Annotated in this window: 39 protein-coding genes (1 of these 39 running past the window's edge); 25 read left to right on the top strand and 14 right to left on the bottom strand. The window is 67.7% G+C overall.

Features of this window, described 5'->3' with window-relative positions; translation table 11 throughout:
* Positions 1-1,667: the 5' portion of a molybdopterin oxidoreductase family protein gene (locus IEX33_RS11250; RefSeq protein ID WP_188730230.1), read on the bottom strand. It extends 553 nt beyond the left edge of the window; 1,667 of the gene's 2,220 nt are visible here — the first part of the coding sequence; the start codon lies at positions 1,665-1,667; its stop codon lies off the left edge, out of view.
* Position 1,668: 1 nt separating this feature from the next.
* The gene (locus IEX33_RS11245; RefSeq protein WP_188730228.1) at positions 1,669-3,141 is read right to left on the bottom strand and encodes an MFS transporter; all 1,473 of its coding nucleotides are present in this window, start codon (positions 3,139-3,141) and stop codon (positions 1,669-1,671) included.
* Between the two features lie 277 nt (positions 3,142-3,418).
* On the opposite strand from IEX33_RS11245, the gene IEX33_RS11240 reads away from it, so the two are divergent.
* Positions 3,419-4,828, top strand: coding sequence for an MFS transporter (locus tag IEX33_RS11240; RefSeq protein ID WP_174179494.1), 1,410 nt, complete (start codon positions 3,419-3,421; stop codon positions 4,826-4,828).
* Positions 4,829-4,979: 151 nt separating this feature from the next.
* Here IEX33_RS11240 and IEX33_RS11235 read toward each other — a convergent pair whose 3' ends face one another.
* From IEX33_RS11235 to IEX33_RS11210, 6 genes are all read right to left on the bottom strand, one after another.
* On the bottom strand, positions 4,980-5,711 hold the full coding sequence (locus tag IEX33_RS11235; RefSeq protein ID WP_188730226.1) for a glutamine amidotransferase: 732 nt from the start codon (positions 5,709-5,711) through the stop codon (positions 4,980-4,982).
* Between the two features lie 35 nt (positions 5,712-5,746).
* Positions 5,747-6,184: a YybH family protein gene (locus IEX33_RS11230; RefSeq protein WP_188730224.1), complete on the bottom strand. Its 438-nt coding sequence runs from the start codon at positions 6,182-6,184 to the stop codon at positions 5,747-5,749.
* Positions 6,185-6,199: 15 nt separating this feature from the next.
* The gene (locus IEX33_RS11225) at positions 6,200-8,014 is read right to left on the bottom strand and encodes an acetyl/propionyl/methylcrotonyl-CoA carboxylase subunit alpha (protein ID WP_188730222.1); all 1,815 of its coding nucleotides are present in this window, start codon (positions 8,012-8,014) and stop codon (positions 6,200-6,202) included.
* 154 nt (positions 8,015-8,168) lie between these two features.
* Complete coding sequence (locus tag IEX33_RS11220) at positions 8,169-8,813, bottom strand: Maf family protein (protein WP_188730220.1); 645 nt, start codon at positions 8,811-8,813, stop codon at positions 8,169-8,171.
* A gap of 9 nt (positions 8,814-8,822) precedes the next feature.
* The gene (locus IEX33_RS11215; protein ID WP_188730217.1) at positions 8,823-11,363 is read right to left on the bottom strand and encodes an MMPL family transporter; all 2,541 of its coding nucleotides are present in this window, start codon (positions 11,361-11,363) and stop codon (positions 8,823-8,825) included.
* Positions 11,364-11,381: 18 nt separating this feature from the next.
* Positions 11,382-12,098 carry a TetR/AcrR family transcriptional regulator gene (locus IEX33_RS11210; RefSeq protein ID WP_188730215.1) on the bottom strand — a complete coding sequence of 239 codons (717 nt, stop codon included), beginning with the start codon at positions 12,096-12,098 and terminating at the stop codon, positions 11,382-11,384.
* A gap of 163 nt (positions 12,099-12,261) precedes the next feature.
* On the opposite strand from IEX33_RS11210, the gene IEX33_RS11205 reads away from it, so the two are divergent.
* Complete coding sequence (locus IEX33_RS11205; RefSeq protein ID WP_188730214.1) at positions 12,262-12,831, top strand: hypothetical protein; 570 nt, start codon at positions 12,262-12,264, stop codon at positions 12,829-12,831.
* A 123-nt stretch (positions 12,832-12,954) separates the two neighbouring features.
* Here the strand turns inward: IEX33_RS11205 and IEX33_RS11200 are convergent, their stop codons facing one another.
* The 4 genes from IEX33_RS11200 to IEX33_RS11185 form a co-directional block, all read right to left on the bottom strand.
* Complete coding sequence (locus IEX33_RS11200; protein WP_188730212.1) at positions 12,955-14,394, bottom strand: dicarboxylate/amino acid:cation symporter; 1,440 nt, start codon at positions 14,392-14,394, stop codon at positions 12,955-12,957.
* Between the two features lie 333 nt (positions 14,395-14,727).
* The gene (locus IEX33_RS11195; RefSeq protein ID WP_188730210.1) at positions 14,728-16,413 is read right to left on the bottom strand and encodes a DUF885 domain-containing protein; all 1,686 of its coding nucleotides are present in this window, start codon (positions 16,411-16,413) and stop codon (positions 14,728-14,730) included.
* A 69-nt stretch (positions 16,414-16,482) separates the two neighbouring features.
* Positions 16,483-16,677 carry an acyl-CoA carboxylase subunit epsilon gene (locus IEX33_RS11190; RefSeq protein ID WP_104185522.1) on the bottom strand — a complete coding sequence of 65 codons (195 nt, stop codon included), beginning with the start codon at positions 16,675-16,677 and terminating at the stop codon, positions 16,483-16,485.
* 38 nt (positions 16,678-16,715) lie between these two features.
* Positions 16,716-18,299 carry an acyl-CoA carboxylase subunit beta gene (locus IEX33_RS11185; RefSeq protein WP_188730208.1) on the bottom strand — a complete coding sequence of 528 codons (1,584 nt, stop codon included), beginning with the start codon at positions 18,297-18,299 and terminating at the stop codon, positions 16,716-16,718.
* Positions 18,300-18,520: 221 nt separating this feature from the next.
* Between IEX33_RS11185 and IEX33_RS11180 the strand changes: the two genes are divergently transcribed.
* The 19 genes from IEX33_RS11180 (at position 18,521) to IEX33_RS11090 (ending at position 50,000) form a co-directional block, all read left to right on the top strand.
* The gene (locus IEX33_RS11180) at positions 18,521-19,408 is read left to right on the top strand and encodes an SDR family oxidoreductase (RefSeq protein WP_188730205.1); all 888 of its coding nucleotides are present in this window, start codon (positions 18,521-18,523) and stop codon (positions 19,406-19,408) included.
* A gap of 76 nt (positions 19,409-19,484) precedes the next feature.
* Positions 19,485-20,393 (top strand): biotin--[acetyl-CoA-carboxylase] ligase, encoded by a 909-nt coding sequence (locus IEX33_RS11175; RefSeq protein ID WP_188730202.1) that lies wholly within the window; start codon positions 19,485-19,487, stop codon positions 20,391-20,393.
* Positions 20,386-20,985: a PH domain-containing protein gene (locus tag IEX33_RS11170; RefSeq protein ID WP_188730200.1), complete on the top strand. Its 600-nt coding sequence runs from the start codon at positions 20,386-20,388 to the stop codon at positions 20,983-20,985. The genes IEX33_RS11175 and IEX33_RS11170 overlap by 8 nt, the downstream gene beginning before the upstream one ends.
* Positions 20,975-22,099, top strand: a complete 1,125-nt coding sequence (locus IEX33_RS11165; RefSeq protein ID WP_104185299.1) for an adenylate/guanylate cyclase domain-containing protein — start codon at positions 20,975-20,977, stop codon at positions 22,097-22,099. Before IEX33_RS11170 ends, IEX33_RS11165 begins: the two co-directional genes overlap by 11 nt.
* A gap of 318 nt (positions 22,100-22,417) precedes the next feature.
* Positions 22,418-28,543, top strand: coding sequence for an Ig-like domain-containing protein (locus tag IEX33_RS11160; RefSeq protein WP_188730199.1), 6,126 nt, complete (start codon positions 22,418-22,420; stop codon positions 28,541-28,543).
* Between the two features lie 83 nt (positions 28,544-28,626).
* Positions 28,627-29,598, top strand: a complete 972-nt coding sequence (locus IEX33_RS11155) for an AAA family ATPase (protein WP_104185296.1) — start codon at positions 28,627-28,629, stop codon at positions 29,596-29,598.
* A gap of 49 nt (positions 29,599-29,647) precedes the next feature.
* Positions 29,648-30,979, top strand: coding sequence for a DUF58 domain-containing protein (locus IEX33_RS11150; RefSeq protein ID WP_188730197.1), 1,332 nt, complete (start codon positions 29,648-29,650; stop codon positions 30,977-30,979).
* Complete coding sequence (locus IEX33_RS11145) at positions 30,976-33,624, top strand: transglutaminase family protein (RefSeq protein WP_188730195.1); 2,649 nt, start codon at positions 30,976-30,978, stop codon at positions 33,622-33,624. The genes IEX33_RS11150 and IEX33_RS11145 overlap by 4 nt, the downstream gene beginning before the upstream one ends.
* Positions 33,621-35,207 (top strand): RDD family protein, encoded by a 1,587-nt coding sequence (locus IEX33_RS11140; RefSeq protein ID WP_229675345.1) that lies wholly within the window; start codon positions 33,621-33,623, stop codon positions 35,205-35,207. The genes IEX33_RS11145 and IEX33_RS11140 overlap by 4 nt, the downstream gene beginning before the upstream one ends.
* Positions 35,204-36,166 (top strand): PP2C family protein-serine/threonine phosphatase, encoded by a 963-nt coding sequence (locus IEX33_RS11135; RefSeq protein ID WP_188730193.1) that lies wholly within the window; start codon positions 35,204-35,206, stop codon positions 36,164-36,166. The genes IEX33_RS11140 and IEX33_RS11135 overlap by 4 nt, the downstream gene beginning before the upstream one ends.
* Positions 36,153-38,057, top strand: coding sequence for an FHA domain-containing protein (locus IEX33_RS11130; RefSeq protein WP_188730191.1), 1,905 nt, complete (start codon positions 36,153-36,155; stop codon positions 38,055-38,057). Before IEX33_RS11135 ends, IEX33_RS11130 begins: the two co-directional genes overlap by 14 nt.
* A complete protein-coding gene (locus IEX33_RS11125) occupies positions 38,054-39,802 on the top strand; it encodes a serine/threonine-protein kinase (protein ID WP_188730189.1) in 1,749 nt (582 codons plus the stop codon). The genes IEX33_RS11130 and IEX33_RS11125 overlap by 4 nt, the downstream gene beginning before the upstream one ends.
* A gap of 130 nt (positions 39,803-39,932) precedes the next feature.
* Positions 39,933-40,637, top strand: a complete 705-nt coding sequence (locus IEX33_RS11120) for a hypothetical protein (RefSeq protein WP_188730188.1) — start codon at positions 39,933-39,935, stop codon at positions 40,635-40,637.
* Positions 40,634-45,079, top strand: a complete 4,446-nt coding sequence (locus tag IEX33_RS11115) for an FtsK/SpoIIIE domain-containing protein (protein ID WP_188730186.1) — start codon at positions 40,634-40,636, stop codon at positions 45,077-45,079. The genes IEX33_RS11120 and IEX33_RS11115 overlap by 4 nt, the downstream gene beginning before the upstream one ends.
* A gap of 452 nt (positions 45,080-45,531) precedes the next feature.
* Positions 45,532-45,822, top strand: a complete 291-nt coding sequence (locus tag IEX33_RS11110; RefSeq protein WP_188730184.1) for a hypothetical protein — start codon at positions 45,532-45,534, stop codon at positions 45,820-45,822.
* Between the two features lie 24 nt (positions 45,823-45,846).
* Positions 45,847-48,195 (top strand): NAD-dependent DNA ligase LigA, encoded by a 2,349-nt coding sequence (ligA, locus tag IEX33_RS11105; RefSeq protein ID WP_377089553.1) that lies wholly within the window; start codon positions 45,847-45,849, stop codon positions 48,193-48,195.
* Positions 48,192-49,001: an inositol monophosphatase family protein gene (locus IEX33_RS11100; protein WP_188730181.1), complete on the top strand. Its 810-nt coding sequence runs from the start codon at positions 48,192-48,194 to the stop codon at positions 48,999-49,001. The genes ligA and IEX33_RS11100 overlap by 4 nt, the downstream gene beginning before the upstream one ends.
* Positions 49,002-49,065: 64 nt before the next feature.
* A complete protein-coding gene (locus tag IEX33_RS11095) occupies positions 49,066-49,569 on the top strand; it encodes a GNAT family N-acetyltransferase (protein ID WP_188730179.1) in 504 nt (167 codons plus the stop codon).
* A gap of 47 nt (positions 49,570-49,616) precedes the next feature.
* Positions 49,617-50,000 (top strand): RidA family protein, encoded by a 384-nt coding sequence (locus tag IEX33_RS11090; protein WP_188730177.1) that lies wholly within the window; start codon positions 49,617-49,619, stop codon positions 49,998-50,000.
* A gap of 10 nt (positions 50,001-50,010) precedes the next feature.
* On the opposite strand, the gene IEX33_RS11085 is transcribed toward IEX33_RS11090, so the two are convergent.
* Both IEX33_RS11085 and IEX33_RS11080 read right to left on the bottom strand, forming a co-directional pair.
* Complete coding sequence (locus IEX33_RS11085; protein WP_104185283.1) at positions 50,011-50,673, bottom strand: response regulator; 663 nt, start codon at positions 50,671-50,673, stop codon at positions 50,011-50,013.
* The gene (locus tag IEX33_RS11080) at positions 50,666-52,393 is read right to left on the bottom strand and encodes a sensor histidine kinase (RefSeq protein ID WP_188730174.1); all 1,728 of its coding nucleotides are present in this window, start codon (positions 52,391-52,393) and stop codon (positions 50,666-50,668) included. The genes IEX33_RS11085 and IEX33_RS11080 overlap by 8 nt, the downstream gene beginning before the upstream one ends.
* Positions 52,394-52,544: 151 nt before the next feature.
* On the opposite strand from IEX33_RS11080, the gene IEX33_RS11075 reads away from it, so the two are divergent.
* From IEX33_RS11075 to gatB, 4 genes are all read left to right on the top strand, one after another.
* A complete protein-coding gene (locus tag IEX33_RS11075) occupies positions 52,545-54,080 on the top strand; it encodes a CitMHS family transporter (protein ID WP_377089626.1) in 1,536 nt (511 codons plus the stop codon).
* A 146-nt stretch (positions 54,081-54,226) separates the two neighbouring features.
* Positions 54,227-54,523: an Asp-tRNA(Asn)/Glu-tRNA(Gln) amidotransferase subunit GatC gene (gene gatC / locus IEX33_RS11070; protein ID WP_059319419.1), complete on the top strand. Its 297-nt coding sequence runs from the start codon at positions 54,227-54,229 to the stop codon at positions 54,521-54,523.
* Positions 54,524-54,526: 3 nt separating this feature from the next.
* Complete coding sequence (gene gatA, locus IEX33_RS11065) at positions 54,527-56,101, top strand: Asp-tRNA(Asn)/Glu-tRNA(Gln) amidotransferase subunit GatA (RefSeq protein WP_188730170.1); 1,575 nt, start codon at positions 54,527-54,529, stop codon at positions 56,099-56,101.
* A complete protein-coding gene (gene gatB / locus IEX33_RS11060) occupies positions 56,101-57,609 on the top strand; it encodes an Asp-tRNA(Asn)/Glu-tRNA(Gln) amidotransferase subunit GatB (RefSeq protein ID WP_188730168.1) in 1,509 nt (502 codons plus the stop codon). Before gatA ends, gatB begins: the two co-directional genes overlap by 1 nt.
* The last annotated feature ends 62 nt before the right edge of the window (positions 57,610-57,671 follow it).

The following is a 57,671-nucleotide window of genomic DNA, read 5'->3' as shown; positions in this document are numbered from 1 at the left end:
TCGCCGCGATCCAGCATGGCGTAGTCGATTCCGGAGTAGTCCGCCAGTCCGCCGGCAGAGGCAAGGCGGAGTTCCTCGAACACGGTCTCGGGGTCCTCGCTGTAGGTGGAGGGGGCGTCAAGGGCTTCGGCCAGCCGCGCCATGATCCACAGTTCACTGCGGGCGCCGGCCGGCGGAGTGAGGGCCCGGCGGCGGCGCAGCACGCGGCCTTCGAGGTTGGTCAGGGTGCCCTCTTCCTCCGCCCACTGCAGGACGGGAAGGATGAGGTCCGCCTCAGCGGCCGTCTCGGACATAAAGAAGTCGCAGACCATCAGGAAGTCCAGGCTCCGAAGCCCTGCGATCACGGTGTTGGCGTCGGGAGAGGCCACGGCGATATTGGAGGCGTGGACAAAAAGGCAGCGGACGCCGTCGGGCTTGCCCAGCGACTTCAACAGCTGCACGGCCGGCAGGCCCGGCCCGGGAATGAGGTCCTCCTCCACGCCCCAGACTTTCGCCACGTGGGCGCGGGCGGCGGGATCGGTGATCTTGCGGTAGCCGGGGAGCTGGTCGGCCTTCTGGCCGTGCTCACGTCCGCCCTGGCCGTTGCCCTGGCCGGTGAGGGTGCCGTAGCCGCTTCGGGCCGAGCCTGGCAGGCCCAGCAGGAGGCTCAGGTTGATCGCTGCCGTGGCAGTGTCGGTACCGTCCACGTGCTGTTCCACGCCGCGGCCGGTGAGGATGTAGCTGCCGCCGTCGCGTGCGCCCCGGGCCAGCCGGCGGGCCGTTTCGCGGATAAGTTCAGCCGGGACGCCGGTGAGGGACTGCACCCGTTCGGGCCAGAAGGAGTTGACGCTGCGGGCTACGGCGTTGTAGCCGGACGTGCGGTCAGCCAGGTACGCGGTGTCCACCAGGTTCTCGTGGATGACCACGTGGGAGATGCCCAGGAGGAGGGTCAGGTCGGTGCCCGGCAGGGGCTGGAGGTGGAGGCCGCCGCCGTCGGCCGTGAAGGCGGCCGTGGCGGAACGGCGCGGATCCACCACGATCAGCCCGCCGGCGTCGCGGGTTCCCTTGAGGTGCTGCACGAACGGCGGCATGGTTTCGGCGACGTTGGAGCCGAGCATCAGGATGGTGCTGGCGGTGTCCAGCGCTTCGAGGGGAAAGGGGAGCCCGCGGTCAACGCCGAAAGCCCGCATCCCGGCCGCCGCGGCCGAGGACATGCAGAACCGGCCGTTGTAGTCGATGCGGGAGGTGCCCAGGGCGAGCCGGGCGAACTTCCCCAGCATGTAGGCCTTTTCATTGGTGAGGCCGCCACCGCCGAACACGCCGACGGCGTCGGCACCGTACCGGGCGTGGGCGTCCTTCACGGCAGACACGGCGAGGTCCAGGGCCTGGTTCCAGCTGATGGGCCGGTGGACGCCGTCGGGCCCCTTCAGGAGCGGCTCCGTGATCCGCCCGGGGTGGTTCAGGAGGGAGGGGGAGGTCCAGCCCTTGCGGCAGAGGCCGCCGCGGTTGGTGGGGAAGTCCCGGCCGCTGACTTCAAGGGGTGCGGCCAGGGGGATTCCGGGGGCAACAGTTCCCGGCACGGGGACTGACCCCGGCCGGGAAGCCGGGGTCAGTGCCGTGGGAGACGTGAGCGTCATGGCGCACTGCAGGGCGCAGTAAGGGCAGTGCGTGTCGGCGCTTTTGGTCATGTTAGACGTGTCCCATCGCATTTCGGTTGGCGTTGCGGATGTAGCAGGCCCAGCACACCACCAGCATCAGGACGTACGCCCCGACGAAGCCGTAGAAAGCGGGGGTGTAGGAGCCGCTGGCCGAGTTGGAGGCGTTGAGCACCTGCGGGATCACGAACCCGCCGTAGGCGCCGATGGCGGAGATGAGGCCCAGGGCGGAGGAAGCGAGGCGCTGGGTGGCCACCGAGCTGGCACCGTTCCGGGCAGCGCGGCTGTTGGTGGCAAAGATGATGGGGATCATCCGGTAGGTTGCACCGTTGCCGAAGCCGCTGGCGGTGAAGAGCATCAGGAAGAGGACAAGGAAGAGCCAGAAGTTCTTCAGCGGCAGGGTCCAGATCATGGTGAGGGTGATGACGGCCATGGAGGCGAAGGCGGCCACGGTCATCCGGGCCCCGCCCATCCGGTCAGCCATGCGCCCGCCGTACGGGCGGGCCAGGGAGCCCACCAGCGGGCCGAGGAAGGCCAGCGACAGTGCCACGGTGCCCACTCCGATGGAGGAGAAAGCCGGGAAGTAGTCCTTGATCAGCTTGGGGAAGACACCGGCGAAGCCGATGAAGGAACCGAACGTGCCGATGTAGAGCAGTGCCATGATCCACAGGTGCGGTTCCTTCAGCGCTGCGATCGAGCCTGCCACGTCACCCTTGGCACTGGTGAGGTTGTCCATGTACTTCCAGGCACCGAAGGCGGCGATCAGGATGAACGGGACCCACATCCAGCCCGCCAGGGGCAGGTTGACCGTGCCGACGGCGAGGAGGGTGATGGCAATCGGAACGGCCAGCTGTGCGACGGCGGCACCCATGTTGCCGCCGGCGGCGTTCAGGCCCAGGGCCCAGCCCTTTTCGCGGGCGGGGTAGAAGAAGGTGATGTTGGCCATGGAGCTGGCGAAGTTGCCGCCGCCGAAGCCTGCCAGGGCGGCCACCAGGAGCATGACGCCGAAGGGGGTTTCCGGGTTGGAGACACACAGGGCCAGGCCGATGGAGGGGATCAGGAGCAGCAGGGCGGACACGATGGTCCAGTTGCGGCCGCCGAAGCGGGGGACCATGAAGGTGTAAGGGATGCGCAGCGTGGCACCCACCAGGCTGGGCATGGAGATCAGCCAGAATATTTCGGAGGTGGAGAAGTTGAAGCCCGCTGCGGGGAGCTGGACCACCACGATGGACCAGAGCTGCCATACGACAAAGCCGAGGAATTCGGCGAAGATTGACCAGTTCAGGTTGCGGCGTGCAATGGAGCGGCCTGCGGTTTCCCACTGTTCCTTGTTCTCGGCGTCCCAGTTGGCGATCCAGCGGCCGGGGCGGTGTTCAAGGGCGGGGGCGTCTGTGGTGCGGGTAGGGCCGGGCTGTGCGCTGGCGGATGCGGCGGTTCCGGGCAATGCGGAGTCTTCGAGATCAACGGAACTTCCGGTGCCGGCATCGGCGGTGCGGTCAACAGTCACGGGGTACCTCCTTCTGGGGGATGTTGTTCCTCCAAGGTAGGGAAGCCGCGTTTCGTGGACGGACGCCAAGTGTTAACGCGCTGTGACATTTGCCTATCGGCACACCTTGCCGGGTGTGAGGCGGGCGGTGTGGACCACACAATGAGACACACCCCACAGGTCCGCATGCTGGACCTTTCGTCCATTGACTGGACGGAGGGAACTAATATTGAACTCTGATTATTTCGAGCCGTTCCCTTACCCCGGGTCCGGCCGGTCCTCACGAAAGCGTTTACCTATGTCATCCACCCATACCTCCACGGTGTCCGGGTCCCAGCCGGTGAACTCACGCGGACGCGTGATCGTTGCCAGTCTGATCGGCACCACGGTTGAGTTCTACGACTTCTACGTCTACGCCACCGCCGCGGTGCTCGTTTTCCCGCAGCTGTTCTTCCCCAACCAGAACGAAACCACCCAGCTCCTGAGCTCGTTTGCCGTGTTCGGCGTGGCGTTTATCGCACGCCCCCTCGGCTCGATCGTCTTTGGCCATTTCGGCGACAAGTTCGGCCGCAAGGGCACCCTGGTGGCATCCCTCCTGACCATGGGTATTGCGACCTTCCTGATCGGCTGCCTGCCCACCGCACTGGTTCCGGGCTGGGAGTTCTGGGCTCCGGCCCTGCTGGTGGTCATGCGTTTCGCCCAGGGCCTGGCCCTGGGTGGTGAATGGAGCGGCGCCGCGCTGCTGGCCACGGAGAATGCCCCGGCCAACAAGCGCGCCATCTACGGCACCTTCCCGCAGCTGGGCGCGCCCATCGGCTTCATCATCGCCAACGTCATCTTCCTGGTGTTCAGCTACGCGCTCTCGCCGGCTGACTTCCAGGCCTGGGGCTGGCGCGTGCCGTTCCTGCTCAGCGCCGTCATGGTGATCATCGGACTGTACGTCCGCCTGAAGCTGATCGAAACTCCTGCCTTCACCAAGGTGATCGAGTCCAACGAGGTGGCCAAGCTGCCGCTGGGCCGGGTGTTCAAGACCAGCTGGCGCCAGCTCATCCTTGGCACGTTCATCATGCTCGCCACGTATGTGCTCTTCTACCTGATGACCACATTTACCCTCACCTACGGCACCCGTCCCGCCACGCTGGACGCTGCCAGGGCCGCGGCTGAAAAGGCCGGAAAGCCGATGTCGGAAGCGGCCGCCGCGGCGTTCGTCCCCGGCCTGGGCTACACCCGCAACGACTTCCTGTGGATGCTGATTGCCGGCGTCGTCTTCTTCGGCATCTTCACCCTCGTCTCCGGACCGCTGGCCGAGAAGTACGGCCGCCGCAAGATGCTCCTGGCCGTCACCGGCGGAATCTTCGTCTTCGGCCTGCTGTTCGTCCCGCTGTTTAGCGGCGGGTTCGTTGGCACCATGGCGCTGCTGGTGATCGGGTTCTCCCTGATGGGCCTGACGTTCGGGCCGATGGGCGCGCTATTGCCCGAACTGTTCCCCACCAACGTCCGGTACACCGGGTCGGCAGTGAGCTACAACTTCTCCAGCATCCTGGGCGCAGCGGTGGCCCCGTTCATCGCCGTCGCGCTGTGGGAACTCGCGGACGGCAGCCCCGTCCTGGTGGGCGTCTACCTGACCTCCATGGCCGTGCTGACGCTCATTGCCCTGTTCGTGAGCAAGGAAACCCGCGACCTGGACTACGAGAACAACGTGGCCTAGGAAAACGGACTGTACGTTCCAGCCCGGTTCGTGGCTGCGGTGCCCGGTGCGTTCCCCGTCAACAGGGGAGTGCGCCGGGCACTTTTGCGTCCAGGGCCGGAGCAGGCGGGCGGGAACGCACGACGGCGGCGCTTCGGGGCCGCCCGCGGTGTCACCGGGCGTAGCGGTCCACGAAGTTCCGCAGCACCTTCATGGGTTCGGTGACGGTGAACTGCCGGGCGTTCTCCATCAGGTCTTCAGCCGATTCCGGCGGGAAGTAGCCGGCGTGGCGGTAGATGTCGATGCGGGTGATGAGCCCGTTTACGTCCAGTTCGGGGTGGAACTGCGTGGCGTACAGGTTCGTCCGGATGCGGAACATGTGCACCGGGCAGGCTTCGGAGCGCGCAAGCAGCACGGCGTGCGGCGGCAGGGTGGTGCAGGCCTCCTTGTGGCCGGTGAAGGCGGTAAAGGTGCGCGGCATCCCCTTCAGGACCGGGTCCTCGAGTCCCGCGTCCGTGAGTTCTATCTCCACTCCGCCCAGCGGTTCACCATAGGTCCTGTCGATGACGGCGCCCTGGTGCGTGCCGAGGGTGCTCACGCCGTAGCAGGCGCCCAGGAACGGGAAATCCCTGGCCACCAGCCCGTCCAGCAGCCCGGACAGTTCACGTTCCACCCGCTGCTGGACGGCTGATTTCTCTTCCGCCGGATCGCTCGAGGTGAAGGGGCTTCCGCCAACAATGACCCCCGAGTAGTCCGCGAGGTCCAGGTCCGGCAGCGGGGCAGCCTCGAGCCTGACGCGGCGCAGTTCCCGCTCTTCCAGGCCGCCATAGCGCAGGTAGGCGTCGTATTCGTCGTCGGCGGCAGCGTCCTCGGCCCGGGAGGCCAGGAGCAGGAAAGGCAGCATCTGCTAAGTGTGCCGGTTTGGGCCGGAGCTGTCAGCTAGCCCGGGGGCTGGGTGAGGGAGCGGCGCGACTGCGGGCGCGCGGCAGGGTCCGCATGCCGGTGCACGAGCTTCCAGTAGCCTTCCTCGCGCCGGAAGATGCTGGTCACCCGGAGCGCGAACTCCTCGGCGACAGCCGCACCGTCCAGGCGGGCCCGGAAGTGTTCGGTCTCCACCAGGTAGGCGGTGTCCCGTGCGGTGTAGGACGTGATGGTGTCGAACCCCAGCATCTGGCCGTCCTGGAACTGCCGGGCAGCCTGGTCCAGCCTCGCCTCCACCTGCGCCCAGCCGCGGGCGATCCCGCCAAAGGGGTTGGCCAGCGTGACGTCGTCCAGCCGGGAATAGAGTTCCTTGACGGGCTCGGGATTGCCCCGGGTAATTTCGGGGACGGCCAGGTGGTACCTGCCCACTTCTTCCTGGAAACTGGGTGCGAGCATGGGTGCCTCCGGCGCTTACTGGTCTTCGATCATGGCGATGATGGCGCCGGCAGACACTGTTTCACCGGAGGACGCCTCCAGCCCGATGACGATTCCGGAGCGGTGCGCCGTCAGGGGCTGCTCCATCTTCATCGCCTCGAGGACCACCACCAGGTCGCCTTCGGAGACGACGTCGCCGTTGGCAACAGCCACCTTGACGATGGTTCCCTGCATCGGGGAGGTCAGTGCATTGCCCGTGGCCGCTGCAGGACCGCCGGAGCGGGAGCGCTTCTTCGACTTTGCCGGCTTCGCGGCCGCCGCCCCTCCCGTTCCCAGGGAACCCAGGGATGCGGGCAGGACCACTTCCAGGCGCTTGCCGCCCACTTCGACCACCACGCGCTGGCGGTCGTCGGCCGCGCCGTCCACGTCGGCGGAGCCCTCGGGCGTCCAGGCCGGAAGGTTGTTGACGAATTCTGTTTCGATCCACCGGGTGTGGACCGTGAACGGGCCCTCGGCCGGGGCGAACGCAGGATCGGACACCACCGCGAGGTCGAACGGGATAACCGTGGGGATGCCCTCCACCACCATTTCCTCAAGCGCGCGGCGGGCACGCTGCAGGGCCTGGGGACGGGTGGCTCCGGTGACGATCAGCTTGGAGAGCATGGAATCGAAGTTGCCGCTGATCTCGTCACCCTGCTCGATGCCTGAGTCGATGCGGACTCCCGGGCCGGTGGGGTTCTTCAGCACGCGCACGGTGCCGGGCGCCGGCATGAAGTTGCGGCCCGGGTCCTCGCCGGTGATGCGGAACTCGAAGGAGTGCCCGCGCACCTCCGGGTCGCCGTAGCCGAGCTCTTCGCCGCGGGCCAGCCGGAACTGCTCGCGCACCAGGTCGATGCCGGTGACTTCCTCGGACACGCAGTGCTCCACCTGAAGGCGCGTGTTCACTTCCAGGAAGGAGATGGTGCCGTCCTGTCCCACCAGGAATTCGCAGGTGCCGGCGCCCAGGTAGCCTGCCTCCTTGAGGATCGCCTTGGAGGACTCGTAGAGCCGGCGGTTCTGATCTTCGGTGAGGAACGGCGCCGGGGCTTCTTCGACGAGCTTCTGGTTGCGGCGCTGGAGCGAGCAGTCGCGGGTGGAAACCACCACGACGTTGCCGTGGGCATCCGCCAGGCACTGGGTCTCGACATGCCGGGGAGCGTCCAGGAAGCGCTCGATGAAGCACTCGCCGCGGCCGAACGCGGCGGTGGCCTCGCGCACGGCGGATTCGAAGAGCTCGGGGATTTCCTCGCGGGTGCGGGCCACCTTGATGCCGCGCCCGCCGCCGCCAAACGCAGCCTTGATGGCCACGGGCAGGCCGTGCCGGTCCACGAACTCGAGGATTTCCTCGGCGGATTCCACCGGGTCGGCGGTGCCGGGGACCTGCGGGGCCCCGACCTTTTCCGCGATGTGGCGGGCCTGGACCTTGTCGCCGAGGGCGGAGATGGCTTCGGGGGAGGGGCCGATCCAGGTGATGCCGGCGGCGATCACCTTCGCGGCGAACTCGGCATTTTCGGCCAGGAAGCCATAGCCGGGGTGGATGGCGTCGGCGCCGGACTGGCGGGCGGCGTCGATGATCTTGTCCATGACCAGGTAGGACTCGGCCGCGGTGTTGCCGCCCAGGGCGTAGGCCTCGTCAGCGAGGCGGACGTGCAGGGCGTCGCGGTCCGGATCCGCGTAGACGGCCACTGAGGCGATGCCTTCGTCGCGGGCGGCCCGGATGATGCGGACGGCGATCTCACCGCGGTTGGCGATCAGCACCTTTGTGAGGGTCGACTGCGTGGTTCCTGCGGACTGCTCCAAATTTGCTGACAAGGCGTCTCCTTCTTTCCTTCAGGGAGCCTAGCGCGGTTTTGAGGGTTCCGCCGATATTACTTGCGGAATCCGCGTGTAAACGGGCCAAGCTTTGTAGGGAAGCTACAAGACCCTGCTAATTGCGGCGCTTTTGTTGCGGGCGCTGCAGGAACCGTCAGCCGCGCCAGAGGTCGGTGATGCGCACGTTCGCGGCGGCAAGGAGGCTGCGGAGGGTGGAGACGGAAAGCCCGACGACGGCGTGCGGGTCGCCGTCGACCTTCCGGATGAACGCCCCACCCAGGCCGTCGATGGTGAAGGAGCCGGCACAGTGCAGCGGCTCGCCCGTGGCGATGTAGGCGTCGATTTCTGCCGGGTCCATCTCCAGGAAGGCGACCTCGGCCGAGGCCACCGTCCCGAGGGTGGCGCCGGTACCGGTACCTTCGCCGTCGTCGTCGGAATGTGTGTCCCGGCAGTCCACCAGCCAATGGCCCGTATGCAGCACCCCGGTGTTGCCGCTCATCCGCAGCATGCGCTCGCGGGCGATCTCGGCGGTGTACGGCTTGCCGTGCGCCTCGCCGTCGAACTCGAACACAGAGTCGCAGCCCAGCACCAGCGCGCCCTCAGCTTCCGGCAGCGCAGCCACCGCCTCGGCCTTGGCCCTGGCCAGCAGCAGGGCGGTGTCGTGCGGATCGGTGACGCCGTAGCGGGCCTGGACGGCGTCCTCGTCCACGTCGGACACCAGGATGGAGTGCCGGATACCGGCCTCGGCCAGGAGCTTGGTGCGGGCGGGGGACTGGGATGCAAGAATCAGGCGGACCACAAATCCAGCCTAATTGACCGGCCCGCCCTGGTGGACCAGTTCCCCGGGAACCGGTGCCGCCTCGGACCGGTTGAGCTTGGCGCCCTCCACGTCCACGTCAGGCAGGATCCGGTCCAGCCACCGGGGCAGCCACCAGGACTTTTCACCCAGCAGGTACATTACGGCCGGGACGATGGTCATGCGCACCACGAAGGCGTCCAGGAGCACACCGAACGCCATCGCGAAGCCCAGCGGCCGGACCATGGTGAGGTGGCTGAAGATGAAGCCCGCAAAAACACTGACCATGATGATCGCGGCGGCGGTCACCACAGCGGCCGCGTGGCGGAAGCCCACCCGGACGGCCTCCTTGGCGGTGGAACCGTGCATGTAGGCCTCCCGCATGCCCGAGGCGATGAACACCTGGTAGTCCATGGCCAGGCCAAACAGCACACCGATCAGGATGATGGGCAGGAAGCTCAGCACGGCGCCGGGGTTGGCGACGTCGAACACGCCGCCGAGCCAGCCCCACTGGTAGACGGCCACCACGGCGCCGAAGGCTGCGGCGAGCGAGAGGAGGAAACCCCCCGTGGCCAGCAGCGGCACCACGATGGAGCGGAAGACCAGCAGCAGCAGGATCAGGGAAAGTCCGACGACGATCGCCAGGTAGGGCGGCAGGGCGTCACCCAGCTTGGTGGAGACGTCGATGTTGCCGGCCGTCTGGCCGGTCAGGCCCATCGCCACCCCGTGCTCGGACTGGATGTCATCATTGAGGCCGCGGAGCTCGGACACCACGTTGACGGTGCTGGCGCTGGCCGGGCCTTCCTCGGGGATGACCTGGAAGACGGCGGTCCGGCGGTCCTCGCTGAGGGCAACCGGCACGGCGGCCACCACATTGTCCACGGCGCGGAGCTTGTCGGCCACGTCGTACTGCAGGGTCTGTGCCTGGGCCTCGTCGAGGCCGGCCGGGAACTCGCCCACGGCGACGATGGGGCCGGTGACGCCCTCGCCGAAGCTGCGGGCCGTGAGGTCGTACGCCTGGTAGGCCTCGGAATCCACGGGTTCGGAGCCGCCGTCGGGCAGTGCGAGCTGCAGCTGGGTGGCCGGCAGCGCGAGGGTACCCAGGAGGAGCACGCCGGCCAGGAGGGCCAGGATGGGGTGGCGGGTGACCAGGCCGCCCCAGCCACGGGTGCTGCGCTCGCGGTCCCTGGCCTCATCTGCTGCTTCGTGGCCGGGCTCCGCGTTGTGGGCATCGGCTTTGGCCCAGGCCCGCCGGGAGATGATGCGCCGGCCGATCAGGGACAGCATGGCGGGCGTCAGGGTGATGGCCACCAGGACGGCCACGGCAACGGTGCCGGCCGCGGCGAGGCCCATGACGGTGAGGAACGGCAGGCCCGGCACCACCAGTGCGGCGAGGGCGATGATCACGGTCAGGCCGGCGAAAACCACGGCGTTGCCGGAGGTGCCGGTGGCCCGCGCCACGGATTCCTCCGGGTCCATCCCGGCCAGCAGCTGCGTCCGGTGGCGGTTGACGATGAACAGGGAGTAATCGATGCCCACGGCCAGGCCCAGCATGAGGGCCAGCATGGGGGAGATGGAGCTCATGTCGAAGAGGCCGGACAGGGCGAACGTGATGCCGACCCCCACGCCGACGCCCACCACGGCCATCAGCAGCGGCAGTCCGGCGGCAACCAGCGTGCCCAGCATCAGGATCAGGACCAGGGCCGCCACCGCAATGCCGATGATCTCAGCGGCGCCGAAGAGTTCCGAGATGTCCTCGGTGATTTCCTTGCTGGCGTAGGCGGTGACGCCGGCGCCGGACGTCTCGTGGGCGATGTCCTGGACCTGCTGGCGGACCTCGGGGCTCAGGCCGTTGATGGAGGTGTTGAACTGGACCTGGGCGACGGCGGCGCGGCCGTCTTCGGACACGAACCGAATGGCCGAGGACGCTTCTGCCTGGCGCTTGCCGAGCTCGAGCTTTGCCTTGCTGGTTTCCAGCTCCCGGGCGCCGGCCTCAAGCCTTGCCTGGCCCTCGGCCAGTGCCGCCTTTTGCTGGCCGAGCTGGGCCTCGATGAGCGCGGCAGGGGCGCCGGCTGCCGAAAGTTGCTGCTCTGCTGCGGCCAGCTGTGCCTGGCCGGCTTCCACCTGGGCGCGGGAGGCGTCCAGTTGGGCCTGGCCCGCGGCAAGCTGCTGCTCGCCGTCGGTGATGGCCTGCCCTGCCTGGTCAACCTGGGCCTGCGTGGCGAAGGGATTCACGGTGCCGCGGACGTCCGGTACGGTCTCAAGCTTCTTGAGCGCATCCGTGACGGCGGTCCGGCTTTCGGTGGTAAAGCCGGCGTCGGGCGCCTCAAAAACGATGGTGGCGGTGCCTCCGGATGCTGAGGGAAGCTCTTCCTTCAGCTTGTCGGCGATCCGCTGCGTCTCCGTGCCGGGAATCTGGAAGTTGTTGGACAGCGTGCCGTGGAACGCTGCGGCGGCGCCGCCAACGGCCAGCAGGGCGGCAAGCCAGAGGGAAATGACCAGCCAGCGCCGGCGGTAGGAGAACTTGCCCAGGCGGTAAAGGAACAGTGCCATGTGAGGGGACCGATCTGATCAGGAGGAACGGGAGGCTGAGGATGAGGGGGCGGGCGTGCCGCCCGTGGTGAAACCGGAACCGAGCAGGGCCATGGCGTCTATCAGGAGCTGCCTGAGCTCCGCGAGGGAAGCCGGTGAGAGGTCGGCGCCGCGGCGGGAAAACCAGACCTCCATGGCGGCCTTGCCGCAGGAAATCACCGACCCCGCCAGGGCGCGGAGGTAGAGCTCGTCCGCTGCACCGGGTGTGGCGGACGCACGGTCGCGGGCCACTGCGGTGATCTGTTCCCGGCAGTGGTCCCAGGCTTCCAGTTCGGAGTGGGACATCAGGCTGCTCTGCTGGGTCAGTGTGAACAGTTCGGCCAGCGGGGCCACCGTCATCGGGTCCGCAAGGGCCATCAGTGCTTCTTGGGCGGACTGGAGGACGGGCTCGTCCGCGGGCCGGAGTTTGAACTGCTGGATGGCGTTGTCCAGGAAGCCGTGGGTGACGGAGGCCAGCGCGGCGTCGGTGCTGCCGAAGTAGTTGAAGAAGGTCCGGCGTGAAATTCCGGCGGCGTCTGCGATGTCCTCCACAGTGAAGTTCCCGGGCCCGCTGCTGCGCAGGAGGGTCAGAGCGGCGTCTGTAATGGCCTGCCGGGTGGCGGCTTTGTTCAGCTCCCGCCGCGATGTCGGCGCGGGTGGCTGGTCGCCTGGTTGCCCGGGGGCTTCCGGCGGGGTGGGGTCTGCGGAAACTGTCACGCTTTTACACTACGTGCAAGTTTGCACTATGGGCAACTTACTTTCACAGCAGAATGAAAGGTTCCCAACAGCTCTTCCATGAGTTGCTTGCCGATGCTGGAAATGTCCCGAAAAGGACTAAGGATCAGCAGCCGTCCCGGACGGCAGTACCAGGAGACAAGAAATGTCACGCACAAAGAAAATGACCCTCGGCCTGTCAGCCACGGCGCTGGCCCTTGGCGCCGGAATCGGCGTTGCCGGCATGGCCTCCGCCACCACGACACCCACTCCCACCCCCAGCGCGAGCTCGAGCGCATCGGCAGACGGCAGCACCAGCACCGCGCCGGGCGGCGGCGGCATGGGCAAGCACGGCGGCCGGGGCGGTGAGCGTGCGGTGGCTCAGGCGTCCGCTCTGGCAGAGAAGCTGGGCGTTGAGGAAGCCAAGGTGACCGATGCCCTGCAGGCCTTCCGCGAGGCCAACAAGCCCGCCGGTCCTCCGGCGGAAGGGGAGAAGCCTGATGCAGCTACCCGCGAGGCCGCCCTTGCGAAGTCGCTGGCTGAATCGCTTGGCATCGAGGAATCCACGGTCACCACGGCGCTGGAGGAGCTCCGCAGCGAACGGCAGGCAGAGAAGGCGGCGGGCCTGAAGGCCCGGTTGGACCAGGCCGTTGCGGACGGAAAACTGACCCAGGCCGAGGCGGACGCCGTCACCAAGGCGGTGGAGAGCGGCGTGATCGGTGGCGGCGGACACTGACCGCACGCCTGGCCTCGCCCCTGCTGGGTAGCGCCTGAGACAGAGTTGGCGCTTCACACAGAAAGAAGTCCCCGGGAACGGTTGGTTCCCGGGGACTTCTTCGTGGTGGGTGAGCAGGGGCCCTTAGGCCTTCGCATCCTCCAGGTGGCGCGGAGCGGTGTCCGTGGTGGTGCCGTCCTGGGGAGCGGCGTCAGAGTCGAAGCTGTCGTCAACAAACGGCGTGCCGTTGCGGGGCGCGTTGTACAGCTGCTCGTCCAGGATGCCCTGGCGCTTGGCCACGATGGTGGGAACCAGGGCCTGGCCGGCCACGTTGACCGCGGTGCGGCCCATGTCCAGGATCGGATCGATGGCCAGGAGCAGTCCGACGCCGGCCAGCGGCAAACCCAGCGTGGACAGCGTCAGCGTAAGCATCACCACGGCGCCGGTAGTGCCGGCCGTGGCCGCGGAACCAAGCACGGAAACCAGGGCGATCAGCAGGTACTGGGTGAAGTCCAGCTGGATGCCGAAGAACTGGGCCACGAAGATGGCTGAGATCGCGGGGTAGATTGCGGCGCAGCCGTCCATCTTGGTGGTGGCTCCCAGCGGCACGGCGAAGGAGGCGTAGGCGCGGGGGACGCCCAGGCTGCGCTCGGTGACGCGCTGGGTCAGCGGCAGGGTGCCCACGGAGGAGCGGGAGACGAAGGCCAGCTGGACAGCGGGCCACACGCCCGAGAAGTACTGCTTGACCGAGAGGCCGTGGGCGCGGACCAGGATGGGGTACACCGCGAAGATGACCAGGGCCAGGCCCACGTAGATGGCGAAGGTGAACTTGCCCAGGGAACCGATGGTGTCCCAGCCGTAGACGGCAACGGCGTTGCCGATGAGGCCCACGGTGCCCAGCGGGGCGATTCGGATGATCCACCACAGCACCTTCTGGATGACGGCCAGCGCCGAAGCGTTCAGGCTCAGGAAGGGTTCGGCAGCCTTGCCCACCTTGAGTGCGGCAACACCGACGGCGATGGCGATCACGAGGATCTGGAGCACGTTGAAGCTGACGGAGGTGGTGACCGCGCCGGATTCGGCAACGGTGGAGCTGGCACCGAGTCCCAGGAAGTTCTTGGGGAAGAGGCCCGCCAGGAAGGCCCACCAGTCACCGGACTTGCCGGAGTACTTGGCTTCCTCTGAGATGCCGGTGTTGGCACCGGGCTGCAGCAGGACACCCAGGCCGATGCCGATCAGCACGGCGATCAGGGACGTGATGGCGAACCACAGCAGGGTGTTCCAGGCGAGCTTGGCGGCGTTGGAGACCTGGCGCAGGTTCGAGATGGAGCTGACCACTGCGGTAAAGATCAGGGGTACGACGGCGGTCTGCAGCAGCGACACGTAGCTGGAGCCGATAGTCTGCAGTGTGGCGCCAAGGGCGTTGGGGCTGGCCTTGGTGCTGCCGGTGTACTTGGCCAGCAGGCCGAGGCCGAGCCCCACGATGAGGGCGGCGATGATCTGGAAGCCGAACGAGCCAGCCCATTTGGGCAGCTGGAAGCCGGTCTTTCCTGCGGGAGAGGGGGTGCTTGTCTGAGTGCTCACCCGAATACGCTAGGGCCATCCCGCATACCACGGCGAACGAACATTGAGAAATATTACGCACCCCAAGTTTTCACCGAAGCCAAAAATCCCTGTGAAGACAAGGGTTTCAGCCCTTTATGTTAAGTATTCCCGGTCCGGGTGTGCTTAACATCTCGCGTTTGGCACGCCGACACGGCCACCTTCCACGCGTGCTGCTCCTTCGTCGCTCTGACGCACGCTTTCGGAAGGCGCCCGTGGCGCCGCGCCTGGGGGAGCGCGTGACAGGCGTCCGGCAGCGCGCGTCAGAGCGAGGTACGAGCAGCGCGCAGAGGATGTCTGTCACCCGCGGAACTGTCAACCGAGCAGCGCCCGCCGGAGCGTGTCTAGTCCGACCGAGCCTACGTTCAAAGCCTTCGTGTGGAACTCTTTGACGTCGAACCCGGGGCGTGCATCGAGTTCCGCGCGGATTTGTTCCCAGAGCCGCTGGCCCACCTTGTAGGACGGCGCCTGGCCCGGCCAGCCCAGGTAGCGCGTGAACTCGAAGTTGAGTTGTCCTTCGCTGATGGGCAGGTTCTCCTTCAGGAATTCATAGCCTTTGTCCGGGGTCCACGTGCCGGTGCCCCAGCGCTCGGGGACCTCCAGTTCAAGGTGGACGCCGATGTCGAACACCACGCGGGCGGCCCGCATCCGTTGCATGTCCAGCATGCCCATGTGGTCGCCGGGATCGTTCAGGTAGCCCAGTTCCTGCATGAGGTTTTCGGCATACAGCGCCCAGCCTTCGCCGTGGCCGGAGGTCCAGCAGACGTTGCGCCGCCATTTGTTCAGCAGTTCGCGGCGGTAGGTGGCGGTGGCCACCTGGAGGTGGTGGCCCGGCACGCCCTCGTGGTAGACGGTGGTGGTTTCGGCCCAGGTGGTGAAGGTGTCCTCGCCGGCGGGGACGGACCACCACATGCGGCCGGGGCGGCTGAAGTCATCCGAGGGGCCGGTGTAGTAGATGCCCCCTTCGTCGGTGGGCGCGATCAGGCATTCCAGCTTCTTCATGACGTCCGGGATGTCGAAGTGGACGCCGGCGAGTTCGGCCACGGCTTTGTCCGAGAGCTCCTGCATCCATGCCCGCAGCGCCTCCTTTCCTTTCAGCTGGCGCGCGGGATCGTTGTTTAGGATTTCCTTGGCCTCGGCGATGGTGGCGCCGGCCTTGATGGTGTCCGCCACCTGCTCCTGCCGGGCGATGAGCCTGTCCAGTTCCTCCACGCCCCAGGCGTAGGTCTCTTCCAGGTCAACCGTCGCGCCAAGGAACGAGCGGGAGGCGAGGGCGTAGCGGGCCCGGCCCACGGCGTCCTTCTCGGGCGCGGCGGGCAGCAGCTCCGCACGAAGGAACTCCGCCAGCCCGGCGTATGCTGCCCGGGCTGCGGCAGCGCCGGCGTCGAGCTCTTCCTGGAGGGCGGCGGGCAGCGGCCCGGTGGCCGTGGCTGCCCCTGCCGCGAGCTTCGCAAAGAAGCCGTCCCCGGCGGCGTACTTCGTGACCTGCTCAATGACGATCCTGACCTGGCGCACCGCGGCGACCCGGCCGGCGTCCCTCGCGAGCCGCAGGGATTCGGTGTAGCCGGCGATGGCTGCGGGAACGTTGGACGCGCGGCCGGCAATGTGCTGCCAGTCCTGCACGGTCTCCGTCGGCATGAGGTCGAAGATGGCGCGGATGTCCTGTGCCGGGGAGGCGATGTTGTTCAGGTCGGCGTAATCCCAGCCCGAGGCGTGGATCAGCAGCTGCAGGCCCAGCCGCTCCTGCATGGCGTCGAGTGTGACGGCGTCAACATCGTCCTCCGGCGCGAGGCCCTCGAGGTCGGTCAGCGCCTTGCGTGCGGCCTCGGCGAATTCGGCGATGCCCGCGGGGGAGAAGTCCTGGTATTCGGTTTCGTGCCCGGGAACGCCGAGGGTGGTGGCGAAGGACGGATTCAGCCTGATCAGGGTGTCGGTGTAGTCATCTGCGACGGCGTCGATGCGGGTATGCGGGCGGGCGGCAGGAGAGGTGTCTGTAGTCACCCTCAGAGACTAACGGCGCTGCGGCTTTTCCGAACAGGCCCACGCCGCCGGAGCGTGCGGCCAGTCCCGCTAGCCGCGGCTCCGCTTCCACGCGCCGGGACCCGGGGTGGGATCCAGCCTCAGCCGCTGGCGGCGGACCCAGTGCCGGACCGGCGGCTTGTCCGTCCCGGTGTGCTGGACGCCGCCAAGGGAGAGTACGACGGCGGTCAGCGCCGCCAGCTCCTCGGCTGTCGGCTGCCCCTTGACCACTGAGAGCAGGGGCATGGCGGGTGCATTGCTGTCGTCAGCAGGCTCGATGGGGGTCACAGCGGGATGTTCCCATGCTTCTTGGTGGGGAGGCTGGCGCGCTTGTCGCGCAGGGCGCGCAGGCCCCTGATGATCTGCAGGCGGGTTTCGGAGGGGGCGATGACGGCGTCAACGTACCCGAGTTCCGCCGCCTGATAGGGGTTAAGGAGCTCCTCCTCGTACTGCCGGATCACCTCGGCGCGGCGTGCATCGACGTCGCCGCCGGACTCCGCCACTGCGGCGAGGTCGCGCCGGTACAGGATGTTGACGGCGCCCTGGGCGCCCATGACGCCGATCTGGGCGGTGGGCCAGGCCAGGTTCAGGTCGGCGCCGAGCTTCTTGGAGCCCATCACGATGTAGGCGCCGCCATAGGCCTTGCGGGTGATCACGGTGAGCTTGGGAACGGTGGCCTCGGCGTAGGCGTACAGGAGCTTGGCGCCGCGGCGGATAATGCCCTGGAATTCCTGGTCCTTGCCGGGCAGGAAGCCGGGGACGTCCACCAGGGTAATGATGGGAATGTTGAACGCGTCGCAGTGCCGGACGAACCGGGCCGCCTTTTCCGACGCCGCGATGTCCAGGGTGCCGGCGAACTGCAGGGGCTGGTTGGCAACGATGCCCACCGTGTGGCCTTCCACCCGGCCGTAGCCGATCATGACGTTAGGCGCGTACAGGGCCTGCATTTCCAGGAAGTGTCCGTCGTCCACGATCTGCTCAACCACCGTGCGCATGTCGTAGGGCTGGTTGGCGGAGTCGGGGATGAGCGCATCCAGGGCGAGGTCGTCGTCGTCGAGTTCCAGCTCCTGGGTGTGCTCCAGGACGGGCGCCTCGGACAGGTTGTTGGACGGCAGGAAGTCCAGAAGTTCGCGGACGAACTCGATGGCATCCCCTTCGTCGGAGGCGAGGTAGGTGGACGTTCCTGTAGTGGCGTTGTGCTGCCGGGCGCCGCCGAGGGTTTCCATGTCAACATCCTCGCCGGTCACCGTCTTGATGACGTCCGGGCCGGTGATGAACATGTGGGAGGTCTTGTCCACCATCACCACGTAGTCGGTGAGGGCGGGGGAGTAGGCGGCCCCGCCGGCTGAGGGGCCCATGATCAGGGAGATCTGCGGGACGACGCCGGAGGCGTGGACGTTGTTGCGGAAGATGTCCGCGAACATCGCCAGGGAGGCCACGCCTTCCTGGATGCGGGCTCCGCCGCCGTCAAGGATACCGACGACGGGGCAGCCGTTGCGCAGCGCAAACTCCTGCACCTTGACGATTTTTTCGCCGTTGACCTGGCTGAGCGAGCCGCCATAGACGGAGAAGTCCTGGCTGTACACGGCCACCAGGCGGCCGTCCACGGTGCCGTAGCCGGAAACCAGGCCGTCGCCCAGCGGCTTCTTCTTCTCCATGCCGAACGCGGTGGAGCGGTGCACGGCCAGGGCGTCGAACTCCACGAAGGAGTCTTCATCCAGCAGGAGGCCGATGCGCTCCCGGGCGGTGTTCTTGCCCCGCGCATGCTGCTTTTCGATGGCTTCAGGGCCGGAGGGCTGTTCGGCACGCGCCTGGCGGTCGCGGAAATCGGCGATTTTTCCCGCTGTCGTTGTCAGATCGTGGCTCATCAAGTGTCTCCGGCTCTGTAGCAGATTGATTCTGTGGTGCTGAGTTGCTGGCCGGCCGTTGTGCAGGGTTTAAGTAGCTTCCACACAAAAGACGAACCCTGCTGGCAAGTCTAGTGACGCGTCCGGCCGCCGCAGCTGTAGGGAACCTACAATTTTCTGCGCCGCGATCACCAGCAATGTCATGTTACTCGCCGGTAACTTAGCTGGGTTAGAGTGGTGCCATGACTTCGAGCAATGATGCTTTGCACGGCCCCGCAGGCCCCTACCGGGCCGCCTCCTCCCTCCGCGGACGGACCCTCGTGATCTCCGGCGGAAGCCGCGGCATCGGCCTGGCGATTGCCCTCCGGGCGGCCCGGGACGGCGCCAATATCGTCCTGATGGCCAAGACCGGAGAGCCGCATCCCAAACTCGCCGGGACCGTCTACACCGCCGCCCGGGAGATCGAAGACGCCGGGGGGCAGGCCCTGCCCCTGGTGGGGGATGTCCGCAACGATGACGATGTGGCCCGCGCGGTCTCCTCGGCGGTGGAGAACTTTGGCGGGATCGATGCCGTCATCAACAACGCGTCCGCCATCGACCTCTCCCGCACCGATGACGTGGACATGAAAAAGTACGACCTCATGCAGGACATCAATGTCCGCGGGACGTTCCTGCTGTCCAAGCTGGCGCTGCCGGCGCTGCGGTCATCGGACAGTGCCCACATCCTCACACTCTCGCCTCCCCTGAACCTCGATCCCCACTGGGCGGGAAAACACCTGGCCTACACCATGGCCAAGTACGGCATGAGCCTGACGACCCTTGGGCTCGCCGAGGAGCTGAAGGCGGACGGAATCCGGGTGAATTCGCTGTGGCCGTGCACCCTGATTGACACGGCGGCCATCAGGAACATGCCCCACGGGGAGAGCATTGCCCAGGCAGCGCGCGGCCCGGAGATCATGGCGGACGCGGCCCACGCCGTGCTCACCGGCAGCAACCTGGAAAGCGGCGGCCGGCCCAGCGGAAATTTCTACACGGACGAGGCAGTGCTCACGGCTGCTGGAGTCACTGATTTCCGGCCGTACAGCCTGGGGGCTCCGGAAGACCGCCTGGCGCCGGACATTTTCCTGTAATCCGGCCCTCCGCCGGTCCCGCAGGGTGCACCGGCTGCGGACAGCCGGGGCCGGGCCGGGTCGGTAGAGTTTAGGTATGGATGACGCACATGCCCCCGGTACGCCGCTGAACCGGAGCGACCTCGCGGACCAGGACTTCCTGTCCGCCACCGGCATCGCACGGCTCGAGGTGGTGGACTCCACCGGGTCCACCAACGCGGACCTGCTCCGGTCGGTGACCGTGGAGCCCTCGGCGTGGCCGGACATGTCGGTGCTGACGGCGGAATACCAGACGGCGGCCCGGGGACGCCTGGACAGGCACTGGGAGGCGCCGCCCCTGAGTTCCGTCTCCGTTTCGGTGGTCCTGAGGCCCGCGAACGCGGAAGGCAGGCCGCTCCCCACCCAAAGCTATTCCTGGCTGTCCCTCATCGGAGCCCTGGCGCTGCGCGAAACCCTGCTGGAGACGGCCGGCCTCCCCGCGGAGCTGAAGTGGCCCAACGACGTCCTGGTGCGCGGAAAGAAAATTGCCGGAATCCTGGCCCAGCTGGGTCCCATGGTGGACGGCTCGGTGCCGCCCGTCATCCTCGGAACCGGCCTGAACGTCACCCTCCGGGAGGAGGAGCTCCCCGTGCCCACCGCCACGTCCGTGGTCCTGGAGGCGCCGCGGACAGCGGACCGGACCGAGTTGCTGAAGAGCTACCTCTCGCACTTTGCCGTGCTCTACCGCAGCTTCTGCAATGCCGACGGCGACCCCGCAGCGGGCCTGGCCGGCGGCCCGTCGCTGCATAAGCGGGTGGAGGCCGTCATGACGACGCTGGGAAAACAGGTGCGGGCGCAGCTCCCCGGCGACCACGAGATCATTGGCCACGCATCCCGGCTCGACGAGTACGGCTCACTGCTGGTGGTTGACCGGGAGTCCCGCGAGCACGTGGTGACCGCCGGCGATGTGGTGCACCTGCGTCCGTGGACCTCCCCGGATGAATCCGGCCAGGGCGGATATGCGTAAAGACCTCGTCCCGGGCGAGCAGGTGATAGTCACTACCCGCCCGCAGCCGAGGAAGCTGGCGGGGGCGGCCGCAGCCTTCATACTCTCACCGGCACTTGCCGCCTTTGCTGCCGCATGGGTGGTCCGCGGGGAAGCGGTGAGGGTCCTCCCCGGCCTCGAGGCGCGGTGGACGCCGGCGCTGGTGGCCGGATGCATCCTGGCCGCGGCCGGCGTCTGGCTGGGTTACTGCCTGCCCCGGCTGCTGCGGTGGCAGGGCACCCGGTATACGCTCACCAGCCGGAGGCTCATCTCCAGGTCCGGCCTGGTGCGGCGGCAGGACCAGCAAGTAAACCTTGCATCGGTGCGCCACCTGACTGTCCACGAGTCGGTACTTCAGCGCCTGTTGCGCTCGGGGAATATATCCTTGGAAACCGGGTACCAGGGCGTAGTGACTTTCCGGGACGTGCCGGAGGTTGCCAGGTTCCGGGATTTCATCCTTGACGCCCTCGAGGAACTGCCCGACGAACGCGACGGCCAGTCCGGCGGGGCGCTGGATTACCCTGCCGGAGCATTGCCATGGGAACTGAGAGAAGGTGGACGGGATGAACGATGAGGACCAGCAGGAACGCGTGGACTCCATCACGCCCCCGCCCGCGATGGACGCCCACCCCGCCACGGGCACCATGTCAGCCGAACGGCTCGCCATGAAGGCGCTGGAAGCCCGGCTGCTCGGCGGCGAACGCAAGCTCCGCCGTCGTGAAGTGGCCGCCGGCGCAGGGTTGTCCCTGCTGTCCGCCCGCAAGCTGTGGCGCGCCCTGGGCTTTCCCAACTTCGGCGACGAGGACGTCGCCTTCACCGAGCGGGACCAGGCCGCCCTCTCCACCGTGGTGGACCTGGTGCGCTCCGGCAAGCTGACGGAGGAGGCCGCTATCTCCGTCACACGCTCCATCGGGCAGATGACGGACCGGATGGTGGTGTGGCAGATCGAAGCCCTGGTGGAGGACATGGTCCACGAGCAGGGTGTCACGGACGCCGTGGCGCGCAAGCGGCTGGTCAACGAACTGCCCGCGCTGGTGGACGCCCTCGAAGAAGTACTGGTGTACTCCTGGCGGCGCCAGCTCAACGCCGGCGTGCAGCGGCTCGCCGTCCGGGCGGAGGCCGGGCTCCAGGCCAGCGAGGAAGGCCGGGAAGGCGACGAGGACGACGCGCCGCTGCCGCTGGCACGCGCCGTCGGTTTTGCGGACCTGGTCTCCTACACCAGCCTGTCCCGGCGCATGAACGAAAAAACCCTCGCCCGGCTGGTCCAGCGCTTCGAGAACAAGTGCGCGGAAATCATCTCCGTAGGCGGCGGCAGGCTGGTGAAAACGGTGGGGGACGAAGTCCTGTACATCGCGGAAACCCCCGCTGCCGGCGCTGAGATCTCCCTTGCCCTGGCCCAGGCCTTCACGGAGGACGAAATCCTTCCCGAAGCGCGGGTGGCCATGGTGTGGGGAAGGATCCTGTCCAGGCTTGGTGACATCTACGGTCCCACGGTGAACCTGGCGGCCCGGCTTACCACCCTGGCCGACCCCGGGACTGTGCTGGTGGACTCGATGACGGCCTCGGCCCTGGAGCACGATGAACGGTTCGTGCTGGAGCCACAGCCGCCCGAAAACGTCCGCGGCTTCGGCGAGATCCGCCCGGTGCGTTTGGAGCGCGGGCTTGGCAAGGGGCTTGTGCTGGACTAGGACGCCTGATTCTTCAGCCGGAATGACAAGCCCAAAATAGTTTCTCCAGTTGTTGGTCAATCACGATATAGTCGGTGCGGCGGCAAAGGACGGAGCACTGCCGTGGGCAGGGCTCCCCATCGCGGCCACATGTGGCCGTGGGTATGCTTGCCACCGGGCAAGCTATCTTGCCGGCACTCGGCGCCACGCGTGGCCGGGTGTCCTTATTTTTGTCGGGTCTCAGCTGCTTCCTGCCAGGAGCAGCACAACATCAAGGTCCGGGCGAGTCCCGGCCGGGCAGCTGCCTGCGGCAGCGGTAATTTCAGGGGATATCAAGCTGTGACAAGTCTGCTGGGGAAACTTGGACTGAATCGGCGCCACAAAAAAATGGTGACGGGCACTGCTTTCAGTGCCGCTGTTGCTGTTGTGGTGACGGGGGCAATTCTGTATCCGGGGTTCAAAACCACCGAGGTGGAATTGAACGACGGCGGCGTGTGGGTGGTGTCCAAGTCCAAGAACGCAGTGGGCCGGTTGAATTATCCTTCCCGGGTCCTTGACGGGGCGGTGACGCCGGCGTCCACGACGTTCGACATCCTGCAGGACGCGGGGGATGTGTTCGTTGATGACGAGACCGGGTCAACGTTGAACCAGGTTTCGCCGGCGAACATGCGGCTGGGCGGGGACAAGCAGCTGCCGGGGTCCGCGGACGTGAGTTTCGGATCCGAGGTGATCTCGGTGACCGACGCAGCGTCAGGCAAGGTGTGGGCGGTGTCTCCGTCCACGGTCAACGGTTTTGACGAGGAAGCCTCCGAGCCCGTCATGGTGGGCTCGGAGGGCATTGTCTCGGCGGTGGGGGAGGATGACCGGATCTATTCGGCGGATCCCAAGTCCGGTGCGGTGACGGTTACCGGTGTTGACGCCAACGGGGAGGTAACGTCCTCGGAGACTGAGACCTGGGCGGACCTTAAAGGTGCGGGGGACCTCCAGATCACGGTGGTGGGGGATAAGCCCGTGCTTCTCGATGCGGCGGCGGGGAGGCTGTTCCTGCCCGGCGGGAAGCGGCTCCAGGTGGAGAACGCGCGGGATGCGAAGTTGCAGCAGGGCGGGCCGGGCAGTGATTTCGTGGCGGTTTCGACGCCCAACGCGCTGCTGAAGCAGCCGCTGGACGGGTCCACGGCCAAGACGGTGACGTTCGACGGCGAGGGTGTGCCGGCTGCCCCTGTCCAGCTGGGCGGGTGTGTGCATGCGGCGTGGTCGGGGGCGAACAAGTATGTTCGGGACTGCGTGAACGATGGCGATGACAAGAACGTGGACGTGCCCAAGGCGAGCGCCTCGCCGTCGTATGTTTTCCGGGTGAACCGTGACCTGGTGGTCCTGAACGACGTGAACTCCGGCAATGTGTGGCTGGTCAACCAGAACATGCAACTGGTCAACAACTGGGACGACGTCGTCCCGCCCAAGAACGAGTCCGACGAACAGGACCAGGAGTCCGCGGACAACAACACCATTAACGTCCTCCCGGACCGCACCAAACCCAACCGTCCGCCGGAAACGAAGCCCGACGCCGTCGGCGTGCGCCCCGGCCGCACCACCATCCTCAGCGTCCTGGACAACGATTCGGACCCCGATGGCGACGTGCTCACCGCAGCTGTGGGGGACTCAGGACCCCAGGCCGGAAGCCTCCAAAATATCTACGGCGGCACCGCCTTCCAGATCTCCGTTCCCGCCGACGCGAAACCCGGCACCGAAACGTTCAGCTACAGCGCCTCCGACGGCCGAGGCCTGTCCGCCGGCGGGCAGGTCACGCTCAGCGTGGTTGGGCCCGACGAGAACAAACCTCCGCAGTTCAAGCGCGGCGACAACACCACCACCATGCTGGTGGAACAGGGCAAGACAGTCAGCCAGAACATCCTCACGGACTGGATCGATCCCGACGGCGACGACCTGGTGCTCCTCGACGCCAAGGCGGACAACGACCAGGACCAGGTGAAGGTCCGCCGTGACGGCCTGCTCACCTTCCAGGACTCCGGCGCGACAGCCGGCAAGAAGACCGTGGAGGTCACCATCTGGGACGGCCGGGACACCGTCACCGGGAAAGTCGTGGTCAACGTCCAACCGCCGGGAGCCCTGGCACCGGTGGTCAACGCCGACCACGTCACTGCCGTGGTGGGCCAGGACCTGGTCATCTCACCGCTGAAGAACGACGTGGACCCCAACGGCGGCGCCCTCCGGTTGGCACAGGTGGAGGCCAACGGCCCCGCCGAGCTGGGTCCCGTGACCGACGGCGGCACGTTCACGTTCCGCAGCACCACCCCCGGCCCGGTCTACCTGACGTACATCGCCAGCAACGGCCCGCAAAGCAGCCAGGGGCTCATCCGCGTTGACGTGGAATCCGGAGATGAGGCCGGTGACCCCGTCGCCGTCCATGACGTGGCGCTCATGCCCACCGGCGGCAGCGTGCTGCTGGACCCGCTGGCCAATGACTCCGACCCCTCCGGTGGCGTCCTGGTGCTGCAGTCCGTGAAACTGCCCGAAAACTCGACCGCGTCCGTCAGCGTGATCAACCATGGTGTCCTGCGCATCACCGACATCCTGGGCACCAAGGACCCGATCCTCTTCGAATACACCATGTCCAACGGGAAGAAGTCCGCCACGGGCAGCGTCTCCGTGGTCCCCGTCCCTGCGCCCGCCGTTGTGGAAGCACCCCAGCCCAAACCGGACGAGGTCAACGTCCGGGTCAACGACGTCGTCACCATCCCCGTCCTCGAGAACGACACCCACCCGCAGGGCCAGGAACTCACGGTGGATCCTGTCCTGCCGCAGGGCGTGGATCCCGTGGACGGAAAGAGCTTCGTCTCCGAGAACACCCTGAGGTTCATCGCCGGCCCGCAGCCCAAGACGGTCCGTGCCATCTATAACGCCGTGGACCCGCAGGGCCAGAAGAGCGCCGCCGCGGTGACCATCCACATCCTTCCGCTCGAAGGCGCCGAAAACTCGCGCCCGCAGCCGCGCAACCTCACCGCCCGTGTGGTGGCCGCCGGCACGGTGCGCATTCCCGTACCGCTGGACGGCATCGATCCGGACGGCGATTCGGTCCAGCTGACCGGCATCGACAGTACGCCGTCGATGGGAACGGCTGCCGTGGGCAGCAACTTCATCGACTTTACGGCTGCCGGTGACGGCGCCGGAACCGACACGTTCCGCTACAAGGTGGTGGACCGGCAGGGCGCCGTCAACACGGGCACCGTCACCGTGGGCATTGCGCCGCGCGGTGAGGTCAACCAGAAACCTACTCCCGTGGACGACGAGGTCCGGGTCCGCCCGGGCCGCCAGATCGCCGTGGACGCCACCGGCAACGACACCGACCCCGACGGTGACCTCATCCGCATCCTCAGCGACGGCATCGAAGCCGACCCCGCGCTGCAGGCCACGGTAAGCAAAACCAGCGGCCGGATCATCCTGCTGGCGCCGGAAGAAGCCGGAACCGTCAACGTCCGCTACACCATCGCCGACGACCGGGACGCCACCGCACAGGCCACCATCCGCGTGGTGGTGGACAACGAGGTGCCCCTTAAGGCGCCCGTCGCCCGTGATGACCGGGTCACCTCCGCCCAGACCATGGGGAAGACCGCCGTGGATGTCCCCGTCCTGAAGAACGACGAGGACCCCGACGGCGTCGGGGAAAACCTCAAGGTCAGCACCGAGGCCACCACCGCCCGGCCGGGCGCAGACGGCACCATGATCGTGGACCTGACGGAGCAGCCGCAGCTCATCCCGTACAACGTGGAGGATGTTGACGGCCAGCAGTCGACGGCGGTGATCTGGGTGCCCGGCCTTGGCCAGCAGGTGCCCACCCTGGCCAAGGACGAAGTCATCGAGGTGATCGCCGGCCAGTCCGTGGACGTTGACCTCGACGAGTGGGTCAAGGTGCGTGAAGGCCGCTCGCCGCGGCTTACCCAGACCGACCGGATCAAGCTCATCGGCGCCGACGGCGGCGACCCCGTCATCGGCGACGGCACGGGCCTGAAGTACACAGCGGGCACCGACTACGTGGGTCCCGGCTCGCTCACTTTCGAGGTCACGGACGGGACCGGCCCGGACGATCCGGAAGGCCTCAAGTCCACCCTCAGCATCCGCACCAAGGTCCTGCCCGACCCCAACAAGAACAATCCGCCGGAACTGCTGGGCGCAAACGTCGACGTGCCCAAGGGCGACTCCGCCAGCACAGACCTGGGCAAGCTGACCTCGGACCCGGACGCGGATGACGTCGAAAAGATGAATTACGAACTGGTGGGCGGAGCGCCCGCCGGATTCAACGCGAGCATTGACGGCAGGACCCTCAAGGTCTCCGCGGCCGACTCAAGCGGCTCAGGAACCACCTCGGCCGTCCAGGTCAAGGCGAAGGATCCCCGCGGGCTCGAAGCCACCGCCACCTACCAGCTGAAGGTGACCGCCTCCAACCGGCCGAAGCCGGTGGCCAACGACGACGTGCAGGACAACGTTGCCGCGGGCAAACCCGTGACGGTCAATGTGCTGGCCAACGACGCCAACCCGTTCCCGGAGACCGCGCTGAAGATCATTGCGGCCGCCGCGGAAACCGGCAGCGGCAACGTGGACGTCAACGGCGATTCCATCACCGTCACGCCTGCGCCGGGCTTCACCGGCACCATGGTGGTGTCCTACACCGTGGCGGACAAAACGGAGGATCCGTCGCGCCAGGCAACAGCCCGCGTCCGCCTCACCGTCAAGGACAAGCCCCAGGCGCCCACCACCCCGCAGGCGCAGAGCGTAGGGGACCAGACGGCCCTCCTGAACTGGACGGCGCCCGCGGACCGCGGCTCACCCATCACCAAGTACACCGTGTACGGCGAGGGCGGATTCCAGCAGGACTGCCCCGCCAACACCTGCACGCTCAACGGGCTGGTCAACAACACCAAGTACCACTTCCAGGTCTCGGCCACCAACGAGTTTGGTGAATCGGACCGGTCGCCTGCGTCTGCCGAGGTGCGCCCGGACGTGAAGCCCGATACCCCGCTGGCGCCGTCGATGAAGTTCGGCGACAGGGAGCTGTCCATCACCTGGTCCGCCCCTGCAAGCAAGGGCTCGCCGGTGAAGTCCTACGACCTGGAGATCTCACCGCCTCCCGCCGGGCAGAACGCCCAGATCCAGAACCTGGCAGCGGTCAGCTACGTCTGGAAGGGACTGCAGAACGGCGTCTCCTACAAAGTCCGGGTCCTGGCGCGCAATGATGCCAAGGAACCGTCCGAATGGAGCCCGTACTCGGCAGCCGAAGTGCCTGCCGGCGTCCCGGCCACCCCGGCTGCACCATCTGCGGCGCAGGCGGGTTCCGTGGGTTCGCAAAGCCAGCTGAAGGTGAGCTGGACGGCGCCTAACAACAACGGCGACGCCATCTCGGCCTACACCCTGACCACCCTCCAGGGCGGTGCCGTGGTGGCCAGCCAGCAAGTCACCGGTACGTCGCAGAACGTGACCGTTGACAACTCGGAAACGAACTACACCTTCACGGTGTCCGCCACGAACAAGGCGGGTACCAGCGGGACGAGCGCCCCGTCGGCGGCCATCCGGGCAGTAGGTAAACCGGGCATGGTAGGCACGCCTACCGCCACCCTGGTTGACACCGGAGGGAACGGCGGGAAGATCGATGTACGGTTCCCGGTTTTAACGGCTGCCCAGCGCAACGGTTCGACCTCCGACGAGATTACGTATAAATACAGCCTGACGTCGGGCGGAGGCAGCGGCAACATCCCTGCAGGCGGCGGGATCGTGGCGGCAGCCAATGGCACCCAGACCGCTGTGGTGGTGTGGGCCGTGTCGTCCCGCAGCTCCACTGCCGGCGATGCAAGCCCTGCGTCAAATTCCGTCAATCCCTACGGCCTCGCTTTCGCTCCGAACGTTACTGGCAGCAATAGCAGCGGCGTAGGGGACAGGACGGTGTCCTGGACGTGGAACCAGCCGGACGGCAACGGCCGTGCGGTGACCGGATATCAGTACAGCCTGGACGGAGGCGCCTGGCAGGATACACAGGAGCGGCGTTTCTCCAAGACCGTGGGGTACAGCGAGACGCACACTCTCCGGGTTCGTGCCATCAGTGCCGGCCAGCCCGGACGTATTGGCAGCGATACGTCCCGCAGTGGCGCGGAGCCGCCGCCTCCCGTACCCACCTCGTGGAACATCACGGCAACTCCGGTCCGCAGCTGCACCGAACCCCGGAAGGGAACCGACAGCTACGTCGCCGGCAACCCGTCACAATGCAACGGCGAGGGCAAGTGGCTGGACGCCGGCGCAGCAGCGACCACGGACCGCTACCAGGTCTGGTACAAGACCTCTAACAACCCCACCGGCATCTGGTACCACCTGACCTCGGGCATGGCGGCCGGAAACTGGATCCGCTGCGACACCTCGAACCTTGGGTGCAACCCGCCCAACGGCATGCCAAACCGCTAGCCCAATACCACCGAAGCGACCATGGGGCCCGGTCTCCCGGGCCCCATGGAAAACCTGAAACCTTAAGAAGGAAGAGCAACACGATGACCATGACCCCCGAGCAGGCCGCCTGGTTTGCAGACACGTTCGAGAAGCTCGTTGCCAACGTGGGACAGGCCGTGCTGGGCAAGGAACACGTCATCCGGCTCACCTTCACGGCCATGCTGGCCGAGGGCCACGTGCTGTTCGAGGACGCCCCCGGCACCGGCAAGACCTCCCTGGCCCGGGCCCTGGCCGCCACCGTGCAGGGCTCCAACAACCGCATCCAGTTCACCCCCGACCTGCTGCCCTCGGATGTCACCGGCGTGACCATCTACGACCAGAAGACGCAGAAGTTCGAGTTCCACAAGGGCCCGATCTTCAACAACATCGTCCTCGCGGACGAGATCAACCGTGCCTCGCCGAAGACCCAGTCGGCCCTGCTGGAGGTCATGGAGGAATCCCGGGTCACGGTGGACGGCGTCACCTATGAAGCCGGACGGCCGTTCATGGTCATGGCCACGCAGAACCCCATCGAGCAGGCCGGCACCTACCGCCTGCCCGAGGCGCAGCTGGACCGCTTCCTGATCAAGACCTCCATCGGCTACCCGGACCACGCCTCCACCGTCCGGCTGCTGGGGGGCTCCAACCTCAAGGACCGGTCCCAGGAACTGTCCGCCGTCATCACCACCCAGGCCGTGGCAGACATGGCAGACCTGGCGGCCACCGTGCACGTGGACACCGCCGTGCTGGAGTACATCTCGAGGCTCTGCGAGGAGACCCGCAGTGCTCCTGAAACCCGGCTGGGCGTCTCGGTGCGCGGTGCCCTGGCCATGGTCCGGGCGGCCAAGGTCTGGGCAGCCGGGCAGGGCCGCAACTTCGTCCTCCCGGACGACATCAAGGAGCTGGCTCCCGTGGTGTGGACCCACCGCTTTGTCATGGACCCCGAAGCGGAGTTCTCCGGAGCAACCGCCGAGGCAGTGCTGACGCGGATCCTGGCGGACATCGCGGCTCCCCAGCAGCGCACCAACGCCTGACGGCCCGGCCAGGACCCCACCACTTCCACGCAACAACGAAGGCACACATATGTCCAGCGGCACCCCGTTGACCCGGCTCACGGAGCGTCTGAAACAACCCTTCGCCAGGAACGGCAGTCCCGGCGCCCTGCACCCCTCAGCCGTCTGGGCCGAGGCAAGGAACACCGCAGCCATGGCATCGGCCCCCGCCTGGCGTGCCGTCCGTGGAGCCTGGCTGACGTACGCCTGGCCCGTGCTGTCAGTGGTCAGCGTCCTGGGCTGGTCAGTCCTCGCTGCCGCCATCCTGCTCTGGGCAACAGGGCAGGCGTTTGGCTGGCAGGAGGCGAAGGCCGCGGCCATCGCCGCGTTCGTCATGTTCGTGATTGCGGTGGGGTTCGTCCTGGGCCGGTCGTCCTATGGCGTGGTCCTTGACCTGGCCCGGACCCGTGTGGCGGTGGGGGACAGCGCCGTTGGCAGCATCGCGGTGTCCAACACCTCTGCCCGGCCGCTGTTGCCCGCCGCCCTGGAATTGCCGGTGGGCAGCGCCACCGCCGTGTTCCACCTGCCGCGGATGAAGCCGCAGCAGGTCCACGAGGACCTCTTCACCATTCCCACCGCGCGCCGTGCCGTGATCGTCGTCGGCCCCGTCAGGTCGGTCCGGGCAGACCCCCTGCACCTTTTGCGCCGCCAGGTCCTGTGGACCGAACCGGAGGACCTGTTCGTCCACCCGCGCACAGTGGCCCTGGCCGGTTCGGCGGCCGGATTCATCCGGGACCTCGAAGGCATGCCCACCACGGACCTCTCCAGCGCGGACGTATCCTTCCATGCGCTGCGCGACTACGTGCCGGGGGATGACCGGCGGCACATCCACTGGAAAACAACGGCACGGACCAACAAGCTCATGGTGCGCCAGTTCGAGGAAACCCGCCGCGCCCACCTGGCCATTTCGCTGTCCATCAACATCGACGAATACGCGTCGGAAACCGAGTTCGAGATGGCCGTCTCCGCCGCCGCCTCGATCGGCAGGCAGGCCATCCGTGAGCAGCGCGAGCTGGACGTCCTCACCCAGAAAGGCCCGCTGCGCTGCGAAACCGGGCGGAACCTGCTGGACGACATGACCCGGATCGTCGGCGCTCCCATGCGCCGGACCGCCGTCGACCTCGCCAGGACCCTGGCGGACACCGTCCCCAACGCCTCCGTGGTGTTTTTTGTGGTGGGCAGCAACGTGACCGCCACGCAGCTGCGTTCCGCCGCAGCCTCCGTGCCGCCGGGTGTCCGCAGCCTCGCCGTCCGGGTCGAGGCCGGCGCCTCGCCCACGCGGGCAAACATCGCAGACCTCACCGTGCTGACGCTCGGAGACCTGACTGACCTGGCCATTGTGCTGAGAAAGGCCGCCGCATGAGCTCCACAGAAAACATGCGCCCGCGCAGCACGCGCCCCCGCACCAAACAAACCCGCGCCAAACAAACCCGCGCCGCGCAGCCGCGCACCATCCGCACCGCACCCCGGGACCAGGCAGACTCCGCCTTTGCCAACGGGCAGCCGTTCTGGCACTTTGTGCTCGACGCCGGCGCACTGACGGTGCTGCTGGGGCTGGGCCTGCTCGGGTTCGGGCTCAGTTTCGGCGGCGACCCCTACTACCTGCTGTCCGGCTTCGGCGGAATCTTCCTGGGGCTGGCCCTGGGCGCCCTGAACGCACACCTGCGCCTCGGGCTGCTCATCACCACGGCACTGGCCCTGGGCGCCTACCTGGTCTTCGGTACCCCGCTGGCGGTTCCGGATTCCGCCATCGCCGGCTTCGTTCCCACCCTGGACTCGCTCCGCATCCTCCTGCTGGGGATCGTGTTCGCCTGGAAGGACATGCTGACGGTTGGCGTCCCCGTGGGCACCGCGGGCGGTGTGCTGATCGTTCCGTTCCTGAGCTCCATGATCACCGCGCTGGTGGCCGCCATCCTGACCTGGAGGCTTCGTAGCCCGTACTTCCCGCTCCTGCCGGTGCTGGTCCTGTTCGTCACCGGCATCGCCTTCAGCACCAATGCCGCCTTCCTCACCGTGGAACGCGGCATCGGCCTCACCGTGCTGGGGATCGCCTGGGCCACCTTCCGCAGGGACGCGCTCCGGAAGAACTCCACCCGGAAGGTTTCCGTCAACAACCCGCAGACGGATACCGCCACCGCGCAGCGCGCCAGGCTCCGCCGGCTGGGAATGGCAGCCGGCGTCATCGCCGTCAGCGTGGCCGTCACCGCGCTCGCCGCACCCCTGGTCACGGCGGGCAACGACCGGAAGGTCCTCCGGAACGTCGTGGTCCCGCCGTTCGATCCCAAGGACTACATCACACCCCTCGCCAGCTTCCGGACCTTCGTCAAGGACAAGAAGGACGACACCTTGTTCGTGGTCCAGGGCCTGCCCCGCGACGGCCGCGTCCGGCTGGGTGCCCTGGATTCCTTCAACGGCACCAACTACACGATGGACCCCAACGGCTCCGGCAACTTCAGCAAGGTGGGAGACACCGAATCGATCAACACCCTGGCCGATACCTCCGGCGTTGTTCCCACCAACGACTACGCCATCAACATCACCGTTGAGGACTACCAGGGCTTCTTTGTCCCCGGCGGCCGCAAGACCACCGGGCTGAGCTTCGACGACACCGCTTCAGCCGCGGCATCCGGCCTCTACTTCAACTCCGGCACCGACACCGCCGTCACCACCAACGGATTGTCCCGCGGCGACTCCTACCGGGTGCAGGTCTCGGACCCCGTCAAGCTGGAACACGGGCAGCTGGCGCAGTACGACTTCGCGAAGCTGTCCCTTCCCGACGCCGTGGAAGTGCCGCCGGTGGTGGGATCACAGGCCAACGACCTCTCCTCCGACGCGCCCACGCCCATCGACAGGGTCCGCCAGATTGAGGCCCATTTCCAGAAGACCGGGGCCTTCAGCAACGGGCTGGTCAGCGAGGGCCAGCTGCCCAGCGTCTCCGGCCACGGATCCGCCCGGATCAGGAACCTCCTCACGGCCAAGCAGATGCTCGGCGACGACGAGCAGTACGCCGTGGCCATGTCCCTGATGCTGCGCCACCTCGGCATCCCGTCCCGCGTGGTGATGGGCTTCTACCCTGAACCCACCAGCCCCGAGAACGGTGCGGGCGAGGTCAGGATCACCGGCAAGAACGTCCACGCATGGGTAGAAGTGGCGTTCGAACGGGTGGGCTGGGTGAGCTTCGATCCCACGCCGCCCAAGGACAACATCCCCATCCCGCCGGACCCGGAAAACAAGTCCAAGCCCAAACCGCAGGTGCTGCAGCCGCCGCCCCCGCCGCAGGAGCCGGCGGACCTCCCCCCGGACTCGTCACCCGACGCGCTGGATGCGGATGAGAAGAAGAACAACCCCTGGCTCTTCTGGGGCGCCCTGCTGGGCGCCCTGGGAATCGCCCTGATCCCGCTGGCCGTCCTTGCGCTGCCGCTGCTGCTGATTGCCCTGCTGAAATCCCGGCGGCGGAAGTCGCGGTTCAGCGAAGGCCACCCTGCGCAGCGCGTGGGAGGCGGCTGGAGCGAGGTGGTCAGCCTGGCCACCGACATGGGCGCCGCCGTTGACTCCCGGGCCACCCGCCGCGAAAGCGCGGCGGTCCTTGCCGAAGCGTTCCCCGCCGCGGGCAGCACCACCACACTGCTGGCAAGGCGTGCGGACGCGTCCATCTTCGGGGCGGGCCAGCCAAGTGAGGACGAGGTGCGCGAGTACTGGACCATCGTGGACAGCTCCCTGCAGGAGATGACCTCGACGGCCGGCTTCTGGCGCCGGCAGCAGGCGAGGTTCTCGCCGCGGTCGCTCCTGGCCGATGCGCGCAACGCCCTGGCCCTGCGGGGCCCGCTGGCACTTCCGTCCCTCAAGGCACTCAACCCGGCGTCCCGCCGTCGTACGGGACCGGCGGCCACAGGTCCGGGTGGGACGGCGCCGCGGGGGAATGAGCCGCAGGGGAATACTGCGGAAGGGACTGCGGAGCAGGACCGCACGACGCCGGAACCTCCCCAGCAGGGACCCGCGGCACCGTGACGGCGGACCTTCAGGCCTGCCCCCGCTGCCGGCAGTCCATCCGCGCGGGGGCGGCCTTCTGCACGTCCTGCGGGGCGCCCCTGCCCAACCGGGCGGCGCGCAGCACCCGCACCCTGCTGCCCGGCGGCACCCCGGGCAGCGAACCGCTGCCCGGGGCTCCGGCTGCCCACGGAACGGGTATTCCCGGTACTATCCCGGTAGTACAAAGATCCCCGGCTGCCCAGGCCGCGGATCCACTCAACGCAGGCACCGGGCGGGGGAGCGCCGGCGGTTCCACCGCGCAGTCGGGGGCCGTCCCAGGGGGAGGAACGGGTATGGGAGTGAACCTTCAGCTTGCCCCGGCTACGGCCGGCAAGCGGCTTGGCGCTGCCGTCATTGACTGGCTGCCTCCGTTGGCCGTCCTGGTGGTGACGTTCGCCATCGGCTTTGCCGGGATCACGCGTAGCCGCAGCGGCCAGTTCATCACCTATGACACGGCGTCGCTGGTGCTGTCAGGCGGCATCGGCCTGGCGCTGACGGCTGTGTACCTTTTTACGGTCATGGGGATCGAAGCCAGGACGGGCAAGACCCCCGGAAACCTGCTCATGGGCATCCGCAGCGCGGACAACGACGGCTATGCGCCGGGCGCCGGCACTGTGTTCCTCCGGGGACTTATCACCGGTGCCGGGATCATCCTGGCACTGCTGGCGGCCATCCTGGTGGTGGTCTTCCGGTGGTTTGAGCCCGCCCTGTTCATCCTTTCGCCGCTGGTGTTTGCGGGCGCTGCCTGGGCCGTGCTGGTGGTGGTCTCCAACCACTGGGACAAGAACAGCGGCCTGCGCGGCTGGCACGACAAAGCAGCCAAGGCCCTGGTTTTCGATGTGAAGGCAGGCCGGAACCCCATCACCACCGGCGGCATCCAGGGCCCTTACAGCTTCGCGCCGCTGGACCTTCCCCCGGTCCAGCAGGTGCTCTCCCCGGTGGCAGGCCCCCCGGCAGCCCCGGCGCAGCCAGGCCCCGTGGCGGCGTCCGCGCCTGCCGCGCCTGCTGCGCCTGCCCCGACGCCGCCGTCGCAGACCACGCCCTACGCCGCGCCGGCGTCCTTCGCGCCGCCAGCTGCTGATGCGCCCGCTGGCCAACCTTTTTCCGGCGGCGTTTCTATGCCCGCTGCCCCGTTCCTTCCCGTCCAGGGCGGGCAGGGCACGCAGCACCACGTGGACGACGACGTCGAACGCACCCAGGTGCGGCCGGGCGCAGGCGGTCCGGCGCCCGTCGCTGTGCTGCGGATCCGGCTGGACGACGGCCGCGACTTCCAGCTGGACCGGAGCGTCCTGGTGGGCCGCAACCCCGTGGGCCAGGCGGGCGAACAGCATGCCCAGCTCCTCGCCGTCGACGATCCCGGCCGCTCCATCTCCAAGACGCACCTCCACCTGCTGACCGATGGCGCGGGGATCTGGGTGACGGACCGGAACTCCACGAACGGCAGCGCCGTGACCACCCCCAACGGCGCCAGGACGCCGCTCGCGCCGGGGGTCCCCACTTTTGTTATCCCGGGATCCAGTGTCCACTTCGGAGACCGGACCTTTTACCTAGGACAGGCATGAACCAACAGCCCGCCAGCGTTCCCTCCACCTTCCAGCCGGGCCTCAGCCTGAGCTACGGCTACGGGACAGACCGGGGACTCCGCCGGGAGTTGAACGAGGATTCCTACATCGCCTCCGATCCTGTGTTTGCCGTGGCAGACGGGATGGGAGGCCATGAAGCAGGCGAAGTGGCGAGCGGCATGTGCGTCCGTGCCCTCGCTGCCATCCCGCAGCTCGCCACAGGTGAACGGACCGTCACCGCAGCCGTCTTGCAGCAGTACCTGGTCCAGGCGGACACCTCCATCCGCGAGGCCACCGGGGCGCGGGCCGGAACCACCCTGGCCGGTGCCGTGGTGGTGGAACAGATGGGCATGCCCTACTGGCTGGTCATGAACATCGGCGATTCCCGCACGTACCGCCTCAGCCAGGGACGGTTTGTCCAGATCAGCGTGGACCACTCCGAGGTGCAGGAACTCGTGGACGCGGGGGAGATCACCGCGGAACAAGCCACCGTCCACCCGCGCCGCCACGTGGTGACCCGCGCGCTTGGCACTGGAGACGAGACCGAGGCCGACTACTGGCTGCTTCCCGTGGAGGAAGGCGACCGGGTCCTGGTCTGCTCGGACGGCCTCACCGGCGAGCTGACGGACGAGCACATCCTCCGCATCCTCAGCACGGTGGGTGACCCCCAGGACGCCGCCGATGCCCTGATCCAGGCCGCGCTCCGGAGCGGGGGGAGCGACAACATCACGGTGATCGTGGTGGATGCCAGGAATGTCCTGAACGACGCCGGTGCCGCCACCACCGCACCGCGGCGCGACCCTGATGTGGTGGATGAAGACACGCTGCCACGGTCGCAGGCGGCACAGAAGGCGCAGGCCGAACAGGGACAGAAGGCAGAGGCGGCGCAGGCTGCGCCCCAAACCGGCAGCGAAGCAGCCGCGCACCAGGACGGGGAGCCTTCCGATGACCGCCACTAGCTACGTTCCGGGCACCTGGCTGGGAATCGTCCGTGGGAGCACGGCCGTCATCCTGGGCCCGGATTCTCCGCCGGCACTGGCTGGTGCGGTGTGGGACCTGCTGGGCACCGGTCCCGAAGTCCACGAAGTACTCCACGCGGTGACCAGCAGCTCGGGAGGATCGCTGGCGCAGATACCGTCCTTCGGCATCCTCGAGGCCACCGGTCCCTTGCGGGTCTTCCTCCGCGGCGACCTCGACCTCGCAGTGGAGCTGCCCGACGGGCGCGTGGAGCTCGACGGCCGGGACGTCACCACCTGGAACGAGCGCCGGTTCGCCCTGCCGGGTGCATGCCGGCTGGCCATTCCGGCTGCCGGCTCGGCAGGGCAGCAGGAACTGCCGCTGGGGGAGGGCGTTGTCCTGCTGCAGTCCCTGGCGCTCGTGCTGGCCCCGCGCCAGCCGGAACTTGGACCGTCCGCAGCCGCTCCGGCCTCGGTTGTGGTGGATTCCGCGGGCATCGCTGACGTCCGGGACGCCGCGCCCGATGCTGATGCCTCGGCAGAGATGACCATCGTCCCGGACCGCGCGGCCTCAGTGGAGACCGTCGCGCCGGAACACGGTGCCTCGGCCGAGACCGTTGTCGGCGTGCTCGACGACGACCTGCTGGCCGACGACGGCGATCAGGAGGACCAGGACGGCGACTTGGAGCAGGAAGACGGCAACGCGCACGTTGCCGTGACAGGTTCCGGTCCGGACTCCGGCGCGGATTCCGACTCTCACGGTGCTTCAGCTGACGGCTCCGCGCCGTCAGAGATACTTCCCTCAGGGGTACGTCCGGCGGAAGTTGATCCGGCAGAACCCGCTCCCGGTGAGCCGGTACTTCCCGCCGGGCGGGCAGCCCCCGCCAGCGACCACACGAGCTCCTACGACCACCTCTGGGAGAGGACCGTTGTGCGGAGCATCGAGGACGCAGCTGTGCGGGACGATGCCGAAGCGGAAATCGACGGAACTCCCGACAGAGAGGAACCGGCAGATCCCCCAGTTAACGCACAGCCTGACGGACAGGAACTCCCGACGCCGGCCCCGATGCCCGCGGCAGGGCCGCCGGCAGCCCCTGCTTCTCCGCTGCCCCTTGCTTCTCACGTGCCCGCTGCATCTCCCGCCCCTGCAGGGGGGCTCATTGACTCCGTTCCGTGGAAGAAGGGTGCGGACGCCGCCGTGCAGAGCAGCGCCCCGCAGATACCCGCCCCGCAGGGCAGCGCCCCGCAGATCCATGTCCCGCAAACCGGCGCTGGGCCACGGGCGGTCGTGGCCGCGCCGGCCGCTGCCGCGCAGCAGCCCCATGCTGGCAGCGCCGCCGTCGACACTGACCACGACGGCCAGACGGTCATGAAGAGCAGCATCCCCACGTCAGCCGGACAGCCCGCCACACCGGTTGCGGAGGATCCGGCGGCCGGGCCCACCGTCCTGGCCCGGGTCTGCCGCCAGGGCCATGCCAACCCGCCCACCCGGGCGCAGTGCGCCGCGTGCGGGGCGGGGCTGCTCCCGGACGCCGTCCAGGTGCCGCGCCCCCGGCTGGGCAGGGTGCGTGTGTCCACCGGGGAACTCCTGGACCTCGACCAGTCGCTGATCATCGGACGGCAGCCGTCCGTGTCCCAGGTCCAGGGCGGCGTCATGCCCAGGCTGGTCCAGGTTCCAAGCCCCGAAGGGGACATCTCGCGGTCCCATGTGGAGGTCCGGCTGGAGGGCTGGCACGTCATGCTCTGCGACCTGAAGGCCACGAACGGTACCGTCCTGGTGCGTGAAGGCCAGTCTCCCCGCCGCCTGGCTCAGAACGAGATGGCCATCCTGCTGGAGGGTGACATCGCTGAGCTGGGCGACAACATCTCGCTGCGTTTTGAGGAGATTCCTTGAGTTCCAAACGGCCCGTCGCGCCGCCTCCCCGCATCCAGGGGTTCACCTATATCAGCCTGCTGGGCTCCGGCGGTTTCTCCGACGTCTACCTGTACGAACAGGACAGGCCGCGCCGCAAGGTTGCAGTCAAGGTGCTGCTCTCGGACCTGAAGACGGAGGGTGCCCGCCGCAGGTTCGAATCCGAGGCGAACCTGATGGCCCAGCTGTCCTCGCATCCGTACATCGTGACGATCTTCGAAGCGGAAGTGACCGACGACGGCCACTCGTACCTGGCGATGGAGTACTGCTCCAGGCCCAGCCTGGACGTCCGGTACCGCAGGCAGCGGTTCAGCGTGGATGAAGTCCTGGCCGTCGGCATCCAGGTGGCCTCCGCCGTCGAAACCGCCCACCGTGCCGGCATCGCCCACCGCGACATCAAGCCTGCCAACATCCTGGTCACGGACTACAACCGTCCCGCCCTTACCGACTTTGGCATCTCCGGCACGCTCGCCGGGGACGCCGACGACGACTCAGGAATGTCCATCCCCTGGTCCCCGCCCGAGCAGTTCACCGACGGCGCGGTGGACGGGGTCATGGTGGATGTGTGGGCCCTCGGTGCCACGCTCTACACCCTGCTGGCCGGCCGGTCGCCCTTTGTGATGCCCGGGGCGGACAACTCGCAGCGGGAGCTGATCAGCCGGATCAGCAACACGCCGGTGCCGCGCCTGGGCCGCGCGGACGTCCCCGAATCCCTGGAACTGGCCCTCTCCACGGCCATGGCAAAGTCGCCGCAGTCCCGATACTCCTCAGCGCACGCCTTCGCCCTGGCCCTGCAGCGCATCCAGGCGGAACTCAACCTCTCCGTCACACCCTTCGAAGTGCTGGAGGAGCCGCACCACGAGGACAGCCAGCCGGACGACGGCGTCGAGGAGACGCGGGTCCGGAGCATCGCGGCGATCGATCCGGAACGGACCGGCAGCGCCCCCACCTTCCCGGCACGCACGTGGCCCCAAGCCGGCGGCAGTCAAAGCGGTGTTGGCCACGGCCCTGGCAACCAAAGCAGTAACGGCCAGAGCCCCGCCGCGGAGGCTCCGCCGTCGCGCTTTACCCCGGCAGCCTCCGTGGGCTCCCAGCCGGCACCAGCCCCGGCCCCGCAGCCGCAGGAGTGGGCGGACGCCACAGTCCTGCGCGGTTCCGGCGGCAGCGCCGGTGCAGCCCAGGACGAGGGCACGCTGCCTGGAAGCCGCCTTGGCTCAGGCGCTGACGCCGCGGACACCACCGTCCACCGGCCGGCAAGGGTGGAGGAGCCGGCTGCTGCGGCTCCGGCTGTGGACCACGGCCGGCGCAACCTCTGGCTGGCAATCTCGGGCGGCACCCTGTTGGCCCTCACTGCGGTGGTGGGCCTGGTGGTGGCCAACGCCTCGCCCGAAAAACCCGCGGCGGTAGAGACCCAGCAGGCCAGCAGGCCGCCGGCCGATGCGCTGGACAACGGAACCGTGCCGGACGTGGAAGGCCTCACCGGGACAGCGGCAGGGGACGGCAACGCCTCCTTCACCTGGGTGAACCCGCAGCCCAAAGAGGGAGACACCTACAAATGGCGGGTCTACACCATAGGTGGCGGCGGCGAATACCAGTCCATCGGCCAGCCGCCGGTCAAGGTGACGGCGAATCCGTCGGGGGAGACCTGCATCCAGGTCATGATCGTGCGCTCTGACGGCGCGTTCTCCCCGATGGAGGAAAGCTCCATCGGGTGCACCGGCTCCTGAGCCGCGGACCATCCCAGCAGCAGTACGACGACGAAACGCACCATATGGCCGCACGACAGGTTGTCGAACGGCAGGTTGTCCAACGAAAAGTTAGCCCGGTGAAATTTTGCCCAACGAGGAGGCACAGAAAATGGGGGATCTAGCAATAGATTTCTGTGGTGAGTGGTACGAGCCATCGGACGAAGACGTCTTCAACATCGGCCGCGAAGGCGACCTTGAAGTCGATGACAACCCCTACCTGCACCGGCAGTTCCTGCAGGTGGCCCGCTACGACGGGATCTGGTGGCTCAGCAACGTGGGCAGCATGCTCTCGGCCACGGTGGCGGATGCCTCCGGCGGAATGCAGGCCTGGCTGTCACCGGGCGCCCGGATCCCGCTGGTCTTCAGCCACACGAACATTATCTTCACCGCCGGTCCCACCACCTACGAGTTCGCGGTGCACCTGAAGACCCCGTCTTTCCGGCAGGAGTCACGCGAGGGCGACAGCAACGGTGACACCACCATCGGCCCGGTGGTGTTTACAGACTCCCAGAAAGCCCTCATCGTGGCGCTCGCCGAACCCATGCTCCGGCGGGAAGGAACCGGCTTCAGCGCCATTCCCTCCTCGGCCGCGGCCGCCAAGACCCTGGGCTGGGCCCTGACCCGCTTCAACCGGAAGCTGGACAACGTCTGCGACAAACTCGACCGCGTGGGGGTGGTGGGCCTGCGCGGGGGCGGCGGCAAACTAGCCACCAACCGCCGTGCCAGGCTGGTTGAGCACGCCGTGACGTCGCACCTGGTGACCCCTGAGGACCTGTACCTGCTGGAGAAGATGAGGGGCGTGGACGAAGGATGAGGATCCGCCTGACCCTTAGCCGGGATCCTGCCGAGTCCAAGGACCTGGCCGTCACAGTGGACGGCCTGGCCACCGTGGCCGATACCGCTGCCGTGCTCTGGGCCGCGGACCCGGGCCGCAAGGGCACCCCGGCCCCGGACAACCTCTCCCTGCGGATCGAGGAAGCCTTCGTGGGCGCGGGCCTGAGCGGAAACATGCTCACCCGGACCGACAACCTCCTGGAGTCCGGCCTGCGCCCCGGCTCCGTGGTGTCACTGGCACAGGTCAGCACGCAGTTCGACGTGCCCGGCGCCGGCCGCGGTCCCGCAGCGGCCACCCTCAGGGTTCTTTCGGGGCCCGACGCCGGCCGCGAGTTTTCGCTGCCCACCGGCACCAGCTACATCGGCCGGGACCGTGACGTGGACATCCGCCTCTCGGACCCCCTGACGTCCAAGCGGCACGCCCGGATCACGGTGGGCGACGGCGTGGAAATCGTGGACACCAACTCCGCCAACGGGCTCCTGATGGACGGGCTTCCGGTCACCCGGGCCACCCTCAATTCCTCGGACACGGTCACCTTGGGCGACACCACCGTGACCGTGGTGCCGCTGGGGCACAACCACGCGGCAGCCCCGACGTCGCCCATGGTCAGCTTCAACCGTTCACCCCGGGTGGTTCCCCGCTTCGAGGAGCCAAAGCGCGTGGTCCCGTCCGGGCCCAAACGGCCCGAGGACAACCCGTTCCCCTACATCATGATGATCACCCCGCTGCTGATGGGCGCCGTGATCTTCGCCGTGACCGGCAACCCGCTCTCGGTGCTGTTCATGCTGATGATGCCGTTGTTCGTCGTGGGCCATTACGTGGACCAGAAGATGCGGACCAGACGCCAGCAGAAGGAACAGCTCAAGCAGTTCCGCGCCTCCATGGCCGATTTCCGCCACGACCTCACCGAACTGCAGCAGGTGGAACGCGCCGTCCGCCTGCAGGAGGCACCGTCCGTCAGCGACACCGTTGACGCCATCTACAAACTGGGTCCGCTGCTGTGGACCCACCGTCCGGAACACCGCTGGTTCCTTGGCCTTCGGTTCGGCCTGGGCACCGCACCCTCGCGGGTCCTCCTTGAGGAACCGCAGAACAACGACACCGAAGTCCAGTACGCCCGGGAAATCCAGGACTGCCTGAAGCAGTTCCGCGACATTGAGGGCGTTCCCGTTGTCTCGCAGCTGCGGAGCTCCGGATCCCTGGGCATTGCCGGTGCCCGCGGCCTGGTGGATGACGTGGCCCGCGGCATGGTGCTGCAGCTCGTGGGGCTCCACTCGCCCGCGGAGGTGGTCCTCGCGGCCATCACGTCAGCCCAGTCCCGGGAACGGTGGAACTGGCTGCAGTGGCTTCCCCACGTGGGCTCGGGGCACAGCCCCCTCACCGGCGACCACCTGGCGGCCGGCTCAGCCGGCGGGGCATCGCTCCTGGCCCGGCTCGAGGACCTCCTTGACGCCCGGGAGGCGGCGGCCAAACGCACCGGCGCCGACCTCCGGCCGGAACTGGACCCCGCCAAGCAGGAGGTGCCGGAACCGGTGCTTCCGGCCGTGCTGGTCATCGTGGAGGACGACGCCCCGGTGGACCGAGGCCGCCTCACCCGGCTCGCAGAGCGCGGCCCCGACTCCGGCGTCCACGTGATCTGGGTGGCCACCGACATCCAGTCGCTTCCCGCAGCCTGCCGCGACTTCATGGTGGTGGACGGCGACCATGGCACCACCACGGGGCAGGTCCGCCTGGGCAGGCACACGTACCCGGTCAGCTGCGAAAGCGTTGACGCGGAGCTGGCCGCCCAGCTGGCCCGGATGCTGGCGCCCGTCATGGATGTGGGCAAACCTGTGAACGACGACTCCGACCTTCCGCGGGCCGTGTCCTATGCCACCCTGATCGGCAAGGACTTCCTGGACAACCCCCAGTCCGTCGCCGAACGCTGGACGGAAAACAACTCAGTGCACGCGAGCGCCGTGGCCAACCGCAAGGACAACGGCACCCTGCGTGCCCTGGTGGGCTCCAAAGGCATCGAACCGCTGTACCTTGACCTGAAGAACGAGGGGCCGCACGCCCTGGTGGGCGGCACCACGGGCGCAGGCAAATCCGAATTCCTGCAATCCTGGGTAATGGGAATGGCCGCCGCCTACAGCCCGGACCGGGTCAGCTTCCTGTTCGTGGACTACAAGGGCGGGGCCGCCTTCGCCGACTGCATCAACCTGCCCCATACCGTGGGCCTGGTGACAGACCTTTCGCCGCACCTGGTCCGGCGGGCCCTGACCTCGCTGCGCGCCGAACTCCACTACCGCGAGCACCTGCTGAACCGGAAGAAGGCCAAGGACCTGCTGGCACTGCAGCGCGAGGCCGACCCGGACGCGCCGCCCTACCTGGTGATCGTCGTCGACGAGTTTGCCGCGCTGGCCAGCGAGGTGCCTGAATTCGTGGACGGTGTTGTGGACGTGGCAGCCCGCGGACGGTCCCTGGGGCTGCACCTCATCCTGGCCACCCAGCGCCCGGCAGGCGTTATCAAGGACAGCCTGCGCGCCAACACCAACCTGCGGGTGGCCCTGCGGATGGCTGATGAGGATGACGCCACGGACATCCTGGGCGTGCCGGACGCCGCGTACTTTGATCCCTCCATCCCCGGCCGCGGCGCCGCGAAGACGGGCCCCGGCCGGATCCAGGGCTTCCAGACCGGCTACGCGGGCGGCTGGACCACGGAGAAGCCGCAGCGGCCGCAGATCGACGTTGTCGAGATGGCCTTCGGCTCGGGGCCCAGCTGGGAAGCACCGGCACCGGAGAAACCCGAGGCAGCAGAGCCCACAGGCCCCAACGACATCGCACGGATGACCGCAACCATCGTCCGGGCCGCCGACACGCTGTCCATCCATGCCCCGCGCAAGCCCTGGCTGGACGAACTGGCCAAGACCTACGACTTTTCCAGGCTGCCCAACCCCCGCACGGACGAACAGCTCCTCCTCGGCGTTGCCGACGACCCCGCCCGCCAGTCCCAGCCCACCGTGTTCTACGAACCGGACAAGGACGGGAACATGGCCATCTACGGCACCGGCGGGTCAGGAAAGTCCGCAGCGCTGCGCGGCATCGCCATTGCCGCGGCCATCACACCGCGCGGAGGGCCGGTGCATGTCTACGGCATCGACTGCGGCTCCTCCGGGCTGAGGATGCTGGAAGAGCTTCCCCACGTGGGCGGCATCATCAACGGCGACGACGTGGAACGCGTCGGGCGCCTGCTGCGCCTGCTGAGGGACATCGCGGAGCAGCGCTCCGCCCGGTACGCGGAAGTCCGCGCCGCCACCATCGTCGAGTACCGCAAGCTGGCCAACAGGCCCGACGAAAAGCGCATCTTCGTGCTGGTGGACGGCATGTCCGCGTTCCGTGAGGCCTACGAACACAGCAGGCTGTCCGCCCTGTGGGACATCTTCCTCCAGTTGGCCACTGACGGCCGCGCCGTCGGCATCCACCTGGTGGTCACCGGTGACAGGCCGAACGCCGTGCCCGCGTCACTGCTCGCTTCCATCCAGCGCCGCCTGGTCCTGCGGCTGTCCTCCGAGGACGACTACATTTCCCTGGACGTGCCCCGGGACGTCCTCAACGCCGCCTCACCTCCCGGACGCGGACTCCTGGACGGGCTCGAAGTCCAGCTGGCAGTCCTCGGCGGGAACTCCAACCTGGCGCTGCAGGCCCGCGAGGTCCACAAGCTCAGTGAAGCCATGCAGCGACAGGGGCTGGACGCCGCCCCTGTCATCGAGAGGCTTCCGGAACAGGTGGACCTGGAGGTCCTGCCCGCCGGCAGCCAGGGCCTTCCGGTCATTGGCGTTGACGACGAAACCCTGCAGCCCGCCGAGATCCTGGCCAGGGGACCGCTGCTCCTTGCCGGCCCCCCGGGTGCAGGCCGCACCGTCGCCCTGGTGACACTCGCCTATGCCCTGCGCCGGTCCAGCCCGGACACGGAGCTGGTCTACGTAGGATCCCGGCGCTCCGCCGTCGCGTCCCTGCCCATCTGGAACCGGTCCATCGTGGGCGCGGACGACCTCGCCGAGGTGGTGGAGGACCTGGTTGAACACTCCTCCGGGAATCCCGGGGCCCTGGGCATCTTCATCGAAGGCCTCACAGAGTTCACCGACACCCTGGCGGAATCGGGAGTGGCCCAACTGGTGACGGCATCCATCAAGGCTGACCAGTGGGTGGTGGGGGAATCCGAAACCTCCACCTGGTCCTCGGCCTGGTCCCTTGCCCAGCCGTTCAAATCCGGCCGGCGCGGGCTGCTGCTGAATCCCGGCGACATCGAAGGCGAGAGCCTGCTGAACACCTCGCTGGGCCGTGTCAGCCCGGACTTCATCCCGGGCCGCGGCTACGTGGTGGGCCGCGGCAAGGCCCGGAAAATCCAGGTGGCGCTGCCCCCTGAAAACAGGGTCTGACGCATCGCGCGCATGGAGGGCCGCAGGTCCGGTGGATTTGCGGCCCTCCGTCGAGGTATAGAAAACTACCGGGGACACCAGAAAGCCGCAGTGGGGGGACTGCGCGCATCGAAAGGTAGCGAATGTCCCCGTCCTTACCAGCACTCCGCGCTGTCCCGGCGACGGCGTCGGCCGCCGTCCTGGCGCTCGCAGTAAGCCTGTCCGCGGCCGGGGCCGCAGCGGCGGAAACTCCGGACCCCACGGCAACCAGCGCTGCCCCGCCGGATCCCTCGGAATGCCAGGTTCTTTGCCTGCCAATATTGGGGGAAGCCCGGAAACCGACGGACACCGACCCGCCCCGAAAGGCAAAGGAACCCGCAGAACCACCCGCTCCGCGCCCGGAGCCAACGCCTGCACCGACGGTCCCACCAGGGACTGATCCTGCCGCGGCCAGCAGCCCTGGTCCAGCAGCCATGCCCGCGGCACCTGCCCCCACGGAGGACTCGCCTGGCGGATCCGCCACCCCGGAAGCCACGCATACGGAACCCGGCACCACGTCCTCAGCCACTGCCTCCACCGAATCGAACTGGACCAAACCCGTCACCAGGCCGGCCAGGCCAACCCAGGCCGCGGCCGTTGCCCCCGCCGGCGGTCCGGGACCGGAAGGGCCGGACCCCCTGACCATCACGGCCGGCGTCCTGCTGGTGGGAACCGCCGGGCTGGCTTTCGCCTGGTGGGGCAGGAGCCGGTTCCGGGCACACTGACGGGCGGTGAGGCAAGATAGGTCTGTGACTACAGGACCAGGCCCCGCAGAAAAGACCGCCTCGATGTCTCCGCACCGGACTCCCGGTGCCGGAACAACCACCGGCGGGACACCAAAGGAAGCTGAGGCCGTCCCCACCGAATCCGTCCGTGAGGAATACGAGAACCTGGTGGACCTGGTCAGGAAGTACCGGTTCGCGTATTACCAGGAAGATGCGCCGCTGGTCTCCGATGCCGAATTCGATGACCTCTTCCGGCGCCTGGAGGAGATCGAGGCGCTCCACCCCGAACTGGTGGCGAACGACTCGCCAACCCAGGAGGTGGGCGGGGAAGTCTCCGCCGCGTTCAAGCCCGTGGAGCACCTGCAGCGGATGTACAGCCTCGAGGATGTTTTTTCCCTTGACGAACTGGAGGCCTGGCTCGCCAAGGCCGAGGCCGGCATCGGCAAGCTCGGCGACGGCACCCCTGCCGCGGCCTGGCTGACGGAGCTCAAGATCGACGGCCTGGCCGTCAACCTCCTGTACCGTGACGGGAAGCTGGTCCGCGCAGCCACCCGCGGGGACGGCACCACCGGTGAAGACATCACGCACAACGTCCTCACCATCAAGGAAATTCCGCAGCAGCTCCAAGGCGGGGATTTTCCGGCCGAGATGGAAATCCGCGGGGAAGTCTTTATCCCGTCCAAGGCTTTCGCCGAATTCAATGAAGCACTGATTGAAGCCGGCAAGGCGCCCCTGGCCAACCCCCGCAACGCTGCAGCCGGCTCGCTCCGCCAGAAGGACCCCGCTGAAACGGCCAAGCGCCCGCTCAAGATGTTCGTCCACGGCATCGGCGCCCGCGAAGGGCTGCAGGCGCGCAGCCAGTCCGAGACCTACGCCCTGCTGAAGGAATGGGGCCTCCCTGTCAGCCCCTACTCCGAGGTGCTCAAAAGCGTCGGAGAAGTCCTGGACTTCATCAAGCGCTACGGGGACCAGCGCCACAAGCTGCTGCATGAGATCGACGGCATCGTCATCAAGGTGGACGACTTCGCCACCCAGCGGGCACTTGGCTACACCACCAGGGTCCCGCGCTGGGCGGTGGCCTACAAATATCCGCCCGAGGAAGTGCACACCAAGCTGCTCGACATCCTGGTGAACGTGGGCCGCACCGGCCGCGTGACGCCCTTCGGCATGATGGAACCGGTCAAGGTAGCAGGTTCAACCGTGGAAATGGCCACCCTGCACAACCAGGACGTGGTCAAGGCCAAGGGCGTGAAGATCGGCGACATCGTGGTCCTGCGCAAGGCGGGCGACGTGATTCCCGAGATCGTGGGCCCGGTCCTTGCCCTCCGCGACCAGCAGGACCCGCCGGTGCGGGATTTTGTGATGCCCACCGAATGCCCCTCCTGCGGTACACCGCTGGCTCCGGCCAAGGAGGGCGACGTGGACATCCGCTGCCCTAATGCGAAGTCCTGCCCGTCCCAGCTGCGCGAGCGCGTGTTCCACCTGGCCGGCCGGGGAGCCTTCGACATCGAGGCCCTCGGCTGGGAAGCCGCCATTGCGCTGACCCAGCCGGCCGAGCCGGAAGTTCCACCGCTCACCTCCGAAGCCGCGCTGTTCGACCTCACCCGCGAGGACCTGGCCGGCGTCCGCATCCGGCGGGAGAAGCGGTCCAAAGGCGTCCCGACGGGCGAATACGAGCTGGTGCCCTACTTCTACAGCAAGGGCACGGCCAAGTCACCGTCCAAGCCCACGGCCACCACGGAAAAACTCTTCAAGGAACTGGAGAAGGCCAAGGCCCAGCCGCTTTGGCGGGTGCTGGTTGCGCTGTCCATCCGGCACGTGGGCCCGCGGGCATCCCGTGCTCTGGCAACCGCCTTCAGCACCATGGACGCCATCCGCCAGGCGTCGGAGGAGGACCTGGCGCATGTCGACGGCGTAGGCCCCACCATCGCTGCGGCACTGAAGGAATGGTTCGCGGAGGACTGGCACCAGGAGATCGTGGACCGCTGGGCGGCCGCGGGGGTCCGGATGGCGGACGAACGCGACGACTCCATGCCCCGCACGCTCGAAGGACTGACGGTGGTCGTCACCGGCTCGCTGCCGAACTTCAGCCGGGATGAGGCCAAGGAAGCCATCCTGGTCCGTGGCGGCAAGGCGGCCGGTTCCGTCTCCAAGAACACCAGCTACCTGGTGGCCGGTGAAAGCGCCGGTACCAAGCTGGACAAGGCCGAGCAGCTGGGTGTCCCCGTGCTGGACGAGGACGGTTTCCGCAAGCTCCTGGCCGGCGGGCCGGCAGCACTGGAGGGCGGGGCTGAACTGGAGGTTGGGGCTGAAGTAGAGGGGCCTGAGCCTGCGGCCCCGGCAGAACACACTGACGCGGAGGTAACGGCATGACCAGTCCTACAGACCTGCTGGAGGTGGCCAAGGCTGCAGCGGCGGCGGGAGCCGCGGTGCTGGCCGGCCGCAACGCAGAGGCCCTGCAGGCCAGCAACAAGGGCGACGCCGGCGACTGGGTCACGGCGTTCGACGTCGCGGCCGAGCACGCCGTCCGGGACGTCATCACAGCGGCCCGCCCGGGGGACGCCATCACCGGCGAGGAACACGGCACCACCAGGCCGGCCGAACCCACCGGCTACCGCTGGTCCATCGACCCGCTGGACGGCACCACCAACTTCATCCGCAACATCGTCTACTACGCCACCTCCGTGGCAGTCGCCGATGCCGACGGCGCCTGGCTGGCCGGCGTCGTCAATGCCCCTGCGCTGGGCCGCGTCTACTACGCCGCACGCGGCGAGGGCGCCTGGCTGGAGGAAGCGGGGAGGGTGACCCGGCTGGAGGGTCCCGTCCCGGGCCGGAAGGGCCAGATCCTGGCCACCGGGTTCAGCTACGATCCGGGGGTCCGGGCCGAGCAGGCCGTTTTCCTGGCCGGACTGATGGACGGCTTCGCCGATGTCCGGCGCCTGGGATCCGCCGCCCTGGACCTGTGCCTCGTGGCCGACGGGACCCACGATGCGTACGGAGAGCGTGGCCTCAACGAGCACGATTTCTCGGCAGGTGCGCTCATTGCAGAGGAAGCCGGCTGCTGGGTTCGGCGGCCGCGCCTGGCCAGCCCGCTGGAGGGCGGGCCTATGGACGCCGACCGCCTGGAGGCCTGGACCTGCGCCGGCGGCCTGGAGCTTTCGGGCAAATTTCCGCTCTGATAGTTCGCTCACGAAAAGCGCAGGTTTGCCAGGTGCTACCGGCCAGTACCACTACCATTGACGGGTGCAGCCGCAGATAACAGTCCGTCCCGCCGTCGAAGCAGATTACGACGCCGTTGCCCGCATTACGCGTGATTCCTACCTCGCCGCGGGCTACTTCGAGGACGCCGACCACCCCTACATGCGCAAAGTCCAGGACGTGGCGCTGCGGGCCGGACACGCCACCATCTGGGTGGCCGAACGGGACGGCCAGGTTGTCGGTTCGGTGACACTGGCGCGGGCAGGGGAGCCGTACGCGGACATCGCCCTTGAAGACGAGCTCGAGTTCCGCATGCTGGTGGTGGACCCGGTGGTCCAGCGCAGCGGCGCGGGCAGGGTCATGGTGGACGCCATCCTGGAGTATGCCAGGCAGCTGGACGGCATCAAGGCTGTGGCCCTCACCACCGGACAGACCTGGGAAAGCGCCCATGGCCTCTACCGCAAGACGGGCTTCCGCCGGGTGCCCGAACGTGACTGGCTGGTCCCCGGAACTGACATAAAACTGCTGGTTTACCGCCTCGACGTGTAGCAGCCCTACAGTGGTGCCGAACCCCCTCCAGCACTGAAAGGCCCACCATGCGCAAAACCTTCGGCACCGGCTCCGTCTGGGAACAGACCCTCGGCTACTCACGGGCCGTCCAGGTGGACAACACCCTCTACATCTCCGCCACCGCGGCCAGCGGCGAGGACGGAATCGTCGGGGACGATTTCTACACCCAGACCCAGTACATCCTGCAGAAACTCGGCACAGTCCTCGCTGACGCCGGCTTCGGTTTCGAGGACGTCGTCCAGTCCAAGCTCTACCTCACGGACATCAGCAAGTGGGAAGACGCAGGCCGGGCCCACGGCGAGGTCTTCGGCGACATCCGCCCCACCCTGTCACTGGTGCACGTCCTGCCGTTCCTGGACCCCAAGATGCTCGTGGAGATCGAGCTCGTGGCGCAGAAGGGCAGCAACTAGGAGCACCGGCTCACGTGGCGGGGAGGCCGTAGCGGTGCTCCGGCCTCCCCGTCGTTCCGTACCGCAGCTGGATGTCCACGGCGCCGTCGTCCGCCAGGGAGGACAGGTACCGCTGCGCGGTGGCGCGCGAAACCCCCACCCGCCCGGCCACTTCGGCGGCCGAGTACTGCTCGCCGGGTACCAGGGATTCCAGCACTGCCGCCTCGGTGGCCGAGCGGGGTTTTGACGACGGCGTGACGTCGCCCGGGATCAGGGCGCGCTTGGCGCGCTCCACCGCCTCCTGGTCCAGAGCCCCGGGCTGCGCCAGCAGGCGGCGGTACCGGGCATACGAGCGCAGCTGCTGGGAGAGGGCTTCCGACGTAAAAGGCTTCAGGAGGTAGCCCAGCGCGCCGCGGCGGAAGGCCACCCGGACGGAAACGGCATCGGAGGCTGCTGTCAGCATGATGGTGTCCACGTCCAGCTGCTGGAGCAGGTCCAGTCCGGACGCGTCCGGCAGGTAGACGTCAAGCAGCACCAGGTCCGGCCTCAGGCTGTGGATGGACTGCAGCGCCAGCGACGCGGTGCCCACTGGTGCCAGCGCCATGAATCCCGCCACGGAATCCACGTAGGCGGCGTGGAGCTTGGCCACGTGGAAGTCGTCGTCCACGATCAGCACCCGAAAATCTTCAGGCATGGGTATCCTTTCCGGCTGTCCCTGTGCTTGTCCTGCCCGCCGTCCCTGCCGTGGTCCCCGGCAGGGTGGCCATGAATACTGCGCCTGGTCCGCCCGGACTGCCAGGCTCCAGGACTCTGACGTCCCCGCCGCGCCGCCGGGCCAGCTGGCGCGCCAGGGCCAGCCCAAACCCCTGGCCGCCGCTGCCGTTCCGGGCCAGCGGTCCGGACGCCGTGCTGAAGCCTTCCGCGAAGATCGCCTCCGGGTCCGTTCCCTCTGCCAGCCCGTCACCCGAGTCGGCGACGACGATGTGCAGCGTGCCGCCGTCGTCGTCCGGCTCGTCCAGCACCTCCAGCTCCACCCAGCGGTCCGTGGCGGAGCCTGCCACCGCGGCGTTGACCGCGTTGTCGATCAGGTTGCCGAGCACGGTGGTGACGTCCTGGGCCTCCGCCACCTGCCCGCGGACCAGGGTCTCGGGGCCGATCCGCAGGGCCACCCCGCGCTCGTCCGCCTCGACGCCCTTCGCACCCACAAAGGCCTGCAGGTACGGGTCCTGGAGCAGCTCGGCCTGGTCCACCGGGAATTTCAGCGGCCCGGTGGCTGCCAGCCGTGCCAGGTACTCCCGGGCCTGCTGGTGCTGGCCGATGCTCATGAACCCGGCTATGGTGTGCAGCTGGTTGGCGAACTCGTGGCGCTGGGCCCGCAGCGCCGTGGACATGGTTCCGACAGCATCCAGCTGCCGGGTGAGCTGCTGGAGTTCCGTGCGGTCCCGGAGCATCACCACCCAGCCGAGGTCCTCGCGCCGGTGCAGGGCCTTGCGGGCGTTGGCCACCAGCACCCGCCCGCCGGCCACCAGCTCAAGCGCCTCGGGGCTATTGGAGCCTGCACGGGTGAGGGACTTCACCTGGTCCGGTACCGGAGCATCCTCCCAGCGGCTGCCGGCCAGGTCCGGCAGTTCCAGCAGCCGTTGGGCGGCTGCGTTGAACACGGTGATCCGCCCGTCGGCGGAGACGCCAACCACGCCATCGTCCACGCCCTGGAGGACCGCCACCTGGTCGTGGACCAGCGTGCTGATCTCCTCAGGTTCCAGCCCCAGGGTGACCCGCGTCAGCCGGCGGCGCAGCAGGAACGAACCCAGCACGCCCGCCAGCAGCGCGCCGGCTGCGGTGAGGGCAACGGGGCCGATATCCCGCGCCACGCTCTGGCCCACCGTTTCCATGGAGTAGCCCACGCTGACCTCGCCCACCACGGTGGTGCTGTCCGGCGCATAGACGGGAACCTTCGCCCCGGCAGAGGGCCCCAGTGTTCCCGTGTTCCGGGTGGTGACCTCCCGGCCGGCCAGGGCCTCGGAGGGGTCGGTGCTGACCTTTTCGCCCAGGCGCTCCGGGTCCGGGTGGGCAAGCCGCAGTCCGGTCTCGTCGGTGATCACCACGAACAGGGCGCCGGTCCGGGTCCGTGCCGCTTCGGCCGCTTCCATCAGCGGCCCCGCCGCGAGCTCGGCGGGCGGGGGAGTGCCGGGCTGCTGGCTGATCGCCAGCACGTCAGCCCGCACCGAGGCGTCCGAGGCCACGGTCCGCGCCAGCGTCAGGGCCTGGTTCTCAGCCTCGCTGCCAACCCTGCCGTAGGTGAGCCAGGCGTGCACTGCGGCGCTGAACAGGACAACCAGCAGCACCACGGACAACTGGAGCAGGAGGGTCTGGGTGGAGAACCGCAACGGCCGGCGGGGCACGGAACGCTGCATGATCCTCCTTGATTAGGGCGGGCAACCGTGGACACCAGCAGCCGTGAGCACAATGAGCAAAATGCTCCCAATAAGCAGTATGCCAATCAATTGAGCCAAAGGCACGGCCGTGACGGCCGCCACCCTACAGTCTGTAGCACGCGTCACACCGCTGTGCCGCTGTTCACATAGTAAGGAGCCGGCCGTGCTGGTATTACTTGGATTCGCAATGATCGCGGTATTCATGGTGCTGATCATGACGAAGAAGTTGACGCCAGTGCTGGCGTTGATCATCGTCCCCACCGTTTTTGGCCTCTTCGCCGGTGCAGGCCTTGGCATTGGCGACATGGTCATGGAGTCCATGAAGTCCATGACCTCAACCGCAGCCCTGCTGATGTTTGCCATCATCTACTTCGGCCTGATGATCGACGTCGGGCTGTTCGACCCCCTGGTCCGGTTCATCCTCCGCAAGCTCGGCAACGACCCCGCCAAGGTGGTCCTGGGAACCGCCGTCCTCGCAGCTGCCGTATCCCTCGACGGTGACGGCTCCACCACCTTCATCCTCACCACGGCGGCCATGCTGCCCATCTACCTCCGGCTGAAGATGAGCCCCGTGGTCCTCACCTGCGTGGCCGGACTGGCCAACGGCACCATGAACATCGTGCCGTGGGGCGGCCCCACCGCCCGCGCCGCCAGCGCCCTGAACATCGACGTCAACGACGTCTTCGTCCCAATGATCCCGTCCCTCCTGGCCGGCATCGTCGTCGTCTTCGCCTTCGCCTGGCTGCTCGGCCTGCAGGAGCGCAACCGCCTCCGGGCAACCCAGCCGGAGATCTGGGCAGTGCCGTCCACGGCAGAGCCCTTTACCGCTGAGGCGTTCGACGGCGGCACGCACCCTTCCGGTGGTGCCAGTGGTTCAGGCGCCGGCCGCGGACCCAAGGCGACCAACCCCGGCGGAGCAGCCCCCGCCGTCGGCGGCGTCTCCACGGACGGCTCATCCGTTGCCGTCCTGGAACGCACCGAGGACTTGGTGGACGAACACGACAGCGCCATGGCGGACACCGCCCTGGACCCCAACCGCAGCACCCTGCGTCCCAAGCTGCAGTGGTTCAACCTGGGCCTCACGGTCGCCGTCATGGGTATGCTCATCGCGGACCTCGTGCCACTGCCGTACGTCTTCATGGTGGGTTCCGCCATCGCCCTGCTGGTCAATTTCCCCAAGGTCAAGGACCAGGCCGCGCAGATCGTGGCCCACGCACCGTCTGTTGTCGCCGTCGTCAGCATGGTCATGGCCGCCGCAGTCCTGACCGGCGTCCTGACCGGCACCGGCATGGTGGAAGCCATGTCAGCGTGGCTGGTGCAGATCATCCCCTCCAGCATGGGCCCGCTCATGGCCGTCATCACCGGTGTCCTGAGCATCCCCATGACGTTCTTCATGAGCAACGACGCCTTCTACTTCGGTGTGCTGCCCGTCCTGAGCGAGACGGCCGGCCACTACGGAATCAGCGCCGCCGAGATGGCCCGCGCCTCCATCACCGGCCAGCCGTTCCACATGCAGAGCCCGCTGGTTCCCGCCATCCTGCTGCTGGTTTCGCTGGCCAAGGTTGACCTGGGCGACCACCACAAGAAGGTCCTCTGGCGCAGTGCCGTGGTGTCCCTGGTCATGCTGGGAATCGGCATGCTGACCGGAGCCATCGGAATCGGTTAGTCTATAGCTGCCGTGCTGCCGCCACACGTTGGCGGAACCCGGCATCAAGGTGCCCGTCTGACGCCCGCTGGGGGATGTCAGACGGGCATCATTGTTTCCCCACTAGAATGGATCGGAAATCAATTCGAACTTTGCAGGGGAGATCCATGGCTGCGATCAACCGTGACGACGTCGCGCATCTCGCGCGGCTCGCTCACATTGAGATGAGTGACCAAGAGCTGGACAGGATGGCCGGAGAACTCGCCGTCATCGTTGATTCGGTCAAATCCGTCAGTCAGGCCGCCGGGGACGACGTCCCGGCCACCTCACACCCCATTCCGCTGAGCAACGTGTTCCGCGAAGACGTTGTGGGCCACACCTTCACCGCGGAACAGGCGCTCTCCGGCGCACCGGACTCCGACGACAACCGTTTCAAGGTCCCGGCAATCCTGGATGAGGCATAACCCATGACTGACACCAACACACTGATCCGCCTCTCAGCCTCACGGCTCGCGGAAAAGCTGGCAGCTGGCGAGGTGACCTCCGTCGAGGTCACCCAGGCCTACCTGGACCGGATCGCGGAGGTTGACGGCGGTGAACGCGGCGTCCACGCCTTCCTGCACGTCAACGCCGAAGAGGCGCTGGCCGTCGCCGCCGAGGTGGACGCCATCCGCGCCGCCGGCGGAGCGGAAGCTGAGGCACTGCATGTCCTGGCCGGCGTCCCCATCGCCGTCAAGGACCTCATTGTCACGGTGGGCCAGCCCACCACGGCAGGCTCCAAAATCCTCGAGGGCTGGCACAGCCCCTACGACGCCACTGTGGTGGAACGCCTCCGCGCCGCGAAGATGCCCATCCTGGGCAAGACCAACCTGGACGAGTTCGCCATGGGCTCCTCCACTGAACATTCCGCCTACGGGCCCACTCGCAATCCCTGGGACCTGGACCGGATCCCGGGCGGCTCCGGCGGTGGCTCCGCTGCCGCCGTCGCGGCTTTCGAAGCACCTCTCGCCCTGGGTACGGACACCGGCGGGTCCATCCGCCAGCCCGGCGCCGTCACCGGCACGGTGGGCGTGAAGCCCACGTACGGCAGCGTGTCCCGGTACGGCGCCATCGCCATGGCGTCCTCGCTGGACCAGATCGGCCCCGTGTCCCGGACCGTCCTGGACTCCGCGCTCCTGCACCAGGTCATCGGGGGGCACGATCCCCGCGACTCCACTTCGCTCCCGGACCCGCTGGCCGACCTCGTGGCCGCAGCGAAAACCGGCAACGTTGAGGGCATGCGGATCGGCATCATCAAGGAGCTGCACGGCGAGGGCTACCAGGCCGGCGTCGAAAACCGCTTCAATGACTCCCTGGAGCTCCTCAAGGAAGCCGGCGCCGAAATCGTTGAGGTTTCCTGCCCCAACTTCCAGTACGCCCTGGGCGCCTACTACCTGATCATGCCCTCCGAGGCCTCCTCCAACCTCGCCAAGTTCGACGGCGTCCGGTACGGCCTGCGCGTCCTCCCCGAAGACGGTCCCATGACCATCGAACGCGTCATGGGTGCTACCCGTGCCGCCGGCTTCGGTGACGAGGTGAAGCGCCGCATCATCCTGGGCACCTACGCGCTGAGCGCCGGCTACTACGACGCCTACTACGGTTCGGCCCAGAAGGTCCGCACCCTGGTGCAGCGCGACTTCGATGCCGCCTTCACCGTGGCGGACGTGCTGATTTCGCCCACCGCCCCCACCACGGCCTTCCGCCTCGGTGAAAAGCTGGACGATCCGTTGGCCATGTACCTCAACGACGTCGCCACCATTCCGGCCAACCTGGCAGGTGTGCCGGGCCTGTCCCTGCCGGGCGGCCTGGCGGACGAGGATGGACTCCCCGTGGGCATCCAGCTGCTGGCACCGGCCCGCGAGGACGCCCGCCTTTACCGCGTGGGCGCCGTGCTCGAATCGCTGCTGGAGGCCAAGTGGGGCGGACCGCTGCTGGCGCAGGCGCCCGAGCTTGCCGCCGCCGGGCCCGTCGAAACCCTTGTTGGAAGCCAGGAGGCAAAGTAATGAACACAGAGGCAATCCTGAGCTTCGAAGAAGCCATGGAGAAGTACGATCCTGTCCTGGGGTTCGAGGTCCACGTGGAACTCAACACCAAGACCAAGATGTTCTCCTCCGCGCCCAACGTCTTCGGCGACGAGCCCAACACCAACGTCAACGAGGTGGACCTCGGCATGCCCGGCGTACTGCCCGTGGTGAACAAAACCGCGGTGGAGTCCTCCATCAAGATCGGCCTGGCGCTCAACTGCAAGATCGCCGAGAGCTGCCGGTTTGCCCGGAAGAACTACTTCTACCCGGACACTCCCAAGAACTTCCAGACCTCCCAGTACGACGAACCCATCGCATACGACGGCTACCTGGACATCGAACTCTCCGACGGCACCGTGTTCCGGGTGGAGATCGAGCGCGCCCACATGGAGGAGGACGCTGGAAAGCTGACCCACATGGGCGGCGCCACCGGCCGCATCCACGGCGCCGACTTCTCCCTGGTGGACTACAACCGCGCCGGCGTCCCGCTGGTGGAAATCGTCACCAAGCCCATTGAGGGGGCAGGCTCCCGGGCACCCGAGCTGGCCAAGGCCTACGTGGCTGCGGTCCGGGAGATCGTGAAGAACCTGGGTGTTTCGGACGCCAAGATGGAACGCGGCAACGTTCGCTGCGACGCGAACGTGTCGCTGCGCCCGCACGGCCGCGAAAGGTTCGGCATCCGGTCCGAAACCAAGAACGTGAACTCGCTGCGCGCCGTCGAACACGCCGTCCGCTACGAGATCCAGCGCCACGCCGCCGTCCTGGACGCCGGCAACCCGGTGGTCCAGGAAACCCGCCACTGGCATGAGGACACCCGCACCACCACGTCCGGCCGGCCCAAGTCCGACGCCGACGACTACCGCTATTTCCCGGAGCCGGACCTGGTTCCCGTGGTGGCGTCGCGTGAATGGGTTGAGGAGCTGCGTGCCACCCTGCCCGAGCCGCCGGCCGCCCGCCGGAAGCGCCTGCAGGCTGACTGGGGCTACTCGGACCTCGAGTTCCGCGATGTGGTGAACGCCGGCGTCATGGACGAGATCGAGGAGACCATTGCTGCCGGGGCCTCGGCCTCCGTGGCCCGCAAATGGTGGATGGGCGAGATCGTGGGGCGTGCCAAGAACGCCGATGTCGATCCCGGCCAGCTCGGCGTCCAGCCCGCCACCATCGTGGAGCTCGCACGCATGGTGGAAGAGGGCAAGATCAACAACAAGATGGCCACGGAGGTCCTGGACGGCGTCCTGGCCGGCGAGGGTACCCCCGCGGACATCGTGGAGAAGCGCGGCCTGGCCGTGGTCTCCGACGACGGGCCCCTGCTTGAAGCCATCGATGCCGCGCTGGCTGCCCAGCCCGGCGTCGCGGACAAGATCCGCGGCGGCAAGGTCCAGGCCGTCGGCGCCATCGTGGGCGGAGTCATGAAGGCCACCCGCGGCCAGGCCGACGCCGCCCGTGTCCGGGAGCTGATCCTGGAGAAGCTGGGCGTCACCGCCTAGGAGACTGCTGAAATATCCGCTGGTTTAGGCGCGTCGGCTGGACTGGTGAGGCTGGTGATTAA

The sequence above is a fragment of the Pseudarthrobacter scleromae genome (assembly GCF_014644515.1).
GTDB lineage: Bacteria > Actinomycetota > Actinomycetes > Actinomycetales > Micrococcaceae > Arthrobacter > Arthrobacter scleromae.
The sequence above is the reverse complement of the archived record's forward strand: the minus strand, read 5'-3'. Positions and strand labels throughout refer to the sequence as shown.

Excerpts from the sequence above, each read along its gene's own strand:
- IEX33_RS11240 (WP_174179494.1), top strand. The coding sequence starts at position 3,419 with ATGTCATCCACCCATACCTCCACGGTGTCCGGGTCCCAGCCGGTGAAC.
- IEX33_RS11235 (WP_188730226.1), bottom strand. The coding sequence starts at position 5,711 with ATGCTGCCTTTCCTGCTCCTGGCCTCCCGGGCCGAGGACGCTGCCGCC.
- IEX33_RS11230 (WP_188730224.1), bottom strand. The coding sequence starts at position 6,184 with ATGCTCGCACCCAGTTTCCAGGAAGAAGTGGGCAGGTACCACCTGGCC.
- IEX33_RS11215 (WP_188730217.1), bottom strand. The coding sequence starts at position 11,363 with ATGGCACTGTTCCTTTACCGCCTGGGCAAGTTCTCCTACCGCCGGCGC.
- IEX33_RS11205 (WP_188730214.1), top strand. The coding sequence starts at position 12,262 with ATGTCACGCACAAAGAAAATGACCCTCGGCCTGTCAGCCACGGCGCTG.
- IEX33_RS11190 (WP_104185522.1), bottom strand. The coding sequence starts at position 16,677 with ATGCCCCTGCTCTCAGTGGTCAAGGGGCAGCCGACAGCCGAGGAGCTG.
- IEX33_RS11185 (WP_188730208.1), bottom strand. The coding sequence starts at position 18,299 with ATGAGCCACGATCTGACAACGACAGCGGGAAAAATCGCCGATTTCCGC.
- IEX33_RS11180 (WP_188730205.1), top strand. The coding sequence starts at position 18,521 with ATGACTTCGAGCAATGATGCTTTGCACGGCCCCGCAGGCCCCTACCGG.
- IEX33_RS11175 (WP_188730202.1), top strand. The coding sequence starts at position 19,485 with ATGGATGACGCACATGCCCCCGGTACGCCGCTGAACCGGAGCGACCTC.
- IEX33_RS11170 (WP_188730200.1), top strand. The coding sequence starts at position 20,386 with ATGCGTAAAGACCTCGTCCCGGGCGAGCAGGTGATAGTCACTACCCGC.
- IEX33_RS11165 (WP_104185299.1), top strand. The coding sequence starts at position 20,975 with ATGAACGATGAGGACCAGCAGGAACGCGTGGACTCCATCACGCCCCCG.
- IEX33_RS11155 (WP_104185296.1), top strand. The coding sequence starts at position 28,627 with ATGACCATGACCCCCGAGCAGGCCGCCTGGTTTGCAGACACGTTCGAG.
- IEX33_RS11150 (WP_188730197.1), top strand. The coding sequence starts at position 29,648 with ATGTCCAGCGGCACCCCGTTGACCCGGCTCACGGAGCGTCTGAAACAA.
- IEX33_RS11145 (WP_188730195.1), top strand. The coding sequence starts at position 30,976 with ATGAGCTCCACAGAAAACATGCGCCCGCGCAGCACGCGCCCCCGCACC.
- IEX33_RS11135 (WP_188730193.1), top strand. The coding sequence starts at position 35,204 with ATGAACCAACAGCCCGCCAGCGTTCCCTCCACCTTCCAGCCGGGCCTC.
- IEX33_RS11130 (WP_188730191.1), top strand. The coding sequence starts at position 36,153 with ATGACCGCCACTAGCTACGTTCCGGGCACCTGGCTGGGAATCGTCCGT.
- IEX33_RS11120 (WP_188730188.1), top strand. The coding sequence starts at position 39,933 with ATGGGGGATCTAGCAATAGATTTCTGTGGTGAGTGGTACGAGCCATCG.
- IEX33_RS11115 (WP_188730186.1), top strand. The coding sequence starts at position 40,634 with ATGAGGATCCGCCTGACCCTTAGCCGGGATCCTGCCGAGTCCAAGGAC.
- IEX33_RS11110 (WP_188730184.1), top strand. The coding sequence starts at position 45,532 with ATGCCCGCGGCACCTGCCCCCACGGAGGACTCGCCTGGCGGATCCGCC.
- IEX33_RS11100 (WP_188730181.1), top strand. The coding sequence starts at position 48,192 with ATGACCAGTCCTACAGACCTGCTGGAGGTGGCCAAGGCTGCAGCGGCG.
- IEX33_RS11090 (WP_188730177.1), top strand. The coding sequence starts at position 49,617 with ATGCGCAAAACCTTCGGCACCGGCTCCGTCTGGGAACAGACCCTCGGC.
- IEX33_RS11085 (WP_104185283.1), bottom strand. The coding sequence starts at position 50,673 with ATGCCTGAAGATTTTCGGGTGCTGATCGTGGACGACGACTTCCACGTG.
- IEX33_RS11080 (WP_188730174.1), bottom strand. The coding sequence starts at position 52,393 with ATGCAGCGTTCCGTGCCCCGCCGGCCGTTGCGGTTCTCCACCCAGACC.
- gatC (WP_059319419.1), top strand. The coding sequence starts at position 54,227 with ATGGCTGCGATCAACCGTGACGACGTCGCGCATCTCGCGCGGCTCGCT.
- gatA (WP_188730170.1), top strand. The coding sequence starts at position 54,527 with ATGACTGACACCAACACACTGATCCGCCTCTCAGCCTCACGGCTCGCG.
- gatB (WP_188730168.1), top strand. The coding sequence starts at position 56,101 with ATGAACACAGAGGCAATCCTGAGCTTCGAAGAAGCCATGGAGAAGTAC.